The sequence below is a fragment of the Paenibacillus turicensis genome (assembly GCF_017873435.1).
Classification (GTDB): domain Bacteria; phylum Bacillota; class Bacilli; order Paenibacillales; family Paenibacillaceae; genus Fontibacillus; species Fontibacillus turicensis.
Genome location: NZ_JAGGKG010000028.1, coordinates 1 through 47,767 on the forward strand (window position 1 = coordinate 1; position 47,767 = coordinate 47,767).

Here is a 47,767-nt window from a genome sequence, read left to right on the forward strand (position 1 = left end):
TTCGCTATACGTAGGTATCCTAGCTACGAAGGTGGCTTGGTCCCTCCTTCGGTCGGACTTACACCAACTAGATGATGCGTGCCTCTGGGCACGCAGGATAAATAAAAGCACCCTCATGTGAGGATGCTCTTAAATAAAAAAGTGAATATGAATCAGTTAAAAATCATAAACTCTAAAATCAAAAGTATATACCTTTGTTGCGTAATTAACAGAGTCTATTATGAAGTATACTGTTGCCCCAGGTGGAATTAGTGGGTTAATAATAATTCCTGGATTTGAGGGGTTACCAAAATCACTGGCATAAACCCTAAGTAGACTTCGCGTTGGTGTATAATCAATTTCCATACCTAAACGATAAGCACCATCAAAAGTTTGAGGTTGATAGAAAGCTCCAACATATTTTAAACTACCTGTGTTATTAGTCCACTTATACCAGTCTTCATCCGTACTACTGGCTAAATAAGAAGTGAATCTATCTCCGTTAAGCAATGGTATTGCTTGTGCTTTAGAATCCCCAAACCCTACTGCTGTAGGTGTTATTGTTGATATAGCTTCAGGAGTTGTTTCTGAAGCAAAAACTGACGTTGATGAAGTGAGTAGCAACATTGAAGTTAAAAGAATTGTGAGTATCTTTTTAATCTTCACTTCCATCTCTCCTTCTATCAAAGTAGAATCGGCCGATTCTACTCTATTATATACTATTTACCTAAAATTTAAAATAATAGTTTTTTAGTTAATATTATACATTTTAAAAACAACCTGTGGCTGTAGGGTAACTTCAAAGGCTCGCCCCCATGTAAAGGCTGGATTGGATTCATCAAGCGTAACATCCCCATAGGACGCATAATGCCACGTATGCTCATCAATTTTCCATATTTGCTTCGCTTCATGAAATTGGACTGATGAAAATGCTGGCTGTAAAGCTAATTGTGCAGTAGCTTGTTGCATTTCGTCACGTAATATCGCTGTAAATAAGGTATATTCACTAGGGGTGTGGAACAAAACTAGGTTTTGGTGTCCAGTAACATTAGTATATTTAGCGCGTTCATTAGACGCATTACGGATAACTGCAATCACCAGCTTTTTATAATAGTAATCCTTTAAAAACCGCTTGAACAATAATGAGCCATGTGCTGCTAGACTTGAATTCAAAAGAGAGATCGATGTTTCTTTTTTTAGGAAAATGTATCTAGCTTGAGCCATGCCTAGTGCAATACCTAGCTTATTGCCAGCAGTGTTCCAGCCACTATAACCAAACAATTGACCTGTTGCAGGGCTGTCCAACAAAGCCTTGGTTACAGCTTCATTCGCTGCCCCTCCACCTGTAAAATCAACAACAACCGTCGGAATTTGTTGGCTTGCGTTCGCCTCCATGACTTCTACTGCCGCTGGACTTTCTAATGGATCGGTAATTGCGATGACATGGACATCATATTGATGCTTTGAATCTGACTTTGAATTTGAATCTGAATCTGACTCCAATGTTCCGCCAATAATATCAATATGATGTACAATGTTCTGATGTACGCTCATATATTCATATGGATTAATAATCGTTGATCCATGGGGACCAAAATATGTTACGCCATACTTTAGTTTAGAATCGACACCATATAAGACTGTCGCCATTCTAGCAAGCAATGCATGTCCTAAACCATCCGCGTCCGGTAAAATAATAGCTTTATCTCGATTTTGCCCTTGATTACCTTCAAGCCATTCATTAATTTTACGTTCAATCCAGTGAATTTCATTTGCCTGCACCCCTGAAACATAGGCATCATCAACACCAATAGCTAAAAAGTCAATGATACCTTGCTTCGCTAGCTGCTCTAAAACATAACGATTAGTTTTAAATTTATGACGCCGCGCATTGTAATATTGCTCTTTATTAAAATAGATACTTTCTTCAAAGTAATCTTCATCTTCCTTCTTATCATAATCTTGCAAAATCGACTCAAAATCTTGCTCATCGGGGCGTGGCTGCTGCATTAAGCTTCTAGATTCGGTATAGGCATCCATCGTCAAGCCTTCTACTTGGACGGTAGTCGCAAGTCGCATAATTGTATCCATTACATATAACGGCTTTTGTGGATATTGCTCTTTAATTTGAGTTAATACCTCTAACAAATAATTTGCGGAAGGATCATAATCTGGATAAGCCCCTCCTCCATTTGAACGAAGACGACGACTACCAATTAAACCACCGTACACAAGCATATCTATTGAAATAATAAATCCATCCACTTTATGAGCATTTTGCTCAATAAATACACGTAATTGCTGTGGGTCCCCAAAGCTTGGATTGTATGTACTTGTAACCCGTGTGCCTTCAGCCGTCATCGCTGTGTCTAACCTATTTTTAATATCCTTGGCGTGTGGCGTAATTACCGAAATCCCTGCACTTTTCCCTTGCATAATAACATCGTCCAAGTTTACAGGTCTGTCATCCAAAGGAACATACAATACTTTTTTCATTATTAACACTCCTTAAATAGATAAGATAGGCATTATTTTGTGCCCTCATATATATAGGAGCTTTATTGCCTTACATTACAACCTTATTGTAAAATATGGTATAATAAGAACAAATGTTCTATTTTGGTTGTAAAAATATATTTATTGTTACCCTATAGGTATACATAATTAATTCAGTAATTAAAAAAAAGCTAAAAAATGAATAGGAGGAATTAAAACTGTGACGAGATTAAAAGAGAAGAAAAGTATATTTCAAGCCTATCAGACAGAAATATATCGTATTGGCTGGAGAGTACAATACAGAGCTAAAAAAATTCGCAATCATGAGATACCTTATCAGGATACAAACACGATCAGCTCCAAGACTCGTTTGCAATCCTATTTACCATTAGGTTTACAGTCAAATTTACAGTGTGATTTTACTACGCAAGTAGACAACAAAATTTTAGTTAATGACCTTATCAGCAGCTTACCTCCTAAGGGAAGATTAATTTTACATAAGCTGTATATTCAAGATCAGACTGAAGCAGAAGTGTCTAAGGATCTTAATTTGAGTCAACAGGCGGTGAATAAATGGAAAAGAAAAATGCTTCAACAATTATCCCAGACAGTCAATTCATAGCATTGCTGGAGGCAACAAAAAATGATGATCAAGAAGCAACAATGAAATTAATTGAACTTTTTAAAGATGACATTCAAAACTCAAGTAAATACATACATCTGCCCCAAGAGGAAGCAATCGCTTCTATTATTGTAGAGTTTTTAGCTTACGTTAAAGAAAATTGGTGATCTGCTATAAAAAAGTAGCTGTATTGGATTGTACATGCATTCCATTACAGCTACTTAAATTCTAAATCTAGGTCTAAGTAAAGCTTTATACTTGGTCTTATCCTCTTCTTTCCTTTTAAGCTTTAAGCTTCTAGGCTTCTACCATGCTGTAATTCCCACTGTTTCCAAGCAACAACACCTAATTCAGGCTGCGGTTCATCGGGTAAAATGGATATGAATTCCAATGTGTGTCCATCAGGATCTGAGAAGTATATAGCAACAGCCGGCATCCATCCAAACACAAATGGTTCCTCCGTACCATCATTTAAAAAATTACGTACTTGAATACCACGTTCCTTTAACCAAGGAACAATGCCTTTCATTTTTTCATTTGAGGTTTCAAATGCATAATGTTGGGAAATAATTTGATTCGGTTCCTTCTCCCATAAACCTAACATCGCTTTTTTAGGACCGCCCAGCCAATAAAAACGACAACGTCTATTATCCTCATAGGCTAAAGTTAATCCTAGCTTATTTTCATAAAAGTCTGCTGATCTTTCTAAATTAGCAACATTAATATGTGTTTCAAACAAGCCTGTAATCATAATTTAACCTCTTTTCTATAAGTTAATTTTTTATTTACATATATTCTAGCAAGCATTAATAATGTATTTTAACATAAATTTTACCAATTATTCATATTATATTTACTAAAAAATCATAATCAGATTTGCTTAGAGATTTATTTTTCAAAATATAAACACAAAAAAAGAACGATATCTACTATCGTTCTCTGCTATGGATTGTCAGGGACTCGAACCCTGGACCGCCTGATTAAGAGTCAGATGCTCTACCAACTGAGCTAACAATCCACAATATGAGTGTAAAGTTACATTTAAAATATTGGTTTCAATGTGACTTTACTTTAAGGAATTAATTTACTTTCGTCAAAAGCGACTCCTATAATATATAATATTCCAGAGGGCGTGTCAACATTTTTTTAAATAAAAAACCGCAAGCTTACTCCAAATTTCAGGAGAAACAAGCGGTTTATTCTTGTATTACATAAATTTGCTCAAATCAGGATAACCTGTGACGGCCCAACCCCCGTCTACAATTAGACTGGCGCCATTGACATAGGAGGCTTCGTCACTAACCAAGAACAGGGCTGGCCCCGTCATTTCTTTAGGATCAGCTGCACGGCGCATTGGAATGCGTTCCATATAAGCTTCATTGATAGCTTCAACATTCGTTAATCCACTTGTCAGCGGTGTAGCAACCAACCCAGGCAAAAGGGCATTCACGCGAATTTGATGCTGCGCCAGTTCTAACGCGGCATTCTTAGTCAGCATCTCTACACCTGCTTTCGCTGAGGAATAGGCTGCGCCGTAGAACATAGGAACATGGGAGTTCAGCGATGCCACGTTAACAATGGCTCCACCGCCGTTTTCCTTCATATACTTGGCTTCATGCTTAACGGACAGGAATACTCCCTTTAGGCACAAGTCAACTGTGAAGTCCCAATCCTGTTCACTTTGGTCAACAATTGCTCCCGGCTTTGAAGCACCAGCCACATTAAACGCAAAGTCAAGTTCACCAAATTTCTCCACCGTTTTTGCCACCAGCTCTTCAATATCTGCTTCCTTCGTCACATTCACCATACAGCCAATGACTTTGTCTGCATGGACTTTCTCAATCTCGGCAAGCTTATCCTTATTCAGATCAGCAATGGCCACTCGTGCACCTTCATTGAGCAACGCTTCAACAATTGCATAACCTATACCGGAAGCCCCGCCTGTAACAATGGCAACTTTATCAGTAAATTTTCCCATTATTTATCCCTGCTTTCCTCGTTTATAGTATCCATTTGTGTAACGTTTGTTTATTGGTTTAAGCCCATTTAGAAACATACTATTATACTATTATTTTAATTTTTCACATTTTTTATAAGTTCTTTGAAGCTTTCATTAAATATGATCAGCTCCAGAAAAATTTGCTTTTTAGAGGCGTAAGTCTCATTAATGAAGCGCTTTCAAAAAAGATCATATAAACAAATGTGAAGACCACAACCACATATGCCTACCCTCACCTCCTTAATATAATGGTTATATCCATTATAACAATTTGTTTTACTTAACTAAAGTTATTGTATTTAAAGTATTGTTAACTATTACTTAACAAGGAGGACAGGGGTAAAGATATGAACATTGAGCAATTAGTCTATATCATTGAAGTGGCAAAAATGAAATCACTTGTGGAGACGGCAAAGATACTGAATGTGAGCCAATCCGCCCTTAGTCAGGCCATTACTCGGTTAAGGGCGAATTGCTCATGATGCCCAGTTTATCCAGGCTGTGCCCCTCAAATTAAGCAACGTTTCGTTCCGTTTCGGCTGGGTGAGATTATAGATGATTACAAATTATCAATTAAAGCACAGCGCTTTATAACGACAGTAGGAAATCGGTTGAGGCAACAACAAAAAGGGATGCCGTTTATGAGCATTAACTGAACGTCATTCAATATGCTATTCCTATGCTATTCCTTCCCTTGCTCCCACTCCGCAATTTCCTTGCGCACCAAAGGAGCTACCTCTGTACCAAATAAACGGATCGCCTCCATTACGTCAGCGTGTGGCATTGAGCCATGCGGCACATGTAATAAAAATCTTGTTACGCCAACATGCTTGCGAAGGTAAATGATTTTGTCAGCGACGGTTCGTGGATCACCGACATACAAGGCGCCATCAAACTGGCAAGCTGCATCAAAATCTTCACGATGATAAGCGGGTAAACCTTTTTCAACCGCTCTAACATTCGTACGGGCATGCGTGGAAGGGAAAAATTTCTCCATCGCCTCCTGCGTGGTTTTAGCTACAAAGCCATGAGAGTGCGTTGCAATCGGAAGGGATGAGACGTCATGCCCTGCTTGGGCAGCAGCCTCTTTATATAACCTTACATGCTCTGCATAAGAAGAAGGATGAACGTTCCCGATAATCGCCAAGGCAAAAGGTAAGCCAAGCTGTCCTGCATGTATCGCGGATTCTTTTCTGCCTGCACTCGCAATCCATATCGGTAGTTGTGCTTGTACAGGACGAGGATAAATACCTAGGTTATGTATCGCAGGTCGATATTTTCCTTCCCAAGTTATTTTCTCCGATTTCTGAAGTTGTAATAATAGGTCTAATTTTTCCTCAAATAACTCTTCATATTGATTCAAATCACAACCAAACAATGGGAACGATTCCGTAAAAGACCCTCTTCCGATCATCAGTTCTGCTCGTCCATCCGAAACGCCATCTAAGGTGGAAAAATCTTGAAATACACGTACAGGATCGGAAGAAGATAAAATCATCACTGCACTTGTTAATCTTATATGTTTTGTACGAGATGCCGCCGCTGCCATCACCACAGCAGGAGATGAAGCCGCAAAATCTGGACGATGGTGTTCACCAACTCCGTATACATCAAGCCCCACCTCATCGGCAAGTATAATTTCCTCTACCACCTCACGCAATCGCTTCGCATGACTCATCGTTTCTCCAGTTACAACATCGGGTGTTGTTTCTGCAAAGGTGCTAATCCCTAGTTCCAACGCCTTATCCCCCTTAAGCTAAATCTTTAATTTATAAAAATTTAATAAATTCAACTTTAAAAGTATATCATTTCAAGTCAAGGTCAACACACCACGAAAAAATAATATCGACAAATCTAACTTTTTTACACTTATTCAAACCTTGCTCCATTTACATATATTGAGTGAAAAAGCTAAGCTTAATTTGTAATGCACTCCCTAATCACATCAGAAATAAAAAGGAGACTCTACCGAAAATGTTAAAAAATAATTCCTTTGTGACACTCCCACTAGGAACCTTACAGGACTTCCCGATGAATCAAGTACAAATGACGGATACCTATATTTCAAACGCCTTTGACAAGGAATATCGTTATTTAAAAAACTATGAGCTAGATCGTCTTTTATCTGCATTTCGTCAAACTCGGGGGTTAGCTCCAAAGGCCGCAAACTATCCTGGCTGGGAAAATACTGAAATCCGAGGGCATACACTTGGTCACTATATGACCGCTATTGCACAAGCTTATCTAAACAGTCATGATTCAGAATTTCTAGACAAAATCAATTACATTCTAGATGATTTAGAGATATGTCAATTTGAAAGCGGATACTTATCTGCTTTTCCTGAACAGTTATTTGATAATGTAGAAAATAAGCAGCCCGCTTGGGTACCATGGTATACGATGCACAAAATTATCGCAGGACTTGGTGCCATCTACAAAGTAACTCAGCATGCTACAGCTTATAAGATCGTCAGTCAGCTTGGCGATTGGGTATACAACCGATCTTCGGCTTGGTCACCCGAAGTACATCAGCAGGTGTTATCTGTAGAGTATGGCGGCATGAACGACTGCTTATATGAGCTATATAAAATCACAAAAAATGAAAATCATCTATTTGCAGCACATCAATTTGATGAATTAACGTTGTTTGAGCCAATATCAGGGGGCAAAGATATTTTAAAAGGCAAACATGCCAACACCACCATCCCTAAATTCCTTGGTGCATTAAATCGCTATCTTGTACTTGGGGAAAGCGAAGTTTTTTACTTACAATCCGTGATAAAATTTTGGGATATGGTCGTTCATCATCACAGTTATATTACAGGCGGGAACAGTGAATGGGAGCATTTTGGCGAGCCAGATATTTTAGATGCAGAACGCTCTAACTTTACGGCAGAAACGTGTAACACCTACAACATGCTTAAACTAACGAAGGAGCTATTCAAATTAACAGGTGAGGTTAAATACGCCGATTTTTACGAAAATACATTTATGAATGCGATCCTCTCCTCACAGCATCCACATTCAGGCATGACAATGTATTTTCAACCGATGGCAACTGGCTATTTTAAGGTGTATAGCTCTGCATTTGAGCACTTTTGGTGCTGTACAGGAACGGGCATGGAGAGCTTTACGAAGCTAAATGACAGCATTTATTTTTATGATGATAAAAATATTTATGTGAACCAATATATTAGCTCCATCGTTGAATCTCCAGAACATGGCGTAAAGCTGGAGCAGGTGTCGGCACTTCCTATACAGGATATCACCACCTTCCGTATCACCTTGTTACCTAATACAAAAAGTGGAGATGGAGATAAAAGTAAAAGTGAAAGTGCCTCCTTTGCACTACGCCTACGGTTACCAGATTGGCTTGCAGGTCAAGCACACGTTACGGTAAATGGTGAATTGTATTCCTATAAAATTGAAAATAACTATGCTGTTTTAACACATCCTTGGCAAAATGGAGATGAAATCTGTATTCAATTGCCTATGAAGGTAACTTATCATTCATTACCTGATGCCCCCCATGTGTTAGGCTTCAAATATGGGCCAATCGTGCTTAGTGCAGCATTAGGCACAGCAGATATGAGTCAATCTGCCACTGGGGTGAATGTCAGTGTTCCCACTAAAAATATGCTTGTCAAGGACTTTATAACACCTACACAAGCTACTGTCGAGGAATGGCTTAGCAATTTTGATCAAAATTTTGTACGTGTTAGTGAAGACTTGGTCTTTGAATTGCGGGGTACAGACGAGGATGCTAAACTTCAATTTACACCCCATTACAAACAGCATGAGCAGCGTTATGGCATCTACTGGAATTTTGTAGGTAAGGATTCCGCAGAGCTACAAGCACATATTTTACAAAGCAAGCAAAACCAGACGATTGCAGAGGCTACGATCGACAGCCTGCCAGTCGGAAATGATCAATATGAGCTAGAGCACCATGTACAGGGTGAAAATACAACCGTAACTGTATGGGACGGCTATACGGGAAGAGAAGCGGAAAATGGGGGCTGGTTTAGCTACCGTATGAAGGTGCTTGCAAATCAACCAAACTATTTAGCTGTCACTTATTTCTCTGGAAATAATGGTAAGGAAATTGAAATTTATGTTGATGATACTCTTATTGTTTCAGAAACATTAATGACTGAGCAAACACGAGCATTTTATGTTAAACGTTATTTGATTCCCACTGAATTAACCTCTGACGTTAACGAGATTGTCGTTCGGTTTGTGATGCCAAATAAGCGAAATGGCATTTATGATATTTTACGGGTGATGGATAGCTATAGTGAGCAAGCACAGCTTAAGCATTTATCCTTTAACACAGGGGTATGGTCTACCGCATTTGACCCTGCTCAGCATGAATACACGTTAACACTCCCTTCTGACCAAACAGAGGTGAGTATGTTAGCAACACCCGCTCATAAAAATGCACTACTATATGTCAATAACATTTTAATTGATGATACCCAAGCAAGAACGATGACGTTAACCAAGTCGATGACTAAGCTTGATATTTTAGTGAAGGCAGAGAATGTAAGTTATACTGAGGAATATAAAATCAACATACAGTTCACATGAAGTTAATATGAGTCTAATTATATTAATTATAAATCTAGTTATTTTAGCTATGAAGTTCGTTATAATGAGAGCATAAGTAAACCTAAGTCTGCAAAGTAAAAGTATAATGGGTGGAAAGTGAGGGAGCAACCTACATGACTGCATATCGTATCATGGTGAGCAAGCCTGTCAAGATGGAGATCACAGGGAAATTTGTTGCTCCATCTGAAGATTGGAAGCATATGAATCGAATTCTTTTTGATTATGAGCTAGTCGTAGTCACAAAAGGAACGTTATATATGTCCAATGGAGAGCAGCAATTTCTGGTTAGCCATGGCGAATATTTGCTGTTGCCCCCTCTCTCCCCCCAATATGGATATAAATCATCAGATTGCAGCTTTTATTGGCTTCATTTTTCAACGGAGCATGGTGTACAAGCAATCAATTTATCTACATCTACTAGCAATATAAAATTAACTGGGGATACTTCTGCTTTAAGTCATGCAGATGCTGGGGAAATTGTAATTCCACAATACGGGAAGCTAGCAAGTGTGGAAAAGATGATTGTCCTAATGAAGCAGCTTCAGGATTGCGTTCGGGAGTACAATGAGCAGACCTTAAATGATTACATGACCACCACCATTTTATGTGAATTAAATAATCAAGTCTGGGCGTTATCTAAGGAGCACAATCAACGTAGTCAACGTAAGCAGGATCAGCTTTACAATGACATCGTGGATTATATTAAATGGAGTCGCAGCGAACCTCTAAAGGTTTCACAAATCGCGCAGCATTTCAATTATAATGAAAAATATTTATCCCAACTGTTCCGTCAAAAGTCTGGTATCACTTTAAAGCAATATATGCTAGAGCAAAAAATGGAGCTAGCTAAGTTTTTATTAACAGACACGAATCAAAATATTAATGAAATTGCAGCACAGCTTGGTTACACAGATAGCCATAATTTTATGAAATCCTTTAAAAAAATAGTAGGCTTAACACCTACTGAGTTTCGTAATGCTTATGCAAAAAGATTACTTTTTTATGAGTAAAATCTTATAGGGCGTTTTTCCGATGATTATTTTTTAGTATATCCCCATAATGACATCTTACCATCCGCCGCTTGCTCTAAAGTATAGGGTGTTCTTTGATCACAATCTATTCTTAGAAATTGATGGTTACCAATTGGAATGATAGGGATTTGCAGTTCATTATTAAATCGGTTTAATGACCATTTACCGTTAGAGTGCCTTAATTCAAGCTTGCCCTCAATATATACCCCTTCATATGTAGCGATTTCTTCTTCTGTTAAAGAGACTTCCTTATGCTCTAATGGTTTTTCTGTTGAACCTGTAAATATTAAATCGCAAAGTGCACTTGCCATCTTATATTGATTTCCAAAGCTAGTATTAGACAAAATAATAATACTTAAATCGTCATCAAAGCCATGCAGCATATACGTCATTACCCCAATAAAATCACCGCCATGAGCATAACATAAGTGATGATGAAATTGCTGTTTCTCTAGTCCATAGCAATAGCCATTTAGATTTTCACCTAAATAGAATTCATACCCCTGATGAGAGAGTAGCTTTTGTTGCAACAAGCATTGATTCCATTTATACAAGTCTTGGCAATTAGAGACAATCCCTGCTGCGCCGATGCTAAATCTTTCATTGCTATATTGCGCTTTTACTACACCAGTCCACTCATATTCGTACGGGAATGCTCTATTTTTAATGACATTCGTTCCTGTATCCACATAAGTATTAGTCATGCCAAGTGGTTTGAATATGTTGCCATCTAGATATTGATCAAAGCTTTGCCCACTCACATACTCTACAATCCATGCTAATACGTTATAACCAGCATTATTATATTCATACTTACAACCAGGTTCAAAAGCTAGCGGTCTATCGATAAATTCATCAAAATATTGCTGTTTCACATAAGTATTTCGGTTGTACACTCCAAAAAAGTCTTCTTCAAAATTATAAGATTGAGATAGTCCAGAAGAATGGCTTAACAGGTGATGGATCGTTATCCTGCTATCTATGGCTAAGTTAGGAGGAAGATAGTTGTTAGCAGAACTATGAAGGTCTAACTTTCCCTGATCCCATAACTGCATAATCGCAAAAGCCGTAAATTGCTTCGTGATTGATGCTAAACTAAAATTTGTATTTATCGTGTTGGGGACCTCGAATTCATAACATGCCATGCCCGATGCAGTTTCTAATAAAACCTCGCCTTCCTTAACAATATAAATTACACCTGAGAAATCCCACCTTGCGATATAATCCTTTACATATTGCGCAAGCAAATGCTTAGTGGTTTCCGTTTCAAACCCTCCCTTCGAATAAAAAAGCCTATTCATCTTCTTTATTATGAACAGACCTTACATTGTAATCAACAAATATTAGATTAACATGAAATTATAATAGTACATTTATTTAATCTCATCTAGGCAACGCCGTTAGATTTGAGACAATCGCAACCAAAAAGACCACAGGAAGATAAAATAGAAGTCACATTCCGCTATGCTTATCTGCTTTCATTTCCTAAAATACCAGTACAGAATATTAATGAATTTCATATCGCTTATGAGAAAGGAGTTTGAATCATGAGCACTACACGCAAAAAATCAGCAATGTCCACGTTCTTTAATTCTCTTAGCATTTTATTCTACCCTTTCCAGCGAATGACAAAAAGAGCCTACATGAATGTAGACTCTATGTTATAATTTAGCTTGTACAACACACCTTGAGTGGGTGCGGTTTCCTCCAGGAAGGAGGTGTACCGTATGAGCTTCTCTTTTTCCGATGTCATTATGTTTGCAGCTTTTATTATTGCACTTTTAACATATATTGATAGAAAAAAGAAGTGACCCACTCCAAGGTTGACAGCCTGTGGGTCACTTCTTCATGATCTAAAACTTTCATGGAGGATAACCCCACTCAAGTTGTTTGTACAGAGGACGGTTGGCTGACCGTCCTTATTTCTATTCTTATCTTAACACAATGGATTTTAATCCTCAATCCATTACTACTTGCATTGTGCATCTACAATTAACAATTTCTCCAGCTTCCCCATTTGGATCATCTTCCCCCGTCGAAGCTTGATTGCTTATCTCTTGTACTAGCAGTGCTCTTTCCGATGGTGTTCTTCGTGCTTCAATTGCCTTTTCCAAATCACATTTTGGACCTGTCCTTTGATCTAGTCCTTCTAATTTATAACTTATACGATAATTCAGTTTTATAAGCCATATCCCAAAATAAATATTCAAACTGAACACTCGCAACAAATATATCTTCGATTTTTTGACGGTGCTCCTCTGACTTATTTGCTACTAAGGCATCTAACGTATCAAACATCCATAAAAATGTTTCGTCAAATTCTTCGTTAGCGTAATTATCGATCCATGATTTATAGTAATTTTGTTCAAGTTGATCAGAATACGTTAGTTTTAAACGCTGGGCGAAGTCTGCATATGTCCATGCACAAGGCAGGATCGTAGCAATAATTTCATCTACACCCCCACTTTGACCCACGGCTAACATATTTGCCGTATAGGTCTGATTGTACAATGATGGCTTAGTGTCTGTGATATGCGCTGGGGAAAGACCAAAGTCAGCCATATATTTACGATGCAAAGCCAATTCGTCATTTAAAATACTATATTGAATCGTACTAAATTTAGTCATCAAAGATTCATCCGTTGATTTTAGCGCCCCTAACGCAAATACCTTCGCATATTGGAGCAGGTAATGATAATCTTGAACCAAATAAAACTCAAACTTACTTTTATCAAGAATACCTTGTCCTAGCTCCTGTACAAAGGGATGATAGTAGCAGTCCTCCCATATTCCTAATGCTTTTTCTTTTAGACCTTTTGAAAATGAATTCATCGTTTTCCTCCACATTCAAATGTTGTAGGTAATAATTACAAAAATCTAGCTTTTTGTTCTAAAGCTTGGGCATCCATTTTACTAACTGCATCATGTAGTGCCATATGAAAGCTACCATTCCCTATATGTCCCGCGGCTTCATGCGCAATTTCACCTGCAATCCCCATAGTTAACAATGCTGCAACAGTCGCGTCAAAAGGCTGCTTAGGGTTAGCACCACAAAAGGAAGCGATAAGCGAAGAACACATACAGCCTGTTCCAGTCAAATTGGATAACATCGGGTGTCCATTTTTAATGCCAACGACTTGTTCTCCATCTGACACAATATCTATTGCGCCTGTAATTGCAACCACACACTTTAGCTTCAAAGCAACCTTTTTGGCAATAGCGATCGCATCATCCAAATTGTTAGTATTCGCTTCTGCGGCATCTACACCTTTTGTCCCTGAGTGTAAGTGTGCAAAATACTTAATTTCAGAAATATTTCCGCGTAACACATCAATGTTAAGCTCATCAACTAGCTGTAATGCCGTATCATTTCTTAAGCGTGAAGCCCCTACACCAACGGGATCAAGTACAATTGGAGTCCCCACACTATTTGCCTTCTTGCCCGCCTTTTTCATCGAATAAATCGTTCTAAAATGAAGTGTCCCCATATTCAGTAGTAAAGCTGAAGAAATACCTACAATATCCTCCACCTCATCCGATGAATCCGCCATCACAGGCGAAGCACCAATTGCCAACGTGATATTGGCACAATCATTGACAGTTACATAATTCGTGATGTGATGAATCAATGGCTTGGTATCTCTAACTTTATTAATTAAGTGATAGGTTTCATTACTCAACAAAAAAACCTCCTAGTAATTTTTGTAATCAAAATAGCTCAAGCCTAAAAAAACTAACATGACTAACAAAACTAAAAAAAGCGCTCACCTATGGTAAGCCCCTTTTCGAAAAAAGATTGCTTACGCTAAGACAAGCGCTCTGAACAGCCACAAAATAAACAGATGCTTCCCTACGCCGGTCTTAACCAACAGGTTCAAAGGGTCAGGTTTTACCTTCTCAACGCTACAGCGTCCCCCCGCAAAAATTTGTATGAAATTAAAATCCTAGTTAACACAATATCCTAATTCTATCTAAATATCAATATTTTACCTCAATATTCTTTTTGGTATATTAGAGATAGATGGATATTTTTCCATTTATTATAATTTCATAATAATGATAGGAGGATACACAAATGGGTTATAGAGATTTAAGACAATTTTTACAGCTGCTTGAATCGGAAAATCAATTAGTACGTATTCATGATCAAGTCATGCCTGAACCTGATTTAAGTGCCATTGGTCGTGCTGCACCCAACATGGAAAATGGACCTGCTGTGCTTGTTGAAAATATAAAGGGCTACAAAACGCCCCTTGTTCTCAACGTACATGGCTCTTGGCAAAATCATGCCTTAATGCTGAACTTACCCAAGGATACCCCTGTAAAAGAGCAATTTTTTGAACTAAAAAGATTGTGGGACCAATATCCTATAAAACCGGTGTGGGTAGATAAAAAAAATGCCCCCATAAAGGAGGTTATCATTGAAGATAATATCAATTTATTTGAAGTTCTCCCTTTATTCCGAATTAATGAGTTTGACGCGGGTTTTTATCTCTCAAAAGCACTCATTGTAAGTAAAAACCCAAACAACCCTAACAGCTATGATGAGCAAAATGCAGGAACTTATCGGATTCAGGTTAAAGGAAAAGATAAAGTTGCAATCCAACCACTCCCCTTTCACGACATTGCCATCCACCTACGAAATGCTGAGGAAAAAAATGAACCTCTGCCCATTGCGATTTGTTTAGGTAACGATCCCGTCTTAAGCTTTATGTCCAGTACCCCCATCGCTTATGTTCAATCTGAATATGACTTTGCAGGCGCGTTAAAAGGGGAACCTATTGAATTAACAAAAAGTGAAGCTGGTGATCTCGATATCCCTGCTCGTAGTGAAATTGTGTTAGAGGGTTACATTGAACCACGGATACGAGAAATAGAGGGGCCCTTTGGTGAATTCCCTGGAAGCTATTCTGGTTCTCGTTTACAGCCTGTTGTTAAAATAACAAAAATAACACATCGTCAAAATCCAATTTTTGAAAACTTGTATTTAGGAATGCCTTGGACAGAGCTTGATTATTTAATTGCATTAAATACAAGCATCCCACTTTATGATCAATTAAAACGCGATTTCCCTGAGGTAGAAGCGGTGAATGCAATGTATACCCATGGAATTGGCGTCATTGTATCTACTAAATCTCGTTTTGGCGGCTATGGGAAAGCAGTTGCAATGCGCTTATTATCCACGCCACATGGCATGCCTTATAGTAAAATCGTAATCGTGGTGGATGAATTTGTTGATCCATTTAATTTAGAGCAGGTGATGTGGGCGTTAACGACACGTGTGCGTCCAGATAAGGATGTGTTCAAAATCCCCTATGCCCCAGGCATGCCACTAGATCCCTCCTCTGAGCCAGCAGGAATGCACACCAAATTAGTCATTGATGCCACGACACCTGTAGCACCCGATTATGGACGGGAAACGGAGTTATTAGCTGTACCTGTAAAAACCGAGGAATGGTCCGTAATTTTACGTAGCTTAATTAAAGAAGGGAGTAATCATTGATGATTTGTCCTAGATGTGACTCTAAAAATATCGAGTTGTTAACGAAAGCACCCGTTGATGATGCTTGGGAAGTGTTTATTTGTGAAACCTGCTATTTTTCATGGAGAAGTACTGAAGGGGAAAATATTACAAACCCTGAAAAGTATGATCAACGATTTAAATTAAATCCTGCTAACTTTGAGAAGCTAGATAAAATACCACCAATTCCTGATTTTAAAAAATAGAGAGAGAATCACGTGGTATGTTCCCAGCTAGTATGATCTCCAGTTTCCTTTTCAGGAGGAATTATGAAGTCATAATACTACAACAACTCCAATAATTCCTCCTACAAGGATTGATGTTGAATATCTATGTTCTATTGCTTTTTCTCCACAATCGCAAAATAATTATTTTCGGGATCCGCAAAGTTAAATACTTTTTCACCCGTTGGCATTTGAACCATGTCCCCTACGGTAATTCCTTTATTCTTAAATTCACCATACAATTCCTCCAAATTATCCGCAAATAAAAGAATCGAAGGTGTGCCTAAATTCAACTCAGGTTGCATCTCCGCAATCACTTGCTTGTTATGTAACACAAAGCTTGTTTCAGCAGCTTTACTTGGTGCAATTTCGATCCATCGGAAATCTTCATCTTTCCCACTCTCAGCAATAACACTAAAGCCCACCTTCTCTGTCCAAAAACGAAGTATTTCATCTTGATTATCCACATACAACATAACTTGTCCAATGCGATGAATCATACCAATCTCTCCTTAACATGTTGTAATGTACGGGCTATAAATATCCTTTAACTATAAGAATAGCGTATCCAAATGAATAAAATCTATTTCAAATTTAAGGCGGCAATAATACAGCCATGAGATGACAGCTATCTGGAGGGCGAAAAATAACGTTCAAGTTCCAGCACAAAATGAAATACAGTGTAGCTGAGCATACCATAGCTCAAAATGAGGACAACTACAACAAATTGCTGTGTAACAAAACCAAGTGTAACATTGGCAACAAGATAACCTAGTCCTACCAATGAGGCGACTGATCTACTCCACCCGAGCGAACTCCGATTATTATTTTTCTGCTTACGCCAAAGGGTGTTCGTCTGCCTTTTGGCTTTTTTGCGGTTCCGTTTTAGATAATCATACAGTGCAAATCCGTATGCAAACAAAGTTCCAATTGCAAAAAGCGGAGTATCCAAATTCAGCATGGAATAGGCAAATAGTTGCATGATAAAAAGTAAACTAAGACTGCAAACCACCCCAAATACGCCTCTAAACACAACGTAGCTCTTCTGCAAAAATACTGGAAACAAAATCAGTAGCAATGCCCATATGTTCATTATAAGCAAAGGGGGGAAAAGAAGATATCTATAGAGCCTTTCTGTAGGCACCGCTAAAATAGGTATCAGCACAAATACATTAAGAAAAAAAAGAACCAGAGTTGCAGCATGAAAGCGAATTTGACTGGGAGATGGCATTAGCCGTGATGCAGGTTTCATAGTAAAGCTGCTCCCTTCTTTTCTCTTTTTATTTTTCCTTCCGCAAAATCTTCTCCATTGCTTTTCCCTTCGCTAACTCATCAATCAGCTTATCTAAACAACGAATTTCTCGCATCGTTGGTTCTTCAATCTCCTGCACTTTCACACCACAAACCACACCTGTAATTAAAGATCGTAGCGGGTTAAGCTTGGCTTCTGCAAAAAAGGTTTCAAAATCTGTTTTCTTTTCTAGGTGTGACTCTAACTCTTCTTGACTATATCCTGTCAACCAACTAATGATTTCATCAACTTCTAATTTTGTACGTCCTTTTCGCTCTGCCTTCGCAACATAATGAGGGTATACACTGGCTACACTTGTTGTATAAATTCTATGTTTGTTCATGTTCATTCCCCATTTATATCAATATAGTTTTTATCTTTCACAGTATACAATACAAGCACGCTAAAAGGCACTCCGTTATCATTTGAAAAATGATGTTACTCAGGAAAAATCGATGATGGGTTGAAAAATATTTCTAATTTGATATAATGAAAACCATTGAGATTGAGAATCAATATCAATTATTGGTTTCATCAAAAATACATAGCTTGTCAGGCAAGCTCAAAAACAGGGGGATATATACAATGAGAAAGAACAAGGTTTCAAAATTATTAATGATTTGGGTGGCGGTCTTTGCTTTGGCGTTAACAGCATGCTCAAACTCAACGAATAAATCTGCTAATTCTAGTACTACAAAATCAGATACGACAAGTACTAATGCGGCTACGACCACTGCACCATCAACCGTTGAAATTACAGATGCTCATGGGAAAGTGACTGTTCCTATTAATCCAAAAAAGGTGGTTGCTCTTGATAACAGAACTTTTGAAACTTTAGCAGCTTGGGACGTTAAAATAGTAGCCGTGCCAAAGGACGTTATGCCTACAGATTCCCCTTATGTAAAGGATGATGCAGTACAAAATATTGGGAATCATCGTGAACCTAATCTTGAATTATTAGCATCTGTAGATCCAGATCTTGTCATTGTTGGACAAAGATTTGCTAGCTTTTACGAGGATATTAAGAAGTTAGTGCCAAATGCCGCAGTGATTGACCTTAATTTTGATGTTTCTGGTAAAGAAGGTCAACCTGGAGAAAACTTAGTTAACGGACTTAAAGATGCAACCACGAATTTAGGTAAAATTTTTGATAAGCAAGAAGATGCAGCTAAATTAAATGCCGAGTTAGATACCGCGATTGAAGCAGCAAAATCCGCATACAATGGAACAGATAAGATTATGAGTGTTGTTGTATCTGGTGGCAACATCGGATTCTCTGCTCCACATTCTGGACGAGTATGGGGACCATTGTATGAAATTTTGGGTTGGACTCCTTCTCTAGAAGTTGATAAATCTTCTTCGGACCATCAAGGTGATGAAATTTCGGTTGAAGCAATTGCACAAAGCAATCCAGACTGGATTTTTGTATTGGATCGTGATGCTGCTATCTCTTCTTCAAAAGATGCTGTCCCTGCTCAAGATGTAATTGATAAAGCGCCGGCTCTGAAAAATACAACTGCGATTACTAAAGGGCAAATTGTTTATGCTCCAAATGATACTTATACCAATGAATCTATCGAAACGTTTATCGAATTAATTAATAACGTAGCGACAGCATTAGGTAAGAAATAAAAGGAGTATAAGGTAGTGCTAAAAAATTTAATACCTAATCACGCCGGGGTTGAGACTGCTCAACCCCAGCGTCATAATAATAGAAAACTATGGACAATCCCTTTTATCATTGCAATTATCATTACGGTTATTTTAAGTGTAATATCACTACTTACTGGCGTGTATGACATTAAAGGACAAGCCGATGGGATGGAAATGTTCTTCATCACGCGTGTCCCAAGAACATTCGCGTTAATGCTGACTGGCGCTGCAATGGCAATGTCTGGATTAGTCATGCAACTCATTACACAAAATCGGTTAGTAGAGCCGACCACAACAGGCACAATGGAATGGTCTGGACTGGGACTTATGTTCATCTATTTATTTTTTCCCGCGCCATCCTTAGTACTAAGAATGACAGGTGCAATCATTTTTTCTTTTATAGGAACGATGATTTTTTTTGTGTTTCTTAAAAAGGTTAAACTTCGTTCGTCCTTAGTTGTCCCTATTATCGGGATGATGCTAGGTGCAATCGTTTCTGCATTTTCGACGTTTGTTGGTCTTGTGTTCCAAATGACTCAAAATATCGAAAACTGGTATGCAGGCTCGTTCTCATCTGTTCAAATTGGCCGGTATGAATACTTATGGATCATTATATTAATTACGATCCTTATTTTTATTTTTGCTGATCGCTTAACTTTAGCAGGATTAGGGGAAGACGTGGCTACTAGTTTAGGCGTGAACTATGATCGGATTGTTTTATTAGGCACAGCATTTATTTCTTTAGCAGTTGGTATTGTTGCTGCAGTCATTGGCACACTTCCGTTTTTAGGCTTAATTGTACCTAACATCGTTTCTATGTTCCGAGGTGACGATCTTAGAAGTAACTTACCTTGGGTTTGCCTATCCGGGATGGCTGCCATTATGATTTGTGACATTTTATCGCGTATCATTATTATGCCCTTTGAAATCCCTGTCTCCATGATACTTGGTACAGTTGGCGCCGTCGTATTTATACTTATTCTTTTAAGGCAAAGGAGGTCAAGAAGGATACTAAGATGAGTGAACTAGCTAATAGTAATCCACTAAATATTAAAATTAATTCTAATCATAATTCTAAAAAAAGATCAGCTAGCGCCTTTCGTACAAAAAAGGAAGAAAAGTTTTATTGGATTTTGCTGATTGTATTAATAATGGTAGGCGTTTTTGCTTCCATTGGGCTACTCGTTTATAACAATCCAATTCCTGTAACCTCTCCTTCCTTTATACCTGTTGTTAAAAGAAGAGTGGTGGCCCTTGTTGCCATGCTGATCGCGGCCATTTGTCAAAGCTTATCTACTGTCGCTTTTCAATCCATTACAAATAATAAAATTATAACTCCATCACTTTTGGGCTTTGAGGCTATTTATTCAACCATACATACAAGCACGATCTTTTTTCTAGGTGCTACAGTGTTTGTAAGCTTTAGCGGGGTTGATTCGTTTTTATATCAAGTGGTTGCAATGGTTTTGGTGTGTTTAATTCTTTATGGATGGTTACTTTCGGGGAAATATGGTAACTTACAGCTGCTTCTTTTAGTTGGGATCATTATCGGGGCTGGACTCCGGTCTGTATCCTCTTTTATGAGAAGATTGCTTGCACCATCTGAGTTTGATATTTTACAAGCAAAATTGTTTGCTTCCGTTAATAATGCCGATGCTGCTTATTTTCCGATTGCTATACCCATTGTGATCGTTGTTGCCTTCCTTTTACTTGCAAATGCGAAGAGATTAAATGTGCTGTCACTCGGTAAGGATGTCTCTACCTCACTTGGGACTAAACATCAAGGTGGGGTCATTTATACGCTAGTCCTAATTTCTATTTTAATGGCGATTTCAACTGCTTTAGTTGGCCCTTTGACGTTTTTCGGATTTTTAGTTGCCACTTTAAGTTATCAAGCAGCTCAAACGTATGATCATAGATACATATTCCCTATGTCTCTTGCAATCGGTTTTGTCATTTTAACAGGCTCATATTTTATTATGTATCATGTTTTTAATGCACAAGGAGTTGTTTCGATTATTATAGAACTAGTTGGCGGACTTACATTTTTAATTATGATTTTAAGGAAGGGTTCTTTATGATTCAGATCAATAATGTCAAAAAAAGTTATGCGGATGAGGTAGAAATCGGACCTTTAAATATTTCAATACCAAAAGCTGGACTGACTTCTCTTATCGGACCCAACGGGGCGGGTAAATCTACAACCCTTTTAATGATTGGAAGACTTTTAAATTTAGACCAAGGTCAAATTAGCGTGGCAGGAATGGATGTCACTAAATCCAAATCAAGCGATCTTGCTAAAATCGTAACGGTTTTAAGACAAGAAAATCATTTCGTAACGAGACTTACCGTCAGGCAATTGGCTGGTTTTGGACGTTTTCCCTACTCTAAAGGGAGATTAACGAAAGAAGATGAATTTATCATCTCTAAATATATTGATTTTCTTAATTTGACTGAGCTTGAAAATAGATATTTAGATGAGCTTTCTGGAGGACAACGACAAAGAGCTTATGTAGCTATGGTATTATGTCAGGAAACAGAATACGTTTTGTTAGATGAGCCGCTCAACAATCTTGACGTCGCACGTTCTGTGCAGATGATGGAGCATTTGAAATATGCCGCGCATGAATTTGGAAGAACGATTTTGACCGTCATGCATGACATTAATTTTGCCGCTAAATACTCTGATCGAATTTGTGCGATGAAGGAGGGGAAAATTGCCGCTTTTGGAACTGTCGAAGAGGTGATGAACCCTGACATCTTAACGGATATTTTTGAAACTAAAATTGAAATTATTGCGGGGCCTTATGGGCCTATTGCGATTTATTAAAAGCTAAGGCTGAGACAAAATGGTTATAGTGGCTATTATTCCACTCTAACCATTTTAAATGAGTGATGTCCCAGCCTCACTTAGTTTAACTACACAGAAATATTAATTTTTTATTGACGCTTACGCAACATTCTTCCGACAATATACAGCATTTGTTTACGGGTAAAGAAGCGAGATAATTGAGCAGAAATAAAATTATTCAGTCCTGGGACAACGTATACCTTTTTAGCTTGAAGCGCACGAATTGCAACCTTAACCACATTCTCTGGAGTATCCCTTTTGCCCACGGAGGCTTCTTCTGCCCCTACAACGTTAAAAAACTCTGTTTCTGTTGACCCAGGACATAACGCAAGAAATTGTACGCCGCGTTTTCGATTTTCCTCCCATAGTGCCTCTGTAAATGACAACACGAATGCTTTTGTAGCCCCATATACAGCCATGTTAGGGAGAGGCTGGAAGGCTGCAGTTGATGCTACGTTAATAACCGTTCCGCTTTTCGCTTTCAACATATCTGGTAAAAATAAATAAGTAAGATCTACCACCGCCGTCGCATTCAGCATTACTTCATCATGTTGTCTTGATCCTGACAGCTGCTCAAAAAGTCCGTATGTTGCGAAACCAGCATTATTAATTAAACATTCAACGTTCAGACCACGTTGATTACATTGTTGATAGAGCTCTGCTGCAGAACCATTTTGAGCTAAGTCAGAAACTATGACCTGCGCTTTAATTCCATATTTTTCATGTAGTTTCTCTCCTAAAGCATTTAACTTATCTTCCGAACGTGCAACTAAAATCAAATCGCTCCCTCTTGATGCATATTCATTCGCAAATGCTTCACCAATACCCGAAGAAGCCCCTGTTATTAACGTCCATTTATTATTTTTAGGTTTCATTGTACTTTCACTTCTCCCTTAAAAACGTTTTAGAAACAGTGTTTCTATTAGAATCATTGTATCTTACTGCGTTTTTGTTGTCAATAATAGTAATTCAGTTGTGCATTGGCATTTTTCCCGCTAAAACAGTAAAATAAGCTCTAGAGAAGCACATAACTTGAGAAACTAAAGTAAAAAGGTGTGAGTACACATGCAAAATTCATCTAATATCTCTTCCACAGATACCCATAAAGATACTCATAAAGTTACTACCTATCCCAATGTCAAGCTTCAGCAAAATGAAGTATTACGGCGTAACATCATTGAAGCATCAGCATCCATTATGCAAAGATTTGGTCCTGAGGCTGTAACGATACGTAGAGTAGCTGAAAAAATGGAGTGCCCTACAAAAATAATTTATAAATTGTTTGGGAGTAAGGAGGGTCTTGCAAAAGAACTTTTTATGGAGGGCTGCAAGCTTTTATCTGATACCTTTCAGGACGTTCCAGTGCAAACTAATCTTAAACAATATCTACTTGATATTGGGCAAGCCTACTGGAATTTCTCGAAGGAATATACCAATTATTATATGGTCATGTTCGGTGGCGCCTTTAGCGAATTCAAACCCGAAGAGGATAGTTCTGAGGCTATCGTTACCGCATTAAAGCAAGTTGCCGCTTTGATTTCAAATGCAATTGAGCAAGGCTTAATTTTGGAGAAAGACCCCCTTCTTGTCGTTAATCTTGTTTGGTCTTCATTACACGGTGTTATTCACCTTTATTTAGGTGGGCATATTCATAACGAATCAACTGCAAAAATATTATATGATCGAACATTATTAAATTTAGTTCATACTTTTTTTCAAGGACAATAACCAATTCAACAATTAGCAAAATTACAAAAAGGAGCACCTTCACATTATGGGGTTAGTCCCGTCCCATGTGATAATGCTCCTTTTTCATATGGATCAATATATTATTTCATTTCTTCCACAGCCGTCTTCCCCGCAATTCGTCCAAACGTAAAGATGTCTGTCAACGCATTACCACCTAGACGGTTACCTGCATGAATTCCGCCTGCTACTTCGCCAGCGGCATATAGATGAGCAATCGGCTGACCATTTTCATCTAATACACGCGTTGCAGTGTCGATCTTAATGCCCCCCATTGTATGGTGAACCGCAGGTTTTCTAGGTGTAGCGTAAAATGGTGCCTTCTCTACCTTTAAGCTAAACGTATCCTTATGGAACTCTGGATCAAAGCCCGCATCGACATAGGAGTTATACTTATCAATCGTAGCTCTAAGCACCTGAGGATCCATATTGACTTTAACTGCCAGTTCTTCTATCGTATCCGCTCTAAAGAGCGTACCCGCTTCCACTTGTCGATCTATTTTTTCTTGGCTTGTGTTCGCCGCAGTTTTCTTAATCTCATCATCAGCGATCAGGTAAAACAGACTTCCTTGCTCGATCGCCGCTTTCGTTAACACATCCCGACCAGAAAATTCATTTACGAATCGTTCTCCCTTTTGGTTAACGATAACAAAGTTTTCAGGAGGGACCTGCAGTCCACTAAAAAGCTCGCCCGTTTCAGGATCTGCTACAGGCATCATTTGAGTGAAGCCCATTCCAGTTAGTGCCGCGCCTGCACTCTTACCAAGTGTTATTCCATCCCCTGTCATCGCATAGGAATTCGTCGTTTTGATATCATCATCGATATGACTCCAATACGTGTTATATTCCTTAAGCATTTGAGTATTTGCACCAAAACCACCACTAGCAAGCACTACTGCTTTCGCATGTACGGTGATTTTTTGTCCATTAACCCCAGTTGCGATAACACCTGCGATTTTTCCATCTTCAATGATCAATTGTTTAACAGGACTATCCGTAATAATTTGACCGCCATTTTCTTCAACATATTTGCTTAGTGCAAGGATAAATGCAGAGCCATAGCTTTTAACAGGCTTATGACCACGACGCCAAAGCGCACCCACTGGCGCAAACACGATACTCTTATCGTATTCAACCCCGATATCCTCAAGCCACTGTACACTTTCCAAGGCATGGTCTGTAAGCACCTTGACCAGATCATATTGTCCGTAGATCATGTTGCCATTTAGGTCTGTACGCTTTCCACCAAAATACGTTTGCATTCTGTGTAGAAGTGGGGAGTCAAATAAATAAGCTTGTTCTGAGCTAAACTTTTCCTGATAAGCTGCAAATTCTTGTTTTAGGGCACGGAAATCTTCCAAATATTCAGGATGAATTAAGCTTTCTTCTGTATTTAATAAATTTTCAATCGTTTGTCTTTCCCCTGGGTTCTCATGGAACTGTTGTTGCCATACAGGATCCGCAGCATTAACAGGACCACCTGAACGAATCGTGTTTCCTCCTACAGCAGGATATTTTTCAAGCACAATCGCACTTGCTCCATGCTGTAAAGCTGTTGCAGCAGCACTTAATCCAGCACCGCCTCCCCCTACGACTACAACATCACAAGTATATTCTTCATCATTCTTCATCTGACTGCTAGCAGGTTTTGGACGTCTTCTTAGGATGTCTGGGTTAACGCCAGCCAGCTTAACCGCTTTGGCTACACCATTAATAACAGCGTTACTTGTTTCAGAAGCACCTGAAAGTGCATCCACATTTAGCGTTTGTCCCTCGATAATTTTATTTGGTATTCTTACAAAAACAACATCAGCGATACCTTCGGTTTCCCCTTTAGAGTCGATATGGATGCTTTCAATTCTATCTTCACTAAAGGATACCTTCATCGGAAGATTCCCACTGTGACCGATCGCATCTACCTCATACACACCAGGTTTATAGGTGAACTCCTCTTCCACGTTAAGCTGATTTGAAATTTTAGCAAAACGAAGGAACCGTAGGAAGCATATTTCTAGGAAATCAATCGTTCCTTCATTGTTTAAGTTACCCGATTCATCAAAAGCTTTATGTGCAGTTCCAAGCAAAAATTCATACCCTGGCATCACGTTAGCTTCCACACCTGGTGCATCTAAAATTTGGCGAAGATGTAGCTGCGCCCGCGAGGATCCTTGTGTTCCCTGCGAAGCACCGATGATCATTACAGGTTTACCTGCAAGCGGATGAATCTCAAAGCTCAGCCATTCAAGCAAGCTTTTAAGAGATGAAGGAATGGAATGGTTATATTCTGGAGTCGCAATAATGACCCCATCACTAGCAATAATTTTTTCATTAAACGTTTGTATAATTACACTGTTTGTTTGGTTATCGGATTGATTAAACATAGGTACGTCTGTAATATCAAGGATTTCAATTTCTGCTTTTGACTTAAAATGTTTTTGCATGAACTGAAGCAGCTTGCGGTTATATGATTTTTTAGCATTTGTGCCAACGATCGCTATGATTTTCATTGTGATTAGCCCCCTACTCTTGCCAAGTAAATTTTTTCGTTTTTTTCTTCAACGTTCTTTTTGACAGTAGTTCAGAAGTGATCTCAGTAAATAAAACAAACTCCCTAAAAATTTCTTCAAGCTCAGCTACTTTGTCAGCATCAATGAGATTACCACTGCTATCAAAGGCACTCTGAGATTTTCCTAAAAGAAACTCGCTGCTCGGCATCAATCTTGCACCAAGCTCAGGTGAATCTAAGATTTGTCTAAGATGTGCTTGAGCTCTGGAAGAGCCAAGTGAACCGTGTGAAGCACCAACGATAAGCACTGGCTTATCAATCAAGGGTTGCGTGGTGTAGCTGATCCATTCCAAAGCGCTTTTCAAAACGGCTGGGATGGCATGATCATACTCAGGCGTAGCGATAATAACACCTTCAGCTTTGGAGATTTGATCCAATAAATCTTGTACCTTCTCAGGAATATCAACTTCAGCGTCCTCTATATCCTCTTTTTCAATGAAGGCTGGCAAATCTTTAATTTCATATACATCAATTTTGACCTCGCTAGCAAAATGCTTTTGCATAAATTGAAGCAATATACGGTTCGTTGACACATCCGAATTCGTGCCGACGATAGCTAAATAATTCATAGTAATCCCCTTTCTGCACATTGTAATTAAATTCACTAACTAAGCATCAATGAAACATGTCCTATTGCCATAACTCTATCATATCAAGGGTGAAATGATCTAATAGTTATTCGTTGAAGTTTGATAACCAATTTGTTATAATCAGCTCAAGCCCTATATTTGTTACTTTTTTCACAAGAGGTGAGAGGTATGTCTAAATTGCAATCGCAAGATATTTTGTATTATATTGATACTCTCTTAAAATATAGCAACTACAGCAAGGCTGCCAAAGCACTTTATATTTCCCAACCTTATTTGACGAAGGTGATTAAAAAAGTAGAAAGTGAACTAAACTGTGAGCTTATTACGCGCAACAAGCTACCCTACCGATTAACTGAGCAGGGAAAAATCTATTATCAGTATTTAACTTCAATGGAAAACAACTATGCAAAGCTGATTAGAGAGATTACCTATGTATCAGATATGGATAATCAAGTGTTACGAATTGGCATTCTTCCGAGTCTTGGTTCCTATTTAACTCCTCTTTTTTTGCCAGAATTTCTAGCACTTCATCCTACTTATAAAATAAATCTTTTAGAGGATTTACCTGAAAAAAATGAGAAACTTCTGCAAAACAACGAGCTAGATTTCTGGATTGGGCAAAACTCAGGCAGTATCTCTCCCAATTTAAACGCAGTTAGCTGGGGCAAGCATAGCTATAGCGCGATTATCCCACGTTGCTGTGAACTGTACCAACAGGATGTCGCGATTATTCCAGAAGGCTCACTTGATATTAGGGAAATTTTGGGTCAAAGGTTGATTTTAACCTCCAAAGGCTCTGCAATCAGGAAACAGATAGATCAACTACTAAGTGTCTATAAGATTCAACCTAATATTTTGTTGGAAAGTAACGACATTTATACTGTTCTTAAGCTTGCAAAGCGAAATTTAGGTTTAACCATAATACCAGAGAGTATTCATATCAAGGAGTGCCCACCTGAATATAATATATATCCAATTCCGATGGATAAGATGAGTTTGGATTATTTTATAGCCTATCAAAGTGAAAGAACGTTAACGAGCGTGGATCATGACCTTATAAATGCGTTTTTAAATCATGGACAACCATGTGCAAAATAGGAGGCCATCATGAATAGTTATACAAACATTATACATCTCATGGGAACAAAAATTACTCTGTTCATCAAGGGGACAAATGCTGAAAAGCTTGCTAAGGAAGCTGAACAGATGTTGATCCACTATGAAAAGGTCTTTAGTGCCAATAGTAATTACTCACAGCTTGCCATGCTAAAAAAAGAAGCGGCATTACATCCCCTAAAGGTGGATAAGGAGCTGTATCATCTTATTAAAATAGGAAAGGAGCACAGTTTAAATCAAGATTCCTATTTAAATATTGCAATAGGTCCGTTGATCAAGCTGTGGAAAATTGGCTTCACTGCGGCGCATGTACCAGGAGATGAGGCTATTAAGATGGTACTGGATTTACTAAAGCCTGAACATATCCAGCTAGATGATGGGCATTGCTCTGTTCTATTAACCAAAAAAGGCATGGAGCTTGACCTTGGCGCGATTGCTAAAGGTTATTTTGCTGATCAGGTTATGGCTTTTTTCAAAGCAAATGGCGCTATCTCAGCGATGATCGATCTGGGTGGTAATGTGCTTGTTTATGGAGACTCGCCACAAGGAGATAATGACTGGAGAACAGGCATACAAAATCCATTTTTACCTAGAGGCAATGTCGCTGCCATTGTCAAAATAAGAAACCAATCCGTCGTAACATCAGGCATATACGAAAGAGTATTGGACCAAGATGGCGTTCATTACCATCATATATTTAACAGTAGAACAGGTTACCCTATCGAGAATAATATCGCTTCACTAACGATTATTGCAGATAAATCATTGGACTGCGATATCTATACGACAAAATGGTTTGGATTAGATGCGGCTTCAGTGATTCAGAAAGCGAGTAGCATGAAGGGCATGGGGGCAATCGTCATTACTATGGATGGACAAATGGCGTTTACAGATAATCTTAGAGGAAAAATAGAATTTCAATAGTTCAATAATGAAAACGGGCATGCATAAAAACATTACAACCATTTTGCATATAAACCTGCATCTTCTTTTGTGTTCAGCCTTTCAAAAATTTTCAGCATTTCATCCTCTTGATAGTAATCTCTTACTTCAAAATTAATCAATAAATGCTCTTGATATACTGATTTAAAAAATCCTTCTGCTTTTAACTGTTCTATCAATTGGATCAAGGTCTCAAAAAAGTCCTCCCTAAATTGAATAAATTCAGCGCAGTAATTAAAGTCGTCATCAGAAATAACAGTTTCATTTTCAATAATATATTCCAAAATAATTTTGTTACATTCTGGGAAATCATTTTCTGATATAGAATGGTCATTCCACTCATCTGCGCAATACTTGTAATATAGCTCATCTGAATCCGTAGTAGTATAGCAATAGCCATTAGCTTCAAAGTCATCAACTGTATTTCCGTTAAAAGAAATACAATAAGACTTTTGATGATTTATGGCTATGTAATCTGGAACGAGTATTGAAAATATATATGGTTTCTTATCCTTATACTTATCAATAAATTGTGTAAATACAGATTTTAACTCCTTGATAAAAACGTCTTTTAATCTATCAAAAGGAAACGTGGTCATAGTCAGTACCTCCTTATATAAAATAAAAAATCAGGCAAAATAGATACGTTTTAGCATCCATTTTAACCTGACAAGCGATGGAGCTAGGCGGAATCGAACCGCCGACTGATCGCTGCCAGCGACCTGTTTTCCCCCTAAACTATAGCCCCTTATTTATATGTGCATTATTAGTGCATCTAATTTGTAATTATACCCCACTCCACTATACAACTGCAACTATATATTTCCTTTTTCAAGTGCACTTAAACACCTAACTTGTTACTATATTTTATGTGAAGTATGTAAAGTTTTCTTTTAAACAAATTTTACATGGTAATCTGAAAAATATGGAAATATAATAAAGAAGCATTGTGTCATTTAGTACAGCCATTACACCTACGAACATATATACTCATCATTGATAACGCTTTCAACTCGGGCTACACCTAATGATTAGCCTACTGGAGCCCCTAATCCAGAAAGGTGGTTAATATTATGCTATACACGCCAGGAGAAATTGAGTGTTTACCTCAGGAGGTCGGTTATGATGATTCAAGAATTGAAGTTTTACATAGCTATCTCCAGAAACTGATTGATGAAAAAATGATTCAAGGGGCTTCCTATTCTGTAGCTAGATATGGAAAAACATTTATGCAAGGTGCACTTGGCCCCATTTCCTATCGCGATCCCACTACTCCATTGCTCCCAACTACCGTTCATCGGATTGCATCCATTACCAAAGTGTTCACAACGATCGCCATTGCCAAGCTAGTTGAAGATGGAATGATTCGCTTTGATGATCCTGTAGGCAGTATTTTAAAGCAGTTTGACGTCCCTCCATTTAATAAAATCGATATTTTTAGCTTGCTTACCCATACTTCTGGTCTATTTCCCGATTACACAGCTCATCTTTCCTATCATCGTCATTATTGGGATTTAGTTGAACAGTATTTTGATAGCTACAAAGCTGAGGATGGTGAGCTAGATTGGATTTCAGCCGCGTTAAGTGGTGGAATGAGCCGAAACGTTGGTGAGGAATGGCAATACAGTACCTTTGGCTTTATTTTCCTTGGAGAGGTTATTAAAAAAGTAACGGGAATAAGTGCAGAACAATATATCGAAGAGGAAATTGTGAAGCCGCTTGGTATGAAGGATACGATGTTTAACCCAACAAAGGACCTAGCTAAACGCTGTATTATTCGACATGAACGGCAGCAGAAATTCATCAATGGAATTCTTGCAGATCAAAAGCCTGAGCAATCCAGATCAGAGCTGCTTTGGAGCCATGTGCCGGATACAGGTGGGGGTTTATTTTCTACACTACCCGATCTTATGAAGCTAGGAAATATGCTACTAGGGATGGGGAAGCTTGGAGATACCCGTATTTTAGGACGCAAAACAGTAGAGAAAATTACAGCAAGAGCTTTATTTGATACGCCCGATTATTGCTGGGGAGGATTTAACCCTGACAGAATTTACGCATTAGGTTTTGACATGCGAACAGGCTGTACGTTCATATACTCCCCCACAACTTATGGTCATGAAGGTGCAGGCTCTAGCTGTATCCTAGTTGATCCCGTAGAGCAGCTTACAGCAGTCTGGTTTGTTCCTTTTGTGGATGGCGGTTGGCACGCAGAAGCACTATATAACGTCACAAACATCATTTGGTCAGGGCTAAACTAATTTGTTGTTTAAAGGTGGCTATTTCTTATGTTATATACTTCTGGGCAAGTCGATTGTTTGCCCCATGAGGTTGATTATGATACTTCAAGAATTGAAGTTTTGAACAACCATTTTCAAAAACTAATTGAACAGAAAAAAATTCAAGGTGCTTCTTATTGTATATCTCGATATGGAAAAATCTTTGGACAAGGAGCATTGGGTTCAATTTCCTACAAGGATGCAAATACACCCCTGCTCCCAACTACTGTTCATCGCATTGCTTCGATTACAAAAGCCATTGTAACGGTTGCCATTGCTAAGCTCGTTGAGGACGGTATGATCCGCTTTGATGATCCTGTTGGCAGTATTTTAAAGCAGTTTAATGTGCCTCCGTTTAATCAAATTGATATTTATAGCTTACTTACACATACATCTGGTCTAGTTCCCGAACATCTTACTTATCACCGTTCTTATTGGGAGTTGATTCAGCAGTACTTTGATAGCTACAAAGCTGAGGATGGGGAACTAGATTGGATTTCAGCCACATTAAGTGGTGGAGTAAACAAAAATGTTGGGGAAGAATGGCAATACAACACATTTGGCTTCTGTATACTTGGAGAAGTGATTAAGCAGGTAACTGGCATGAGCGAGGAACAATACATCGAAGAGCATATTGCCAAACCACTTGGTATGAAGGATACGATGTTCAACCCTACACCTGATCTAGCTAAACGATGTATCATTCGAAATGAGGAAGAAGAAAGATATTACCATGATCTCATTGCAGGTCGGAATCCGGGGCTATCTTCTCCAGAAAAACTTTGGAGCCATGTATCAAATACCGGTGGCGGTCTGTACTCCACTCAAGCTGATTTGATTACTTTTGCTAATATGCTGTTAGGGATGGGGAAGCTGAACAATATTTCAATTCTAGGCCGAAAAGTAGTAGAGAAAATTACAACCCGAACATTGTATAACATCCCAGATTATTGCTGGGGTGCCAACAATCCAGATCGTAGCTATGGGATTGGCTTAGATATGCGACGAGGCCCTGGTTTCCTCTACTCCCCATCAACTTATGGTCATGAAGGCTCAGGCGCTTGCTCCATGATTATTGATCCTACAGAACAGCTTGCTTCGGTCTGGTTTGTTCCTTTTGCAGATAATGAATGGCATGCGGATGCCTTATTTAACGTCACAAATATCATTTGGTCAGGGCTAAACTAATACTATATATTTTGAAAGGTGGCTAACTATATGTTATACGCTTCTGGGCAAGTAGATTGTACCCCACAAGAGGTGGGATATGATGCTTCAAGAATTGAGGTTTTACACAGTCATTTTCAAAGGTTAATTGAGCAAAAAAAAATTCAAGGGGCCTCCTATTGTGTGTCACGATATGGAAAAACCTTTATGCATGGTGCGGTGGGTCCCCTTTCGTATAAGGACGAAAGTACACCGTTACTTCCTACTACAGTTCATCGTATTGCATCCATTACTAAAGCGATTGCAACAATCGCGATTGCCAAGCTCGTTGAAGACGGTTTAATCCGTTTTGATGACCCTGTAGGTAGTATTTTAAAGCAATTTGACGTTCCTCCATTTAATAAAATTGATATTTATAGCTTACTTACACATACCTCTGGACTGTTTCCAGACTGGAAAGGTGATATGCCATATTTTCGAGACTATTGGGGCCTAATTCATCAATATTTTGAACATTACAAACCAGAAGATGGGGAGTTAGACTGGATAAAGGCTGCCTTAAGCTGTGGCGTTGATAGACCCGTTGGGAAGGAATGGCAATATTGCTCATTTGGTTTTTGCTTACTTGGAGAAATTATAAAAAAGGTAACAGGTATAAGTGCGGAGCGGTATATCGAAGAGCAAATTACAAAGCCCCTTGGCATGAAGGATACGATGTTTGATCCTACGCCAGAGCTTGCGAAGCGTTTTATCATTCGCGATGGAGAATATGAGAAACGTATAAATGATATCATCGCAGGAATTGAGCCTGAGCTCCCCCCCGCAGAGAAGTTGTGGAGTAACGTCCCAAGAACAGGTGGTGGCCTATGCTCAACTCCAAGTGATTTAATTCGGTTTGCTAATATGCTTCTAGGAATGGGAAAACTGGATAACACTCGGATTTTAGGGCGTAAAACAGTAGAGAAAATTACGACAAGAGCATTGTATGACAAACCAGATTATTGCTGGGGAGGTAACAATCCTGATCGTAGCTATGGAATCGGTCTAGACATGCGTAGAGGTTCTGCCTTCCTTTATTCCGATACAACCTATTGTCATGAAGGTGCGGGAGCTTGCTCCATGATCATTGATCCTACAGAGCAGCTTGCAGCCGTTTGGTTTGTACCGTTTATGGATGATGAATGGCATGCAGATGCCTTATTTAATGTCACAAACATTATTTGGTCAGGGCTAAGCTAATGAATAGCATTCGACATCAGTTACGTGTAATGAGATCAGTAGCAGGTGTCACCTATAAGGAGTGGGCTGCCTATCGCACCCACTCCATGGTATCTATTGTTGTAGGTCCAGTATTTTTTATTGTGCAATATTTTATATGGACCGCGGTGTATGGTGATCATTCCACTTTAGGTGGACTTGAGCTAAACCAGATGATCAGGTACTTTGGTGTAACAACACTGATTAGCTATCTCACCATGGATTTTGCAGACTGGAACTTATCTATGCTGATACGAACTGGGAAATTTTTAACGTTCCATTTACGCCCCGTCCATCATCGTTCATTTGCTCTATTTCAAAAGCTTGGTCATCGTTCATTAGGATTTCTATTTGAATTTATTCCTTGTTTACTGATCTTTATTTTTATTTTTCGTATAGATATGACACCTGCAAGTTATTTATGGGCTTTGTTATCAATCACTATTGCCTTTTTAATGAATTTTTATGTTAATTACACCATTGGCTTATTGTCATTTTGGTTAGTTCAATCTGATGGAATACGTGGTGCGTTTATGCTTTTATCGAGCGTTTTTTCTGGCGCACTTCTTCCACTTAGCTTATTCCCAGTATGGCTGCAAAGCATTCAATTTTTTCTACCGTTCCAATACATTGCTTATATTCCTGCAATGGTATTTACGGGACAATATTCATTGGGTGGTATCCATCTAACGATGGGGCAGGCAGTTGGACTTCAAGCGATTGCTGTTGTTATTACTTTTATCGCAAATGAGCTAGTTAGGCGTATTGCTATGAAACAATTTACTGCTGTTGGTGCATAAATAGGTTAAGAAGGGATTTCATTTATGAAGCGGTTTTTTAATATATATAAGCAATGCCTACTTTCTGCCTTACGTGTATCTGCGGCCTATCGCATGAATTTTATCGTTAGCTGTATGATTACACTTGTAGGGAATGTGTTCTTTCCACTTCTCACCTTATTAATTTATAGTAATGGGGCTAGTTTTCCAGGCTGGAGCTTCTATGAGGTGTTGTTAATTCAGTCTATCTTTACGATGTCCAGTGGACTATCCAACCTCATTTTTGGTGGTGTACTTTGGACAACAATGTCACATATACGTGAAGGTAGTTTTGAGGTTATACTCATGAAGCCACTAAATCCATTGTTTTTTATCATTGCTACCACGTTTTCACCTGATAGTATTGGTGTATTTGTGGGTGGGGTGGCACTGTTCATTATTTCCCTGACTGGAGTAGGTACTATTTTATTTGTATCTTGGGTGCAGTTTGCACTATTTTTTGTGGCTGGTATTGCAGTAATGGCTGGGATGTCCTTAATGATGGCAGCCATGTCCTTTAAATGGGTAGGGAATTCTAGAATTCCAGAGCTTGCAGATAGTGTCTTGAATTTTGGGAAATATCCATTGCCAATTTTTCCAAAAGCGTTACAAGCCCTCATTACCTTCATTATTCCTGTTGGTGTCATTGGCTTTTTACCCGCCTCCGCTCTACTTGGTGAAGTAAAACTGGTAGATTTTATAGCAGTAATCCCTTGTGTATTATTTATGGTAGCAGGTGCTTATATTTATCGACATATGATTTCTTTATACGAGGGGGTTGGCGGATGAATCCGATCATCGATGTGAAGCAATTAAATAAAACATATAAAACATACAAAAGAGGCTCTAGCCTAAGCGAAACCCTCAAAAGCTTTTTCCACCGAGAGGAAGTTATTATCAACGCTGTAAATGATATTAACTTTAAGATAGAGCAAGGTGAAATTTGTGGGATGCTTGGACCCAATGGAGCAGGAAAATCAACGACCATTAAAATGCTTTGCGGCGCACTATATCCCTCTTCTGGGGAGATAAAAGTGTTAGGTTATTCACCTGCACAGGATCGAAAACGTTATGTTAGTCATGTAGGCGCAGTATTTGGACAAAAATCTCAATTAATATGGGATATTCCACCGATTGATAGCTTCCGCATGAATCAAGCGATTTATGGGGTTTCGGACCATGATTTTAAACAACGCCTTGAAGAGTTAGCAGTGTTACTAGATATTACGGAGGTCATCGAAAAACCTACCCGTGTCCTCTCTTTGGGTGAACGAATGAAGTGTGAATTTGTTATGGCTATGCTCCATCAGCCACAAATTTTATTTTTAGATGAGCCTACAATTGGACTTGATGTCATTGCTAAGGTTAAAATTCGCCAGTTTGTCCGAGAGATGAATCGCAAGCATAATATGACCTGCATTTTAACTACACATGATCTGGAGGATATTGAAGAATTAGCACATCGTGTCATCGTCATTAATCATGGCACAAAGGTATTTGATGATACATTATCACAGTTCAAGCTTTTTTTAGGAGATAAAAAACAGGTCAGTCTGACATTTACAGATCCCATTGATGGAGCCATTTTTGATAATCATTATACGAGAGTTGTTGATCAACCCTCTGAACTGCAAATTACACTTGAAGTGGATACTGCTTTAATTTCAATTAGTGATTTTATCGAAAATATTTCCAGAGATCACCGCTTTTCTGATATTTCCATTAAAGAATTACCCATTCAACAGGTGGTCATGAAGCTATATGAGTCAGAACAGGCCATCGTATAAATTTAAAGTGATAACATTGATAAGATAGATATAAGGGATTGGAAGTGACAGTATGCCAAAGTTTCTAGATATTACTGGTAAAATTACAATTGTGCTTGGAATTATATTAGGTATTGTGTATGGAAATTCTACGAACTACTTAACTGGTGATGATTCGTTTCAATGGCTGGCTGCCATCGTTTGCTGGATTAGTAGTATTATCTCGGGCTCAGTCCTGATTACACTTGGATTGATACTAGATTATGCAGAGGAAAACAATGCATTTTTGCGTGAGCTAGTTGCTAAGTCTAGAGCTGCAGACCAAGAAAACAGAACATCCAAAAAACCTTTAGGAAATAGTAAGGCATCGTTAGCCGCAATCACGGACCATAAATTTAAAGCAAATGATTAAGGATTGATGAATTAAATTTAGCCATAGATATGGTTCTATTAAAAATTAGTACTTGATAAGGTTATGCGAGAAGAGGCTACAGTGCAGAGAGTGGCTTCAACCGCTGTTAAGGTCCCATTTCTTTTATAACATGTATGAGATTAGATAGAAATGTGACCTTAAAGGCGGCCGCTATCACTTTTCCACCATCTCCCTGCCCCTCCGCTATGTTTGCTTACTATCAAGTACTATTTTAAGGTTAAGCCATATAATTATGGCTAATATTTAAATTAGTGGATGACAAATACCCAAAACTTGCGAAGGGACAAAGGATTCTGGAGAAGTGAAACGTTCGTATTTAAAACTAGATTTTATCCATAAATTTATCAATATAAAAATCTAGTTTTAACAACGATCGGAAGAACCTTTGTACCGTAGCCACCATCAACCTTATTGTCATCCACTGATTTCATTTATGTGAAAATTATTTCAATGAGCAATTTATGTTATTGACAAAATAGGCACTAATGATTAGTATTGTGAATTAATAATTGAAAGACGAGATTACTTAAAAATTTAATAATCAGCAGGCTATGATTGTTACGGATCACACTGTAACAGGAGCAGCTTCTGGAGAGATCATGATTTGCTTCATGACGCCGAAGGGTTCACAATCTCAGGCAAAAGGACAGAAGAGTATGAAATAGATGATTTGGTTTATTTATTGTAATTTATAATAACAAATTATTCCTATTTATGCTTTTATGACCATGAGATTGGATACTTCCAATCTCTTTTTTTATTTTTAAGCATCAACAACATTGAATTCCGTATTGTGTAGATGAATGAAGGGGGAGCTTATTTTGGCAGAACAAGAACTAAAAAGAGATCTAGAAAACAGACATGTTCAACTTATTGCGATTGGAGGAACGATTGGTACAGGACTCTTCCTTGGTTCAGGAAAAGCAATTCAGCTTGCAGGACCTTCCATCGTTTTTGCTTACTTAATCGTTGGGATTGCAGTATTTTTTGTCATGAGAGCATTAGGCGAGCTGTTGTTATCCAAAGCAGGTTATCAGACTTTTACAGACATTGCTGAAGATTATCTTGGACCTAAAATCGCTTTTGTTACAGGCTGGACCTATTGGTTTTGTTGGATTATGACTGCTATGGCAGACGTAATTGCTGTAGGCATGTATGTGCAATATTGGTTTGATATTCCGCAATGGGTACCTGAAATCTTATGCTTAATTATTTTATTAGGCTTAAACCTGTTGACGGTTAAAAACTTTGGAGAGCTAGAGTTTTGGTTCGCTTTAATTAAAGTTATTACAATTCTTGCCTTGATTGGTATTGGTATTGTTCTACTCGTTATCGGCTTTCGTACGGAATCTGGCGTTGTTAGTGTCCAAAACATTTGGGCACATGGTGGTATTTTTCCAAATGGCATTACAGGCTTCCTATTGTCGTTTCAAATGGTGGTCTTTGCGTTTGTTGGTGTTGAGCTTGTTGGTGTCTCTGCCGCGGAAACGTCTAATCCCGAAAAAAATATTCCTTCTGCAATAAATAAAATTCCATTACGCATATTGTTCTTCTATGTAGGTGCGATTATAGCTTTATTATGCATCAACCCTTGGACACAGCTTAGTGCATCTGAAAGTCCATTTGTCAAAACCTTTGCTTTAGTGGGTGTGCCAATTGCAGCAGGTATAATCAATTTCGTTGTATTAACCTCTGCTGCGTCTGCTTGTAATAGTGGTATGTTCTCAACTAGCCGTATTTTGTACAATTTAAGCAAAAACAAACAAGCTTCTGCCTCATTTGGCAAACTAAATAAAAATCATGTGCCTCGTAACGGCTTATTAATTTCTACCCTTGTCTTATCTGGTGGCGCTTTACTTAGCAAGCTTATTCCTGAGCAAGCATTTGGAATTGTCACAACGATTAGTGCCATCTGTTTCATTTGGGTGTGGGGTGTTGTTGTTGTCTCCCATTTAAAGTATAAAAAAACAGCTCCACAGCTCCATGCTACATCAAAATTTAAAGCACCTTTAACTCCTTTTATTAATTATGTGGTGTTGGCATTGTTTGCAGCTATTTTAATTATTATGTTGTTTGCAGGTGAGACACGCCCTGCGTTGCTACTAACTCCGTTATGGTTTGTTTTATTGTTTATTTTGTATCATATAAGTACACGCAATAAGAGTAAAAATACAACCACAAGCTTTAAGGGTTAGATACTCCGTAAATATTAAATCGTGAAAAAAGCCATCACTGAAATTGGGCTGATTAGCAATCAGATCATTCAATGATGGCTTATACTTTATTTTTTAATCGCAACGTAACCTTCAACCATATATGAGCCAAAATAACGTGTAACGTGTTCAAAACCAGCAAGCTCTAACCATGTAACAATTTGCTCGGAAGGCTCTGGGTAGGATGTATGTCCAATGGAAGCTTGGAACTTCTCCCAATGCTCCTCACTAATACCAGCAGATAACATACTTGAACGATAAGCGGACATCAAAATGGGATAAATTTTAGAAGAAGGATCGGCACTCAGCGTTGCCATTATAAACATTGCGCCTGATTTTAATCGATTTGCAATTTCTTGTAGCATATTTAGCTTCGTTTGTTCATCTTGTATAAAATGTAGAACTAGCATACAGGTTGCACCGTCATATTGATTGAATTGTGGCAAATCTGTTACAGTGCCCTGAAGTAATGTCGTTTGCTCTAAAATACCGGCTTCTTGTAAGCGTAAGCTCGCCTCCGCCAACATTGATTCCGAAGGATCAATGCCTGTAAATCTCCAGCTTTGATTAAGCTGACCTAAGCTTATTATTTCTTGACCCCCACCTGCTCCAACAATTAAAAGCTTGTGATCCTCTCCATTTAAATGTGCATGCATCATAAAAGCCATTTGCTCATGCAACAGTCTGTAACCTGGTATTTTGGCCGCTATACTTGCGGTGTAATGTTGACCATTTGCCTCTTTCCAGCTCATTTTCTCTGTAGAATTTATCGTCACTGTAATACACTCCCCTAGTTTACGCTATAACCCTACTTATAATATCGTTGAAATCTGCTTTATAATTAATCCGTTGTATTGTACAATTAAGAATCATTCTCAATTATATAGAAATAATAAACAATAGCAATCCCATTTACTTGGGATATCCTTAATAATTCTAACTACAGAAGGTAGTGAGCATGAATGGTGACACCGCAACCGTCCTCCTATCAATATCGGGAAGATATATTAAAACAAATTAAAAAACATATTCCTTTTGATGCATATTGCTTTAGCTTAATTGATCCGTATCGCTTATTGTCTAGTGGCGCTGTTACTCATGAGGGAATTGAATTAATCCATGATTTTTTATTTTCTAATGAGTATCAAGTGAATGACTATAACCAATTTATTGATCTTATGATGGAGAATCGTCCTGTCGCATCTTTATATGAAACAACACACGGACAACCTGAAGTAAGTGATCGATATCGCACTATTCTAGAACCAGCTGGATTTATTGATGAATTAAGGGTTGTTTTTATGGATGAGGGAAAATGCTGGGGACAGCTTGCTTTGTTTCGCAGTAAAACACAAGTTCACTTCAAACCTGATGAAATTAAATGGCTTTATTCCATTCTCTCCTCAACTACAGCTTCCTTAAAGCAATTTTATTTACAAGGTGTGGAGAAGGACTGGAGCCATGCTCCATCAGAGACAGGAATAATGATGTTGTCTGAGCAGTTAGAGCTAATAGGAGCAAATGAGACCGCATTAGAGCTGCTTGAGCAGTTAAGAGCAGAAGAACAAATCGTAGGACCTACATTACCACGTTCTATACGTGTATTGTGTAAATCAAGTCATGGAGAAGAGAAAGCAAACTCACCTTCTCGTTCTAATCTGCTTGTTTATGTACCAACAGGATATTATGTTTCTATTGAAGCAAATGCACTTTTAAATTATGAAGGCAAATTACAATTTGCGATCTCTTTTCAAAAGGCAACTGCCAATGATCTGATCCCACTCCTATCTGATGCATATCATTTATCCTTGCGGGAAAGAGAAGTATTAACCCATATTTTACGTGGGAGCTCTACCAAAGAAATTTCTCAAGCTTTATATATTTCACCCTATACTGTACAAGATCATTTAAAATCAATTTTCGCTAAAACAAAAGTGACAACACGCCGGGAATTAATATGGAAGTTCCTTTCTCAGTTTAATTTCAGTTCATCTTTACAGTAATTCAGTTAAAAAGATCACATTTGCTTGCATCCTAAACCTTTATAATCACTATGGTCGATGTTTTTTTATGAAACACAAGTTGACGATGATGTGATCAATGGAGGTAATGGGAGAAAAATGAACAAGATGAGTGAAAAAAAATATAAATTTCTTGAGCTAGTAAAGCCAGAAACCTATGCACTAGAGGCATTAGAGGTAGGGGTTACATCTAATTGTAACTTCCGTTGTGATTATTGCTGTGCATATGAGCGCAACGATGGAAATTCGATTAACGGTAAAGAGGTTATTTCTATTTTAGAGGATATACCTACAATTCGCCGCGTACGTCTATCTGGTGGAGAAGTGACACTGAAATATGATGATTGCCGTGAAATTGTTGCCTATTGTGCATCTAAAGGTATCGAAACACAATTAAATTCTAACGGTAGTCTTCTAAATAAGGAGCGGATTGATGCCCTTGCTGAAGCAGGACTCACCACGATTCATATTTCCTTTAACTTTACAGAAGCAGATAAATTCTCAAAGTACTACAATATCCACCCAACTGTATACAAAAAAATTCGTGAAAATATTGCTTATTGTGCCCAAACTAGCATTGATACTGTATTAGAAACTTTATTGTTTGCTGAAACAGAGCATCATATGCATGAAATTAGTGAGCATGTGTATGCGATGGGTGTACGTACTCATGAAATTCAAAACAGCATCATTATGGATCATACCGGTTGGAAAGCCATTGCAGCTCGTGATGCATTAAAAAAATCAGTTGAAGATTTAATTGCGAATAAAAAAGAAGATACTACCTTGTACTTTACTTGTATGGATCGCTTTGCAGATGCTATGGGCTTTAAAGAGCAGCCTGGCGTGTATTTCTCCCACTGCATTGAAGGAATGAAGCAACTCCACCTTCATGGTAATGGTGATATCCTAATTTCGGAGCTATGCCATCCTGTTATTATCGGAAATATTTATAAGGGCACCTCCTTAAAAGACATTTATTCTAACATGCCTGCACCATTAGAACGTTATCTTGATAAACGTCCTTGCCCTGCCCTGGATGCCTTGTTCCCACAGGGTGTTTAACCTTTAAGTACCTACGTGAAAAAAGGTATACCTTCTCCCCTAAATGTTAATCCTACTTAACAGGGAAGGAGGTGAGTTCACATGGCCGCTGATGTAAAATGCGAAGTGAACAGTTGTAACTTCCATGCAGCAGGTAATAAATGTACTGCTTCATCCATTTATGTTGTTTATAACAAAGGGAATCATGCTCGCAGCTCCGAAGAAACAGATTGCAAAACGTTCCAACCTAAAATGTAGACATGAATAAACCTCCGTCCATAAATAATGAACGGAGGTTTTAAATTTGCAAACTGCTTATTCAAACGGTAGGGATTAGATAAATGCTCTAGAAACAATAACTAACAAGATGAACAATACTAAAATTGTTCCAGTAGAAGTCCATAATGCTGCTGCACCCAAACCTACTCCATTTCCGCCATAACATTCTGACATTCGTTTCGCCTCCTCTGTGAGTATGTGATATCATATTGCAGTTCCTCCTATTTAGCCACGGCGAATGCACATTTATAACGCGAAAAACCTTATGTCACAATTGTAGCTATATGCCTATACAAAATGAATCCATTTATGCATATGATAATGTACATACGGTGAAAAGCAGGTGATTCCTTTGGCAAAAAATAAAACAAAGTCAAAACAAACAGAGCAAAGCTTAGTAGAAGACGAAATTTCCGCAGAAGATCTTGCTTTAATCAGTGCTGCATTTAGCACACTTGCACAGGCATTTACATTTCTTTCATTACTCAAGGTAAGAGAGGACACCCAGCAAGCGGAAAATCAACCAGGCTTAGAGGGGCTGGAAATCAATTTACCCCCCTTCCGTCGTAGATCATAAACTGTACTTTAAATCACATTTCATAAAAATAAAATCTCTATGTCTAGGCACTTCCCCAGTTTAACTTGCATAACATAAACACAGAGGGAAAAAACAAAGCATGGAGGTATATAATATGGCATTACAAGAAGGACGCAACGAAGTGGTGTATCAAGCCAATGAACAGACGGTTAAGGTGTTGCAACAGGTTACAACTGAAGTACACACTATTTGTAAACAACACACTGGTAAGTTCGTACGTGTGCAAACTGTAGATGGGCTTACGTATGAAGGAAAAATTTTGTATACACATGCGGGATACTTACATTTAATCGTAGCAGGACCAGAGGTAGAGGCAAATCGCGGGTTATTTAATCCGTATTGGAACAATTATAATAGCTATAACAATGTGGTATTGCCGCTGGTATTATATAATTTGTTAGTGATTTCGTTGCTGTAATAATAAGTGGCTCTATTTAGAAATAAGTACTTAATAACAACCGGAGGCTGGTAGCAGCGATCGAGAGAGTTCTTGCGATTGTTATTAATTATTAGTAATATATCCAAAATTTTAATAAGCGTTAAGTTTTAAGGGGCATTTTAAGATTTCTAACTTTCCCCTTAAAGCTTAACGCTTTATTTTCTTAACTGCCAAATCAGTGCTTAATAACGATAAAACGAAGAGACAGGTAGATTCTGGAGAAGCGATAGCGTTCGTATTTAAAATCAGATTATAACTTTAAAAGTTCATTCTATATAATCTGACTTTAACAACGATCGTAAGAACGAACTGGAACGTAGAAAATTGTTATTAAGTATTTCTTAACCAAATCTACCCGAAATATAATCCGCAGTCCGTTGATCGCTTGGATTAGTAAACATAACTGGTGTTTCTTCAAATTCAACCAGCTCCCCCATGAGGAAAAAGGCGGTTTTGTCCGACACACGAGCGGCTTGCTGCATGTTATGGGTGACAATTACAATACAATAATCCTCTTTCAGCTCTGTAATGAGCTCCTCAATCTTAGAGCTAGAGACTGGATCTAATGCGGATGCTGGCTCATCCATAAGTATAATTTGCGGATTTACCGCAATTGAACGTGCGATACACAACCTTTGCTGTTGTCCTCCAGAGAGGGAAAGCGCTGATTTATGCAAACGATCCTTCGTTTCATTCCAAATCGCCGCTTTTGTTAAAGACTCCTCTACAATTTGATCCAGCTTCTTTTTATCTTTAATTCCATGGTAACGTGGACCAAAGGCAATATTGTCGTAAATCGATTTATGAAAAGGGTTAGGTCGTTGCCAGACCATACCTATTTTTTGTCGTAGCAAAACAACATCGGTTTTAGAGTCATTAATATTTTCGCCCTCAATCCAAATATCCCCCGTAATTTTAGCACCGTCAACAAGATCGTTCATGCGGTTTAAGCTACGTAAGAAGGTTGATTTTCCGCAACCGGAAGGACCAATAAGTGCAGTTACTTGCTTTCCTGCAAAATCAAGCGAAATATCTTTTACAGCATGCTTTTCGCCATAAAATACATTTAGGTTTTTTACTGACAAAGCAATATTTAAAGCTGTCTCTGAGACAGTATCTAATGTCGCATTTTCCATCCCTTTTCCCTCCTATTTACCTGCTGTAAATTTACGATGCATCCATCTGCCAAGTAAACGAGCACACACATTAAACAGAAGCACAGTGATAATGAGCACTGCCGAAGCACCTGCAGCAATTTCTGCAGCATCTGGCGCTAAGCCTTCTGCATTTATTTTCCAGATGTGAACAGCTAACGTCTCAGCAGGACGAAATGGATTTAAGGGAGAGGTAGGATTAAGTGGATTCCAATCGGTAAAATCCAATCTAGGGCTACTCATCCCTGCGGTAAATAACAATGCCGCAGCTTCACCAAATACACGGCCTGCCGATAAAATTGTCCCTGTTAAAATCGTTGGCATCGCAATTGGAAGCATAACTGATTTAATTGTTTTCCATTTGGACAAGCCAAGTGCAAGACTTGCTTCCTTTTGCGGTAATGGAACTCCAGCTAGGCCTTGCTCTGTAATCCGTACCATTAAGGGTAAATTAAATACGGTTAACGCTAACGCACCTGAAAACAAGGAAAACCCAAAATCAAACATATTAACAAAAACTAATAGTCCAAATAAACCTACAACGATAGACGGGAAAGAGGATAACACCTCTACAATAAGTCGAATAAAATTAGTCACTTTCCCTGGCTTCGCATATTGGCTCATATAAATACCAGCACCTAAGCCAAGGGGAATCGTAATGATCATCGTTAAAAATAAAAGAAAGATGGAATTAAATAATTGCGGACCAATTCCCCCACCTGCATTGATGGATTGAGGTGCAGAGGTTAAGAAATGAAAGCTAATATGACCTACACCACGAAATAAAATAAAACCTAATAAACCTGCCATAATGAGTACAATTATGCTAGCAATAGCAATAATGACGGTGGTAGCGATTTTATCTGCTGTTTTTGCATTCATCGTCTCGCTCTCCTTTCCAGCCATCTTACTAAGAATACGAAAATAAAGGTCATTAGCATCAAGATTAGAGCTAGTGTCCATAACACGTTATTTTGTACAGATCCTGTAACTGTATTACCCATACTTAATGTAATGACACTAGTTAAGGTTGAAGTTGACTCAAATAAGGAGCTAGGAATATGCGGTGCATTACCAATAACCATCTGTACAGCCAAGGCTTCGCCAAACGCACGAGCCATGCCCAATACTACCCCTGTTAATAAAGAAGGCATTGTAGTTGGAAGAACTGTACGGTATAGTGTTTGCCATCTAGTTGCCCCTAATGCGTAGGAAGCTTCTTTTAAACCACCTGGCAAGGCTGACAATGCATCTGATGCAATGGAGGTGATCGTAGGCAAGATCATAATGGACAATACAGTTGCTCCCGCTGCTATACCAAGCCCTTGGCCTGGAAATACGTCCCGATAAAAAGGTACAATGACACTTAAACCTACAAATCCATATACAACCGAAGGTATACCTGCAAGTAATTCAATGACAGGCTGCATATATTTTTTACCAACTTTAGGCATAATTTCAACCATAAATAAAGCCGCACAAATACTAAGTGGTGCTGCAATTAGTGCTGCTAAAATAGAGGTACTAAATGAACCAAAAATAAATGGCAATGCACCAAAAATCGGATTATCCCCTTCTGGCATCCACTCTACACCTGTAAATACTTCTTTTAAGCTAACCCCATTTGTTATAAATGTACTAACCCCTTTAGAGGCGACAAAGTACACCATAGAAAAAATAGTAATGATCAAAAGAAAAATACAGACTGAAGCAAATATTTTCCCTCTCCACTCTTCAATTATATGATGTTGTAACTTATTTTTTTGGCCGGACTGTGCCATCATACCGCTCCCTTTATCCAGCGCAGAAAAGAGGCGGCTAATCTGCGCCTCTTTTCCTGCAGCATTGATGTAATGCAGGTCATGCTAATATGCTAATTTTACTTTTAGTATAGGCTTTATTACTTGTTCGTAATTTTACCTTCAATATCACGTTCAATTTGCATTTTGCTTACTGGAATGTAACCCAACTTAGTTACTGCGCCATTTTGTACTTCATCAGATACCATGTAATCTAGGAAAGCTTTGGCAATTTCATTTGGCTCACCTTTTGTATACATGTGCTCATAAGCCCATACTGCATATTGTCCGCTTGCTACATTATCTACAGTAGCTTCCACACCTTCATATTTCACAGCTTTCACTGTATCGTTCAAGTAAGACAATGCAAGGTAACCAATTGCCCCTGGCGTGTCAGCAACCAGCTTTCTTACGTTACCTGATGATTCCTCTTGTACCGAACCTTTAATATCGGCAGATTTTGTACCAAGTGCATATTTTTCAAAAGTAGCACGTGTACCAGAGCTCGAAGGACGGTTAATAATTTGAATGGCTTGATCTGGGCCGCCAACTTCTTTCCAGTTTGTAATTTTACCTGTGAAAATACCAACCAGCTGATCTTTGGTTAAATTATCTACTGTGATTGACGGATTAACTACAGCAGCCATGGCTACTACAGCGACCTTGTGGTCTACTAGTTCTTTTGCTTTATCTGCATCAAGCTTTTCTTCTGCAAACACATCAGAGTTACCGATATCTGCTTGTCCGCCAGATACTTGAGTTAAACCAGTACCACTACCACCAGCTTGGACTTGAATTGAAACTTTCGGATTTTTATCCATAAATGACTTAGATGCTTCGTCCACTAATGGCATTAAAGCAGAAGAACCTAAAGATAATAAGTTGCCAGATAGCTCTGAGGTAGTATTTTCACCTTTGGCTGTATTTTCAGTTTTAGACCCATTTCCATCCTTTGCAGTCCCATTTTTGGATGCACCATTGCTTTGCCCACAGGCTGCCAAAGTCACGCTTAGGATTAAAGTTAAAACTAACATTAACGATTTTTTCATTTCAAGTGTTGCCCCCTTGATTTATTTGTTACCTTGATTATAAAAACCATGCATTAACTCCCTGTATTCGTTTTGTAAACGCAATGTAAAAAATAAAAAGAACACATCCGCAAATGCGAATGATATGCTCCCATCATAGTAGACAGTAGAAAAAACAAAAATTCTACTTCTACCATGATGGGAGTTTTTATAGTGTCTAAAAGAAGCAAGATA

At 38.4% G+C, this 47,767-nt stretch carries 50 protein-coding genes, 2 tRNA genes and 2 riboswitches; of the genes, 27 read left to right on the plus strand and 25 right to left on the minus strand.

Annotated features, from left to right (window positions below; genetic code table 11):
- Positions 1–156: 156 nt before the first annotated feature.
- Both J2Z32_RS20700 and J2Z32_RS20705 read right to left on the minus strand, forming a co-directional pair.
- Complete coding sequence (locus J2Z32_RS20700) at positions 157–645, minus strand: hypothetical protein (protein WP_210091107.1); 489 nt, start codon at positions 643–645, stop codon at positions 157–159.
- Between the two features lie 84 nt (positions 646–729).
- Entirely contained in the window at positions 730–2,475 is a 1,746-nt protein-coding gene (locus J2Z32_RS20705) for a DUF4127 family protein (RefSeq protein ID WP_210091108.1), read from the minus strand.
- Positions 2,476–2,695: 220 nt separating this feature from the next.
- Here J2Z32_RS20705 and J2Z32_RS22665 point away from each other — a divergent pair, with 220 nt between their 5' ends.
- Together J2Z32_RS22665 and J2Z32_RS20715 are read left to right on the plus strand one after the other, a co-directional pair.
- Positions 2,696–3,097 carry a sigma factor-like helix-turn-helix DNA-binding protein gene (locus J2Z32_RS22665; RefSeq protein ID WP_210091109.1) on the plus strand — a complete coding sequence of 134 codons (402 nt, stop codon included), beginning with the start codon at positions 2,696–2,698 and terminating at the stop codon, positions 3,095–3,097.
- Positions 3,049–3,264, plus strand: a complete 216-nt coding sequence (locus J2Z32_RS20715) for a hypothetical protein (RefSeq protein ID WP_210091155.1) — start codon at positions 3,049–3,051, stop codon at positions 3,262–3,264. Before J2Z32_RS22665 ends, J2Z32_RS20715 begins: the two co-directional genes overlap by 49 nt.
- Before the next feature lie 122 nt (positions 3,265–3,386).
- Here the strand turns inward: J2Z32_RS20715 and J2Z32_RS20720 are convergent, their stop codons facing one another.
- The 3 genes from J2Z32_RS20720 to J2Z32_RS20730 all read right to left on the minus strand — a co-directional run bounded on the left by J2Z32_RS20720 (position 3,387) and on the right by J2Z32_RS20730 (position 5,075).
- Complete coding sequence (locus J2Z32_RS20720; protein WP_210091110.1) at positions 3,387–3,848, minus strand: VOC family protein; 462 nt, start codon at positions 3,846–3,848, stop codon at positions 3,387–3,389.
- Positions 3,849–4,042: 194 nt separating this feature from the next.
- Positions 4,043–4,115 (minus strand) — tRNA-Lys (locus J2Z32_RS20725).
- Positions 4,116–4,304: 189 nt separating this feature from the next.
- Entirely contained in the window at positions 4,305–5,075 is a 771-nt protein-coding gene (locus J2Z32_RS20730; protein WP_210091111.1) for an SDR family NAD(P)-dependent oxidoreductase, read from the minus strand.
- 368 nt (positions 5,076–5,443) lie between these two features.
- Between J2Z32_RS20730 and J2Z32_RS20735 the strand changes: the two genes are divergently transcribed.
- On the plus strand, positions 5,444–5,578 hold the full coding sequence (locus J2Z32_RS20735) for a LysR family transcriptional regulator (protein ID WP_210091112.1): 135 nt from the start codon (positions 5,444–5,446) through the stop codon (positions 5,576–5,578).
- 200 nt (positions 5,579–5,778) lie between these two features.
- On the opposite strand, the gene J2Z32_RS20740 is transcribed toward J2Z32_RS20735, so the two are convergent.
- Positions 5,779–6,834 carry an Atu2307/SP_0267 family LLM class monooxygenase gene (locus J2Z32_RS20740; protein ID WP_210091113.1) on the minus strand — a complete coding sequence of 352 codons (1,056 nt, stop codon included), beginning with the start codon at positions 6,832–6,834 and terminating at the stop codon, positions 5,779–5,781.
- Between the two features lie 236 nt (positions 6,835–7,070).
- Between J2Z32_RS20740 and J2Z32_RS20745 the strand changes: the two genes are divergently transcribed.
- Positions 7,071–9,686 carry a beta-L-arabinofuranosidase domain-containing protein gene (locus J2Z32_RS20745; protein WP_210091114.1) on the plus strand — a complete coding sequence of 872 codons (2,616 nt, stop codon included), beginning with the start codon at positions 7,071–7,073 and terminating at the stop codon, positions 9,684–9,686.
- Between the two features lie 134 nt (positions 9,687–9,820).
- The gene (locus tag J2Z32_RS20750) at positions 9,821–10,717 is read left to right on the plus strand and encodes an AraC family transcriptional regulator (protein WP_210091115.1); all 897 of its coding nucleotides are present in this window, start codon (positions 9,821–9,823) and stop codon (positions 10,715–10,717) included.
- Between the two features lie 26 nt (positions 10,718–10,743).
- Here the strand turns inward: J2Z32_RS20750 and J2Z32_RS20755 are convergent, their stop codons facing one another.
- The 4 genes from J2Z32_RS20755 to thiM form a co-directional block, all read right to left on the minus strand.
- Positions 10,744–12,039: a serine hydrolase domain-containing protein gene (locus J2Z32_RS20755; RefSeq protein ID WP_210091116.1), complete on the minus strand. Its 1,296-nt coding sequence runs from the start codon at positions 12,037–12,039 to the stop codon at positions 10,744–10,746.
- Positions 12,040–12,696: 657 nt separating this feature from the next.
- On the minus strand, positions 12,697–12,852 hold the full coding sequence (locus tag J2Z32_RS20760) for a hypothetical protein (protein WP_210091156.1): 156 nt from the start codon (positions 12,850–12,852) through the stop codon (positions 12,697–12,699).
- Between the two features lie 40 nt (positions 12,853–12,892).
- On the minus strand, positions 12,893–13,570 hold the full coding sequence (tenA, locus tag J2Z32_RS20765) for a thiaminase II (RefSeq protein ID WP_210091117.1): 678 nt from the start codon (positions 13,568–13,570) through the stop codon (positions 12,893–12,895).
- A 35-nt stretch (positions 13,571–13,605) separates the two neighbouring features.
- A complete protein-coding gene (gene thiM, locus J2Z32_RS20770) occupies positions 13,606–14,418 on the minus strand; it encodes a hydroxyethylthiazole kinase (protein ID WP_245251667.1) in 813 nt (270 codons plus the stop codon).
- A gap of 149 nt (positions 14,419–14,567) precedes the next feature.
- A riboswitch (TPP riboswitch) is annotated at positions 14,568–14,666 on the minus strand.
- Positions 14,667–14,813: 147 nt separating this feature from the next.
- Between thiM and J2Z32_RS20775 the strand changes: the two genes are divergently transcribed.
- On the plus strand, positions 14,814–16,241 hold the full coding sequence (locus J2Z32_RS20775; protein WP_210091119.1) for a non-oxidative hydroxyarylic acid decarboxylases subunit C: 1,428 nt from the start codon (positions 14,814–14,816) through the stop codon (positions 16,239–16,241).
- Positions 16,238–16,465, plus strand: a complete 228-nt coding sequence (locus J2Z32_RS20780; protein ID WP_210091120.1) for a non-oxidative hydroxyarylic acid decarboxylases subunit D — start codon at positions 16,238–16,240, stop codon at positions 16,463–16,465. Before J2Z32_RS20775 ends, J2Z32_RS20780 begins: the two co-directional genes overlap by 4 nt.
- 131 nt (positions 16,466–16,596) lie before the next feature.
- On the opposite strand, the gene J2Z32_RS20785 is transcribed toward J2Z32_RS20780, so the two are convergent.
- From J2Z32_RS20785 to J2Z32_RS20795, 3 genes are all read right to left on the minus strand, one after another.
- Positions 16,597–16,983 carry a VOC family protein gene (locus tag J2Z32_RS20785; RefSeq protein ID WP_210091121.1) on the minus strand — a complete coding sequence of 129 codons (387 nt, stop codon included), beginning with the start codon at positions 16,981–16,983 and terminating at the stop codon, positions 16,597–16,599.
- 128 nt (positions 16,984–17,111) lie between these two features.
- Positions 17,112–17,465 carry a hypothetical protein gene (locus J2Z32_RS20790; protein ID WP_210091122.1) on the minus strand — a complete coding sequence of 118 codons (354 nt, stop codon included), beginning with the start codon at positions 17,463–17,465 and terminating at the stop codon, positions 17,112–17,114.
- Between the two features lie 298 nt (positions 17,466–17,763).
- Positions 17,764–18,117, minus strand: a complete 354-nt coding sequence (locus J2Z32_RS20795; RefSeq protein WP_210091123.1) for a DUF2200 domain-containing protein — start codon at positions 18,115–18,117, stop codon at positions 17,764–17,766.
- Between the two features lie 242 nt (positions 18,118–18,359).
- Between J2Z32_RS20795 and J2Z32_RS20800 the strand changes: the two genes are divergently transcribed.
- The 4 genes from J2Z32_RS20800 to J2Z32_RS20815 are packed head-to-tail and all read left to right on the plus strand — an operon-like array spanning position 18,360 to position 22,257.
- Positions 18,360–19,406: a siderophore ABC transporter substrate-binding protein gene (locus J2Z32_RS20800; RefSeq protein ID WP_210091124.1), complete on the plus strand. Its 1,047-nt coding sequence runs from the start codon at positions 18,360–18,362 to the stop codon at positions 19,404–19,406.
- A gap of 30 nt (positions 19,407–19,436) precedes the next feature.
- Positions 19,437–20,447, plus strand: a complete 1,011-nt coding sequence (locus J2Z32_RS20805) for an ABC transporter permease (protein ID WP_210091153.1) — start codon at positions 19,437–19,439, stop codon at positions 20,445–20,447.
- Entirely contained in the window at positions 20,444–21,508 is a 1,065-nt protein-coding gene (locus J2Z32_RS20810; RefSeq protein ID WP_210091125.1) for an iron chelate uptake ABC transporter family permease subunit, read from the plus strand. The genes J2Z32_RS20805 and J2Z32_RS20810 overlap by 4 nt, the downstream gene beginning before the upstream one ends.
- Entirely contained in the window at positions 21,505–22,257 is a 753-nt protein-coding gene (locus tag J2Z32_RS20815; RefSeq protein ID WP_210091126.1) for an iron ABC transporter ATP-binding protein, read from the plus strand. The genes J2Z32_RS20810 and J2Z32_RS20815 overlap by 4 nt, the downstream gene beginning before the upstream one ends.
- 110 nt (positions 22,258–22,367) lie before the next feature.
- On the opposite strand, the gene J2Z32_RS20820 is transcribed toward J2Z32_RS20815, so the two are convergent.
- Positions 22,368–23,153, minus strand: coding sequence for an SDR family NAD(P)-dependent oxidoreductase (locus J2Z32_RS20820; RefSeq protein WP_210091127.1), 786 nt, complete (start codon positions 23,151–23,153; stop codon positions 22,368–22,370).
- A 190-nt stretch (positions 23,154–23,343) separates the two neighbouring features.
- On the opposite strand from J2Z32_RS20820, the gene J2Z32_RS20825 reads away from it, so the two are divergent.
- Positions 23,344–24,006 carry a TetR/AcrR family transcriptional regulator gene (locus J2Z32_RS20825; protein WP_210091128.1) on the plus strand — a complete coding sequence of 221 codons (663 nt, stop codon included), beginning with the start codon at positions 23,344–23,346 and terminating at the stop codon, positions 24,004–24,006.
- Between the two features lie 101 nt (positions 24,007–24,107).
- Here the strand turns inward: J2Z32_RS20825 and J2Z32_RS20830 are convergent, their stop codons facing one another.
- Together J2Z32_RS20830 and J2Z32_RS20835 are read right to left on the minus strand one after the other, a co-directional pair.
- The gene (locus J2Z32_RS20830) at positions 24,108–26,531 is read right to left on the minus strand and encodes a flavocytochrome c (RefSeq protein ID WP_210091129.1); all 2,424 of its coding nucleotides are present in this window, start codon (positions 26,529–26,531) and stop codon (positions 24,108–24,110) included.
- A gap of 13 nt (positions 26,532–26,544) precedes the next feature.
- Positions 26,545–27,159 carry an NADPH-dependent FMN reductase gene (locus J2Z32_RS20835; RefSeq protein WP_210091130.1) on the minus strand — a complete coding sequence of 205 codons (615 nt, stop codon included), beginning with the start codon at positions 27,157–27,159 and terminating at the stop codon, positions 26,545–26,547.
- A gap of 189 nt (positions 27,160–27,348) precedes the next feature.
- Here J2Z32_RS20835 and J2Z32_RS20840 point away from each other — a divergent pair, with 189 nt between their 5' ends.
- Positions 27,349–28,278 carry a LysR family transcriptional regulator gene (locus J2Z32_RS20840; protein WP_210091131.1) on the plus strand — a complete coding sequence of 310 codons (930 nt, stop codon included), beginning with the start codon at positions 27,349–27,351 and terminating at the stop codon, positions 28,276–28,278.
- A gap of 9 nt (positions 28,279–28,287) precedes the next feature.
- Complete coding sequence (locus J2Z32_RS20845; RefSeq protein ID WP_210091132.1) at positions 28,288–29,220, plus strand: FAD:protein FMN transferase; 933 nt, start codon at positions 28,288–28,290, stop codon at positions 29,218–29,220.
- A 32-nt stretch (positions 29,221–29,252) separates the two neighbouring features.
- On the opposite strand, the gene J2Z32_RS20850 is transcribed toward J2Z32_RS20845, so the two are convergent.
- Both J2Z32_RS20850 and J2Z32_RS20855 read right to left on the minus strand, forming a co-directional pair.
- Positions 29,253–29,837 carry a DUF4303 domain-containing protein gene (locus J2Z32_RS20850; RefSeq protein WP_210091133.1) on the minus strand — a complete coding sequence of 195 codons (585 nt, stop codon included), beginning with the start codon at positions 29,835–29,837 and terminating at the stop codon, positions 29,253–29,255.
- Positions 29,838–29,915: 78 nt separating this feature from the next.
- A tRNA-Ala gene (locus tag J2Z32_RS20855) sits at positions 29,916–29,986 on the minus strand.
- Between the two features lie 325 nt (positions 29,987–30,311).
- On the opposite strand from J2Z32_RS20855, the gene J2Z32_RS20860 reads away from it, so the two are divergent.
- From J2Z32_RS20860 to J2Z32_RS20895, 8 genes are all read left to right on the plus strand, one after another.
- Positions 30,312–31,499, plus strand: a complete 1,188-nt coding sequence (locus J2Z32_RS20860; RefSeq protein ID WP_210091134.1) for a serine hydrolase domain-containing protein — start codon at positions 30,312–30,314, stop codon at positions 31,497–31,499.
- Between the two features lie 27 nt (positions 31,500–31,526).
- Positions 31,527–32,705: a serine hydrolase domain-containing protein gene (locus J2Z32_RS20865; protein WP_210091135.1), complete on the plus strand. Its 1,179-nt coding sequence runs from the start codon at positions 31,527–31,529 to the stop codon at positions 32,703–32,705.
- 30 nt (positions 32,706–32,735) lie between these two features.
- A complete protein-coding gene (locus tag J2Z32_RS20870) occupies positions 32,736–33,923 on the plus strand; it encodes a serine hydrolase domain-containing protein (RefSeq protein ID WP_210091136.1) in 1,188 nt (395 codons plus the stop codon).
- A gap of 29 nt (positions 33,924–33,952) precedes the next feature.
- Positions 33,953–34,741 (plus strand): ABC transporter permease, encoded by a 789-nt coding sequence (locus tag J2Z32_RS20875; protein ID WP_245251669.1) that lies wholly within the window; start codon positions 33,953–33,955, stop codon positions 34,739–34,741.
- A gap of 24 nt (positions 34,742–34,765) precedes the next feature.
- Positions 34,766–35,548, plus strand: a complete 783-nt coding sequence (locus tag J2Z32_RS20880; RefSeq protein ID WP_210091138.1) for an ABC transporter permease — start codon at positions 34,766–34,768, stop codon at positions 35,546–35,548.
- Positions 35,545–36,546, plus strand: a complete 1,002-nt coding sequence (locus J2Z32_RS20885) for an ABC transporter ATP-binding protein (RefSeq protein ID WP_210091139.1) — start codon at positions 35,545–35,547, stop codon at positions 36,544–36,546. Before J2Z32_RS20880 ends, J2Z32_RS20885 begins: the two co-directional genes overlap by 4 nt.
- Positions 36,547–36,598: 52 nt before the next feature.
- Positions 36,599–36,937 (plus strand): hypothetical protein, encoded by a 339-nt coding sequence (locus J2Z32_RS20890; protein WP_210091140.1) that lies wholly within the window; start codon positions 36,599–36,601, stop codon positions 36,935–36,937.
- 599 nt (positions 36,938–37,536) lie between these two features.
- A riboswitch (glycine riboswitch) is annotated at positions 37,537–37,618 on the plus strand.
- Positions 37,619–37,779: 161 nt separating this feature from the next.
- Complete coding sequence (locus J2Z32_RS20895) at positions 37,780–39,153, plus strand: amino acid permease (protein WP_210091141.1); 1,374 nt, start codon at positions 37,780–37,782, stop codon at positions 39,151–39,153.
- A gap of 86 nt (positions 39,154–39,239) precedes the next feature.
- Here J2Z32_RS20895 and J2Z32_RS20900 read toward each other — a convergent pair whose 3' ends face one another.
- Positions 39,240–39,947 (minus strand): class I SAM-dependent methyltransferase, encoded by a 708-nt coding sequence (locus J2Z32_RS20900; protein WP_210091142.1) that lies wholly within the window; start codon positions 39,945–39,947, stop codon positions 39,240–39,242.
- 186 nt (positions 39,948–40,133) lie between these two features.
- On the opposite strand from J2Z32_RS20900, the gene J2Z32_RS20905 reads away from it, so the two are divergent.
- The 3 genes from J2Z32_RS20905 (at position 40,134) to J2Z32_RS20915 (ending at position 42,494) form a co-directional block, all read left to right on the plus strand.
- The gene (locus J2Z32_RS20905; RefSeq protein ID WP_210091143.1) at positions 40,134–41,174 is read left to right on the plus strand and encodes a helix-turn-helix transcriptional regulator; all 1,041 of its coding nucleotides are present in this window, start codon (positions 40,134–40,136) and stop codon (positions 41,172–41,174) included.
- Positions 41,175–41,300: 126 nt separating this feature from the next.
- Complete coding sequence (locus tag J2Z32_RS20910) at positions 41,301–42,257, plus strand: radical SAM protein (RefSeq protein ID WP_210091154.1); 957 nt, start codon at positions 41,301–41,303, stop codon at positions 42,255–42,257.
- An 81-nt stretch (positions 42,258–42,338) separates the two neighbouring features.
- Entirely contained in the window at positions 42,339–42,494 is a 156-nt protein-coding gene (locus tag J2Z32_RS20915; RefSeq protein WP_210091144.1) for a DUF1540 domain-containing protein, read from the plus strand.
- 75 nt (positions 42,495–42,569) lie between these two features.
- Here J2Z32_RS20915 and J2Z32_RS20920 read toward each other — a convergent pair whose 3' ends face one another.
- Entirely contained in the window at positions 42,570–42,689 is a 120-nt protein-coding gene (locus J2Z32_RS20920; RefSeq protein ID WP_210091145.1) for a sporulation protein YjcZ, read from the minus strand.
- Positions 42,690–42,867: 178 nt separating this feature from the next.
- On the opposite strand from J2Z32_RS20920, the gene J2Z32_RS20925 reads away from it, so the two are divergent.
- Positions 42,868–43,092: a hypothetical protein gene (locus tag J2Z32_RS20925; protein ID WP_210091146.1), complete on the plus strand. Its 225-nt coding sequence runs from the start codon at positions 42,868–42,870 to the stop codon at positions 43,090–43,092.
- 115 nt (positions 43,093–43,207) lie between these two features.
- Complete coding sequence (locus J2Z32_RS20930) at positions 43,208–43,531, plus strand: acetyl-CoA acetyltransferase (protein ID WP_210091147.1); 324 nt, start codon at positions 43,208–43,210, stop codon at positions 43,529–43,531.
- A gap of 362 nt (positions 43,532–43,893) precedes the next feature.
- Here the strand turns inward: J2Z32_RS20930 and pstB are convergent, their stop codons facing one another.
- The 5 genes from pstB to J2Z32_RS20955 all read right to left on the minus strand — a co-directional run.
- Complete coding sequence (gene pstB, locus J2Z32_RS20935; RefSeq protein ID WP_210091148.1) at positions 43,894–44,688, minus strand: phosphate ABC transporter ATP-binding protein PstB; 795 nt, start codon at positions 44,686–44,688, stop codon at positions 43,894–43,896.
- Between the two features lie 12 nt (positions 44,689–44,700).
- Positions 44,701–45,588, minus strand: a complete 888-nt coding sequence (pstA, locus tag J2Z32_RS20940; RefSeq protein ID WP_210091149.1) for a phosphate ABC transporter permease PstA — start codon at positions 45,586–45,588, stop codon at positions 44,701–44,703.
- Positions 45,585–46,487: a phosphate ABC transporter permease subunit PstC gene (gene pstC, locus J2Z32_RS20945; RefSeq protein ID WP_210091150.1), complete on the minus strand. Its 903-nt coding sequence runs from the start codon at positions 46,485–46,487 to the stop codon at positions 45,585–45,587. The genes pstA and pstC overlap by 4 nt, the downstream gene beginning before the upstream one ends.
- A 119-nt stretch (positions 46,488–46,606) precedes the next feature.
- Positions 46,607–47,554, minus strand: a complete 948-nt coding sequence (locus tag J2Z32_RS20950; RefSeq protein ID WP_210091151.1) for a phosphate ABC transporter substrate-binding protein — start codon at positions 47,552–47,554, stop codon at positions 46,607–46,609.
- Positions 47,555–47,575: 21 nt separating this feature from the next.
- Positions 47,576–47,767: hypothetical protein (locus tag J2Z32_RS20955; RefSeq protein ID WP_210091152.1), on the minus strand; the 192-nt coding region annotated here is incomplete at its 5' end.

Coding starts and splice junctions, on each gene's coding strand:
- J2Z32_RS20705 (WP_210091108.1), bottom strand. CDS start 2,475: ATGAAAAAAGTATTGTATGTTCCTTTGGATGACAGACCTGTAAACTTG.
- J2Z32_RS20715 (WP_210091155.1), top strand. CDS start 3,049: ATGGAAAAGAAAAATGCTTCAACAATTATCCCAGACAGTCAATTCATA.
- J2Z32_RS20720 (WP_210091110.1), bottom strand. CDS start 3,848: ATGATTACAGGCTTGTTTGAAACACATATTAATGTTGCTAATTTAGAA.
- J2Z32_RS20730 (WP_210091111.1), bottom strand. CDS start 5,075: ATGGGAAAATTTACTGATAAAGTTGCCATTGTTACAGGCGGGGCTTCC.
- J2Z32_RS20735 (WP_210091112.1), top strand. CDS start 5,444: ATGAACATTGAGCAATTAGTCTATATCATTGAAGTGGCAAAAATGAAA.
- J2Z32_RS20745 (WP_210091114.1), top strand. CDS start 7,071: ATGTTAAAAAATAATTCCTTTGTGACACTCCCACTAGGAACCTTACAG.
- J2Z32_RS20750 (WP_210091115.1), top strand. CDS start 9,821: ATGACTGCATATCGTATCATGGTGAGCAAGCCTGTCAAGATGGAGATC.
- J2Z32_RS20755 (WP_210091116.1), bottom strand. CDS start 12,039: ATGAATAGGCTTTTTTATTCGAAGGGAGGGTTTGAAACGGAAACCACT.
- tenA (WP_210091117.1), bottom strand. CDS start 13,570: ATGAATTCATTTTCAAAAGGTCTAAAAGAAAAAGCATTAGGAATATGG.
- J2Z32_RS20775 (WP_210091119.1), top strand. CDS start 14,814: ATGGGTTATAGAGATTTAAGACAATTTTTACAGCTGCTTGAATCGGAA.
- J2Z32_RS20785 (WP_210091121.1), bottom strand. CDS start 16,983: ATGATTCATCGCATTGGACAAGTTATGTTGTATGTGGATAATCAAGAT.
- J2Z32_RS20790 (WP_210091122.1), bottom strand. CDS start 17,465: ATGCAACTATTTGCCTATTCCATGCTGAATTTGGATACTCCGCTTTTT.
- J2Z32_RS20795 (WP_210091123.1), bottom strand. CDS start 18,117: ATGAACAAACATAGAATTTATACAACAAGTGTAGCCAGTGTATACCCT.
- J2Z32_RS20800 (WP_210091124.1), top strand. CDS start 18,360: ATGAGAAAGAACAAGGTTTCAAAATTATTAATGATTTGGGTGGCGGTC.
- J2Z32_RS20810 (WP_210091125.1), top strand. CDS start 20,444: ATGAGTGAACTAGCTAATAGTAATCCACTAAATATTAAAATTAATTCT.
- J2Z32_RS20815 (WP_210091126.1), top strand. CDS start 21,505: ATGATTCAGATCAATAATGTCAAAAAAAGTTATGCGGATGAGGTAGAA.
- J2Z32_RS20820 (WP_210091127.1), bottom strand. CDS start 23,153: ATGAAACCTAAAAATAATAAATGGACGTTAATAACAGGGGCTTCTTCG.
- J2Z32_RS20825 (WP_210091128.1), top strand. CDS start 23,344: ATGCAAAATTCATCTAATATCTCTTCCACAGATACCCATAAAGATACT.
- J2Z32_RS20830 (WP_210091129.1), bottom strand. CDS start 26,531: ATGAAAATCATAGCGATCGTTGGCACAAATGCTAAAAAATCATATAAC.
- J2Z32_RS20835 (WP_210091130.1), bottom strand. CDS start 27,159: ATGAATTATTTAGCTATCGTCGGCACGAATTCGGATGTGTCAACGAAC.
- J2Z32_RS20840 (WP_210091131.1), top strand. CDS start 27,349: ATGTCTAAATTGCAATCGCAAGATATTTTGTATTATATTGATACTCTC.
- J2Z32_RS20845 (WP_210091132.1), top strand. CDS start 28,288: ATGAATAGTTATACAAACATTATACATCTCATGGGAACAAAAATTACT.
- J2Z32_RS20850 (WP_210091133.1), bottom strand. CDS start 29,837: ATGACCACGTTTCCTTTTGATAGATTAAAAGACGTTTTTATCAAGGAG.
- J2Z32_RS20860 (WP_210091134.1), top strand. CDS start 30,312: ATGCTATACACGCCAGGAGAAATTGAGTGTTTACCTCAGGAGGTCGGT.
- J2Z32_RS20865 (WP_210091135.1), top strand. CDS start 31,527: ATGTTATATACTTCTGGGCAAGTCGATTGTTTGCCCCATGAGGTTGAT.
- J2Z32_RS20870 (WP_210091136.1), top strand. CDS start 32,736: ATGTTATACGCTTCTGGGCAAGTAGATTGTACCCCACAAGAGGTGGGA.
- J2Z32_RS20875 (WP_245251669.1), top strand. CDS start 33,953: ATGAGATCAGTAGCAGGTGTCACCTATAAGGAGTGGGCTGCCTATCGC.
- J2Z32_RS20880 (WP_210091138.1), top strand. CDS start 34,766: ATGAAGCGGTTTTTTAATATATATAAGCAATGCCTACTTTCTGCCTTA.
- J2Z32_RS20885 (WP_210091139.1), top strand. CDS start 35,545: ATGAATCCGATCATCGATGTGAAGCAATTAAATAAAACATATAAAACA.
- J2Z32_RS20890 (WP_210091140.1), top strand. CDS start 36,599: ATGCCAAAGTTTCTAGATATTACTGGTAAAATTACAATTGTGCTTGGA.
- J2Z32_RS20905 (WP_210091143.1), top strand. CDS start 40,134: ATGGTGACACCGCAACCGTCCTCCTATCAATATCGGGAAGATATATTA.
- J2Z32_RS20910 (WP_210091154.1), top strand. CDS start 41,301: ATGAGTGAAAAAAAATATAAATTTCTTGAGCTAGTAAAGCCAGAAACC.
- J2Z32_RS20915 (WP_210091144.1), top strand. CDS start 42,339: ATGGCCGCTGATGTAAAATGCGAAGTGAACAGTTGTAACTTCCATGCA.
- J2Z32_RS20920 (WP_210091145.1), bottom strand. CDS start 42,689: ATGTCAGAATGTTATGGCGGAAATGGAGTAGGTTTGGGTGCAGCAGCA.
- J2Z32_RS20930 (WP_210091147.1), top strand. CDS start 43,208: ATGGCATTACAAGAAGGACGCAACGAAGTGGTGTATCAAGCCAATGAA.
- pstB (WP_210091148.1), bottom strand. CDS start 44,688: ATGGAAAATGCGACATTAGATACTGTCTCAGAGACAGCTTTAAATATT.
- pstA (WP_210091149.1), bottom strand. CDS start 45,588: ATGAATGCAAAAACAGCAGATAAAATCGCTACCACCGTCATTATTGCT.
- pstC (WP_210091150.1), bottom strand. CDS start 46,487: ATGGCACAGTCCGGCCAAAAAAATAAGTTACAACATCATATAATTGAA.
- J2Z32_RS20950 (WP_210091151.1), bottom strand. CDS start 47,554: ATGAAAAAATCGTTAATGTTAGTTTTAACTTTAATCCTAAGCGTGACT.